General features: G+C 42.4%; 45 protein-coding genes and 1 tRNA gene (1 of these 46 cut by a window edge). 13 read left to right on the forward strand and 33 right to left on the reverse strand.

All coding sequences use genetic code 11. From position 1 onward, the window contains the following. Positions 1–153: 153 nt before the first annotated feature. Positions 154–1,416, reverse strand: a complete 1,263-nt coding sequence (locus tag HUJ22_RS14690) for an MFS transporter (RefSeq protein WP_290878448.1) — start codon at positions 1,414–1,416, stop codon at positions 154–156. Positions 1,417–1,661: 245 nt separating this feature from the next. On the opposite strand from HUJ22_RS14690, the gene asd reads away from it, so the two are divergent. Beyond that, positions 1,662–2,711: an aspartate-semialdehyde dehydrogenase gene (asd, locus tag HUJ22_RS14695; protein ID WP_290878449.1), complete on the forward strand. Its 1,050-nt coding sequence runs from the start codon at positions 1,662–1,664 to the stop codon at positions 2,709–2,711. A 54-nt stretch (positions 2,712–2,765) separates the two neighbouring features. On the opposite strand, the gene HUJ22_RS14700 is transcribed toward asd, so the two are convergent. After that, positions 2,766–3,161 (reverse strand): hypothetical protein, encoded by a 396-nt coding sequence (locus HUJ22_RS14700; protein WP_290878450.1) that lies wholly within the window; start codon positions 3,159–3,161, stop codon positions 2,766–2,768. A gap of 3 nt (positions 3,162–3,164) precedes the next feature. Then, positions 3,165–3,542, reverse strand: coding sequence for a hypothetical protein (locus HUJ22_RS14705; protein ID WP_290878451.1), 378 nt, complete (start codon positions 3,540–3,542; stop codon positions 3,165–3,167). Between the two features lie 274 nt (positions 3,543–3,816). On the opposite strand from HUJ22_RS14705, the gene HUJ22_RS14710 reads away from it, so the two are divergent. Continuing rightward, positions 3,817–9,849, forward strand: a complete 6,033-nt coding sequence (locus HUJ22_RS14710; RefSeq protein WP_290878452.1) for a lamin tail domain-containing protein — start codon at positions 3,817–3,819, stop codon at positions 9,847–9,849. Positions 9,850–9,898: 49 nt separating this feature from the next. Here HUJ22_RS14710 and HUJ22_RS14715 read toward each other — a convergent pair whose 3' ends face one another. Then, a complete protein-coding gene (locus tag HUJ22_RS14715) occupies positions 9,899–11,974 on the reverse strand; it encodes a TonB-dependent receptor (protein WP_290878453.1) in 2,076 nt (691 codons plus the stop codon). A gap of 81 nt (positions 11,975–12,055) precedes the next feature. On the opposite strand from HUJ22_RS14715, the gene murI reads away from it, so the two are divergent. Next, on the forward strand, positions 12,056–12,865 hold the full coding sequence (gene murI, locus HUJ22_RS14720) for a glutamate racemase (RefSeq protein WP_290878454.1): 810 nt from the start codon (positions 12,056–12,058) through the stop codon (positions 12,863–12,865). Between the two features lie 72 nt (positions 12,866–12,937). On the opposite strand, the gene HUJ22_RS14725 is transcribed toward murI, so the two are convergent. Together HUJ22_RS14725 and HUJ22_RS14730 are read right to left on the reverse strand one after the other, a co-directional pair. Continuing rightward, positions 12,938–13,885, reverse strand: coding sequence for a hypothetical protein (locus tag HUJ22_RS14725; protein WP_290878455.1), 948 nt, complete (start codon positions 13,883–13,885; stop codon positions 12,938–12,940). A gap of 235 nt (positions 13,886–14,120) precedes the next feature. Then, positions 14,121–16,172: an oligopeptide transporter, OPT family gene (locus tag HUJ22_RS14730; RefSeq protein WP_290878456.1), complete on the reverse strand. Its 2,052-nt coding sequence runs from the start codon at positions 16,170–16,172 to the stop codon at positions 14,121–14,123. Positions 16,173–16,483: 311 nt separating this feature from the next. On the opposite strand from HUJ22_RS14730, the gene HUJ22_RS14735 reads away from it, so the two are divergent. Beyond that, entirely contained in the window at positions 16,484–16,963 is a 480-nt protein-coding gene (locus HUJ22_RS14735) for a DUF6265 family protein (protein WP_290878457.1), read from the forward strand. 168 nt (positions 16,964–17,131) lie between these two features. On the opposite strand, the gene HUJ22_RS14740 is transcribed toward HUJ22_RS14735, so the two are convergent. Beyond that, complete coding sequence (locus HUJ22_RS14740; protein WP_290878458.1) at positions 17,132–17,518, reverse strand: HU family DNA-binding protein; 387 nt, start codon at positions 17,516–17,518, stop codon at positions 17,132–17,134. A 246-nt stretch (positions 17,519–17,764) separates the two neighbouring features. Further along, positions 17,765–18,178 carry a large-conductance mechanosensitive channel protein MscL gene (mscL, locus tag HUJ22_RS14745; RefSeq protein WP_290878459.1) on the reverse strand — a complete coding sequence of 138 codons (414 nt, stop codon included), beginning with the start codon at positions 18,176–18,178 and terminating at the stop codon, positions 17,765–17,767. 159 nt (positions 18,179–18,337) lie between these two features. On the opposite strand from mscL, the gene HUJ22_RS14750 reads away from it, so the two are divergent. Next, a complete protein-coding gene (locus tag HUJ22_RS14750; RefSeq protein WP_290878460.1) occupies positions 18,338–18,583 on the forward strand; it encodes a hypothetical protein in 246 nt (81 codons plus the stop codon). Positions 18,584–18,630: 47 nt separating this feature from the next. Here HUJ22_RS14750 and HUJ22_RS14755 read toward each other — a convergent pair whose 3' ends face one another. Both HUJ22_RS14755 and HUJ22_RS14760 read right to left on the reverse strand, forming a co-directional pair. After that, on the reverse strand, positions 18,631–19,962 hold the full coding sequence (locus HUJ22_RS14755; protein ID WP_290878461.1) for a PhoH family protein: 1,332 nt from the start codon (positions 19,960–19,962) through the stop codon (positions 18,631–18,633). 236 nt (positions 19,963–20,198) lie between these two features. Then, positions 20,199–20,972: an RNA methyltransferase gene (locus HUJ22_RS14760; protein WP_290878462.1), complete on the reverse strand. Its 774-nt coding sequence runs from the start codon at positions 20,970–20,972 to the stop codon at positions 20,199–20,201. Positions 20,973–21,087: 115 nt separating this feature from the next. Here HUJ22_RS14760 and HUJ22_RS14765 point away from each other — a divergent pair, with 115 nt between their 5' ends. Further along, complete coding sequence (locus HUJ22_RS14765) at positions 21,088–22,596, forward strand: aldehyde dehydrogenase family protein (protein ID WP_290878463.1); 1,509 nt, start codon at positions 21,088–21,090, stop codon at positions 22,594–22,596. Positions 22,597–22,749: 153 nt separating this feature from the next. Here the strand turns inward: HUJ22_RS14765 and HUJ22_RS14770 are convergent, their stop codons facing one another. The 7 genes from HUJ22_RS14770 to HUJ22_RS14800 all read right to left on the reverse strand — a co-directional run bounded on the left by HUJ22_RS14770 (position 22,750) and on the right by HUJ22_RS14800 (position 29,000). Then, complete coding sequence (locus HUJ22_RS14770) at positions 22,750–24,975, reverse strand: sodium-translocating pyrophosphatase (protein ID WP_290878464.1); 2,226 nt, start codon at positions 24,973–24,975, stop codon at positions 22,750–22,752. Between the two features lie 54 nt (positions 24,976–25,029). After that, positions 25,030–25,587 (reverse strand): aminoacyl-tRNA hydrolase, encoded by a 558-nt coding sequence (gene pth, locus HUJ22_RS14775; protein ID WP_290878465.1) that lies wholly within the window; start codon positions 25,585–25,587, stop codon positions 25,030–25,032. Positions 25,588–25,631: 44 nt separating this feature from the next. Further along, positions 25,632–26,354: a 50S ribosomal protein L25 gene (locus HUJ22_RS14780; RefSeq protein ID WP_290878466.1), complete on the reverse strand. Its 723-nt coding sequence runs from the start codon at positions 26,352–26,354 to the stop codon at positions 25,632–25,634. Positions 26,355–26,373: 19 nt separating this feature from the next. Next, entirely contained in the window at positions 26,374–27,306 is a 933-nt protein-coding gene (locus HUJ22_RS14785; protein WP_290878467.1) for a ribose-phosphate pyrophosphokinase, read from the reverse strand. 104 nt (positions 27,307–27,410) lie between these two features. Further along, positions 27,411–27,481, reverse strand: a tRNA-Gln gene (locus HUJ22_RS14790). Between the two features lie 48 nt (positions 27,482–27,529). Beyond that, positions 27,530–28,696, reverse strand: a complete 1,167-nt coding sequence (locus tag HUJ22_RS14795; RefSeq protein WP_290878468.1) for a DUF2851 family protein — start codon at positions 28,694–28,696, stop codon at positions 27,530–27,532. After that, positions 28,689–29,000: a YtxH domain-containing protein gene (locus HUJ22_RS14800; RefSeq protein WP_290878469.1), complete on the reverse strand. Its 312-nt coding sequence runs from the start codon at positions 28,998–29,000 to the stop codon at positions 28,689–28,691. Before HUJ22_RS14800 ends, HUJ22_RS14795 begins: the two co-directional genes overlap by 8 nt. 122 nt (positions 29,001–29,122) lie before the next feature. Between HUJ22_RS14800 and HUJ22_RS14805 the strand changes: the two genes are divergently transcribed. Genes HUJ22_RS14805 through HUJ22_RS14820 form a run of 4 tightly spaced genes read left to right on the forward strand, consistent with a single transcriptional unit; the run spans position 29,123 to position 32,531 of the window. Next, complete coding sequence (locus HUJ22_RS14805) at positions 29,123–29,620, forward strand: phosphoribosyltransferase family protein (RefSeq protein ID WP_290878470.1); 498 nt, start codon at positions 29,123–29,125, stop codon at positions 29,618–29,620. Between the two features lie 11 nt (positions 29,621–29,631). Then, positions 29,632–30,507, forward strand: coding sequence for a DUF3078 domain-containing protein (locus tag HUJ22_RS14810; RefSeq protein ID WP_290878471.1), 876 nt, complete (start codon positions 29,632–29,634; stop codon positions 30,505–30,507). Then, complete coding sequence (locus HUJ22_RS14815) at positions 30,507–31,847, forward strand: pyridoxal-dependent decarboxylase (RefSeq protein WP_290878472.1); 1,341 nt, start codon at positions 30,507–30,509, stop codon at positions 31,845–31,847. Before HUJ22_RS14810 ends, HUJ22_RS14815 begins: the two co-directional genes overlap by 1 nt. Positions 31,848–31,868: 21 nt before the next feature. Next, positions 31,869–32,531, forward strand: a complete 663-nt coding sequence (locus HUJ22_RS14820; protein ID WP_290878473.1) for a hypothetical protein — start codon at positions 31,869–31,871, stop codon at positions 32,529–32,531. 171 nt (positions 32,532–32,702) lie between these two features. On the opposite strand, the gene HUJ22_RS14825 is transcribed toward HUJ22_RS14820, so the two are convergent. Then, positions 32,703–36,023, reverse strand: coding sequence for an amidohydrolase family protein (locus HUJ22_RS14825; RefSeq protein WP_290878474.1), 3,321 nt, complete (start codon positions 36,021–36,023; stop codon positions 32,703–32,705). 209 nt (positions 36,024–36,232) lie between these two features. On the opposite strand from HUJ22_RS14825, the gene pyrF reads away from it, so the two are divergent. Then, on the forward strand, positions 36,233–37,072 hold the full coding sequence (gene pyrF, locus HUJ22_RS14830; RefSeq protein ID WP_290878475.1) for an orotidine-5'-phosphate decarboxylase: 840 nt from the start codon (positions 36,233–36,235) through the stop codon (positions 37,070–37,072). Then, complete coding sequence (gene rnhA, locus HUJ22_RS14835; RefSeq protein ID WP_290878476.1) at positions 37,065–37,508, forward strand: ribonuclease HI; 444 nt, start codon at positions 37,065–37,067, stop codon at positions 37,506–37,508. Before pyrF ends, rnhA begins: the two co-directional genes overlap by 8 nt. Before the next feature lie 67 nt (positions 37,509–37,575). On the opposite strand, the gene tsaD is transcribed toward rnhA, so the two are convergent. The 9 genes from tsaD to HUJ22_RS14880 form a co-directional block, all read right to left on the reverse strand. Then, positions 37,576–38,562, reverse strand: coding sequence for a tRNA (adenosine(37)-N6)-threonylcarbamoyltransferase complex transferase subunit TsaD (gene tsaD, locus HUJ22_RS14840; protein WP_290878477.1), 987 nt, complete (start codon positions 38,560–38,562; stop codon positions 37,576–37,578). Positions 38,563–38,891: 329 nt separating this feature from the next. After that, positions 38,892–40,835, reverse strand: coding sequence for a molecular chaperone DnaK (gene dnaK, locus HUJ22_RS14845; protein WP_290878478.1), 1,944 nt, complete (start codon positions 40,833–40,835; stop codon positions 38,892–38,894). Between the two features lie 158 nt (positions 40,836–40,993). Continuing rightward, complete coding sequence (locus HUJ22_RS14850; RefSeq protein WP_290878479.1) at positions 40,994–41,428, reverse strand: Hsp20/alpha crystallin family protein; 435 nt, start codon at positions 41,426–41,428, stop codon at positions 40,994–40,996. Between the two features lie 202 nt (positions 41,429–41,630). Continuing rightward, on the reverse strand, positions 41,631–42,923 hold the full coding sequence (aroA, locus tag HUJ22_RS14855; RefSeq protein ID WP_290878480.1) for a 3-phosphoshikimate 1-carboxyvinyltransferase: 1,293 nt from the start codon (positions 42,921–42,923) through the stop codon (positions 41,631–41,633). After that, positions 42,920–45,865: a tetratricopeptide repeat protein gene (locus tag HUJ22_RS14860; protein WP_290878481.1), complete on the reverse strand. Its 2,946-nt coding sequence runs from the start codon at positions 45,863–45,865 to the stop codon at positions 42,920–42,922. Before HUJ22_RS14860 ends, aroA begins: the two co-directional genes overlap by 4 nt. Before the next feature lie 88 nt (positions 45,866–45,953). Next, entirely contained in the window at positions 45,954–46,619 is a 666-nt protein-coding gene (locus tag HUJ22_RS14865) for a CBS domain-containing protein (protein WP_290878482.1), read from the reverse strand. 2 nt (positions 46,620–46,621) lie between these two features. Continuing rightward, entirely contained in the window at positions 46,622–47,911 is a 1,290-nt protein-coding gene (gene hflX / locus HUJ22_RS14870; RefSeq protein WP_290878483.1) for a GTPase HflX, read from the reverse strand. A gap of 24 nt (positions 47,912–47,935) precedes the next feature. Further along, positions 47,936–48,520: a hypothetical protein gene (locus HUJ22_RS14875; RefSeq protein ID WP_290878484.1), complete on the reverse strand. Its 585-nt coding sequence runs from the start codon at positions 48,518–48,520 to the stop codon at positions 47,936–47,938. Then, positions 48,520–50,622: a BatA domain-containing protein gene (locus HUJ22_RS14880; protein ID WP_290878485.1), complete on the reverse strand. Its 2,103-nt coding sequence runs from the start codon at positions 50,620–50,622 to the stop codon at positions 48,520–48,522. The genes HUJ22_RS14875 and HUJ22_RS14880 overlap by 1 nt, the downstream gene beginning before the upstream one ends. A gap of 220 nt (positions 50,623–50,842) precedes the next feature. Here HUJ22_RS14880 and HUJ22_RS14885 point away from each other — a divergent pair, with 220 nt between their 5' ends. Further along, entirely contained in the window at positions 50,843–53,362 is a 2,520-nt protein-coding gene (locus tag HUJ22_RS14885; RefSeq protein ID WP_290878486.1) for a hypothetical protein, read from the forward strand. A 62-nt stretch (positions 53,363–53,424) separates the two neighbouring features. On the opposite strand, the gene HUJ22_RS14890 is transcribed toward HUJ22_RS14885, so the two are convergent. The 6 genes in view from HUJ22_RS14890 to HUJ22_RS14915 are tightly spaced (at most 57 nt apart) and all read right to left on the reverse strand, a layout consistent with a single transcriptional unit that may run on beyond the window. Beyond that, positions 53,425–54,321 (reverse strand): TIGR01777 family oxidoreductase, encoded by an 897-nt coding sequence (locus HUJ22_RS14890; RefSeq protein WP_290878487.1) that lies wholly within the window; start codon positions 54,319–54,321, stop codon positions 53,425–53,427. 57 nt (positions 54,322–54,378) lie between these two features. Next, the gene (locus HUJ22_RS14895; protein ID WP_290878488.1) at positions 54,379–55,404 is read right to left on the reverse strand and encodes a dipeptide epimerase; all 1,026 of its coding nucleotides are present in this window, start codon (positions 55,402–55,404) and stop codon (positions 54,379–54,381) included. Then, positions 55,391–56,212, reverse strand: a complete 822-nt coding sequence (locus HUJ22_RS14900) for a phosphatidate cytidylyltransferase (RefSeq protein WP_290878489.1) — start codon at positions 56,210–56,212, stop codon at positions 55,391–55,393. Before HUJ22_RS14900 ends, HUJ22_RS14895 begins: the two co-directional genes overlap by 14 nt. An 11-nt stretch (positions 56,213–56,223) precedes the next feature. Beyond that, the gene (locus HUJ22_RS14905; RefSeq protein WP_290878490.1) at positions 56,224–56,505 is read right to left on the reverse strand and encodes a hypothetical protein; all 282 of its coding nucleotides are present in this window, start codon (positions 56,503–56,505) and stop codon (positions 56,224–56,226) included. Then, the gene (locus HUJ22_RS14910) at positions 56,502–57,461 is read right to left on the reverse strand and encodes a type II CAAX endopeptidase family protein (RefSeq protein ID WP_290878491.1); all 960 of its coding nucleotides are present in this window, start codon (positions 57,459–57,461) and stop codon (positions 56,502–56,504) included. Before HUJ22_RS14910 ends, HUJ22_RS14905 begins: the two co-directional genes overlap by 4 nt. A 9-nt stretch (positions 57,462–57,470) precedes the next feature. Next, positions 57,471–57,671: the 3' portion of a DUF4199 family protein gene (locus HUJ22_RS14915; RefSeq protein WP_290878492.1), read on the reverse strand. 345 nt of this gene lie beyond the right edge of the window; 201 of the gene's 546 nt are visible here — the last part of the coding sequence; its start codon lies beyond the right edge, outside the window — the gene reads right to left on this strand; its stop codon occupies positions 57,471–57,473.

Raw genomic sequence — 57,671 nt, forward strand, 5'->3', positions numbered from 1 at the left:
GAGCTTTTGTTTCTTTTGTCGGCACAAAATAAAAACGAAGATGATTATGGTTAACAGATCAATACATGTTACGGGAAGCTGGAGCTTCCCGGACTGCATTGCTAAGCCGGAGCTAAGCAACGAGGTCAAGGTCGATACGCCCCTGGCTGGTAATTAATCCACCGCATCTTCATGATAGTGTTGCATCGCCTTCACAAAACTTACCGTAGCAAAAACCCCACAAACTGTAAATACTACTAACAATGCTTTAGATGGACCATACAGATCCGTAAAAACATGATCAATAAGCCATCCCGTTACAGGCGGACCAATTCCAAAACCCACAATACTGATCACAAATAAATAGACCGCGCCGGCCATTCCTCGCATGCCGGATTTCACAAAATACTGGATAAGGGCGGCTGCCACTCCGTTGTATGAAGAAGCAATCACATTCCCGATCCCGATCAGTATAAAAGCCGTCATCACCGATTCTGCCATCAAGCCAAAATAATAGAATGGGAGTCCGCCAAGAGCAGCTACAATTCCCATCACGAAGCGTTTTTCCGAGCCATATTTTATAGCCAGCTTATCAGCCAGCCATCCGGAGACATTCACCCCGACACCCGCCAAAAACATAAACCAGCCGTATTGTGAGATCAGAGATGGCGTCTCAAACGTATCGTTCAATACATTCCCGATGAAAGCTAAAATGGTATACCCGCTGAGGGCCAAAAAAGAAAAACCTGCCAAATGATATCGAACGGCTTTTTTACTGATTATGAATTTTAGCACTTCAAAAAATTGAGTTGCCGAACGCTCGCTTTTGCCGGATTTCCGAATCGGTTCACGGATCAACAGAAAACCGATAACCGCTAAAACCAATCCCGGCCAACCCACGATCTTCATAGCCTCCCGCCAGTCGTAGGCTTGCGCTACTGAGCCGCCGATCAAAAAGGAGAGTCCTACCCCAACAAAGATGCCTGAGGCGTACACCGAGAATACGCGCGCTCTTTTTTCGGGTGGAAAGTAATCGGCCAGTAATGAATACACCGCCGGACTCAATGCCGACTGACTCACCCCCACAAAAAATCTCGCCGTAACAAGAAAAATGAAGGAGCTGGCAAAACCGCTGGCTACGGTCATCAGGCTCCAAACTACAAGTCCGATGAGAATGATCCGCTTTCGGGAAAACTGATCGGCAAACCATCCCATGAAAATTCCGCATACGGCATAGATCAGGGAAAAAGCCGGACCGTATAGAACACCGATCTGAGTATTTGTGAAACTGAGGTCATCCCGAATGGCCGTTCCCAGCACCGCCACGATTTGCCGGTCCACGAAGCTGGAGATGTAGATCAGAAACAATAACCCCAGTACCAACCAGGCATAAAATTTGGGAGAGCGGGCTTCGACTTTGTCATACAGAAATTTCATGGCGCAAAGATAGAACACAGATTGGTGGGATGGAAATTTGAACATAGAACAAGGAACATCCAACAACGAAGACAGGAACTTACCTAATCACGATAATACACTCTTATAATTTTTCCTTATCGTGTTTTAGAGATTTCGTGACAAAAAAGTGAATATTCTTCGGCTAAAAAACTCACATTAAGGGTATTAAATGGTTATTTTCAGTGCTCACAAAATTTTGATACAAATTAACTCACACATTCATCATGAAAGTAGGAATTTTAGGCGCTACCGGTGCCGTTGGACAAAAATTTATTCGCTTATTACAGGGTCACCCCTGGTTTGAAATTGAAGCCTTGGGGGCCTCCGAACGCTCGGCCGGTAAAAAATACAAAGACGCCGCTAACTGGATCGAAGATGTGGTTCTTCCTGAATCTATAAAGGAAACGATAGTCAAGAATTGTGATCCCTCAGAATTTAAAGATGTGGATTTTGTGTTTTCAGGATTGGATTCATCCGTAGCCGGCGAGATCGAAAAAGCTTTTGCCACTGCAGGAATACCCGTTATATCCAATGCCAAAAATTTCCGGCAGGATCCAACGGTTCCGTTGCTGATTCCGGAGATCAACCCTGATCATACCGAACTCATCAAAACCCAGACTTTTACCAAAGATGGCAGCGGCTGGATCGTCACGAACCCAAATTGTGTGGCGGTTCCTTTATCCCTTTCACTGAAACCATTGTATGATGCTTTTGGGATCGAAGCTCTGATCCTCACCACCATGCAGGCAGTTTCCGGAGCAGGATATCCCGGGGTGGCTAGTCTGGATATTTTAGGGAATGTAATTCCATTCATTTCGGGGGAAGAACCTAAAGTTGGTCCTGAGACCCGAAAACTTTTAAGCACACTGGAAGGGACTACCTTAGCAAAACCACATTTTCCGGTTCAAGCTACGGCAACGCGAGTGCCTACCATCAACGGACATATGATCTCGGCTACCGTAAAACTCCAAAAACCACCGGCTGATCTTGAAGAACTGAAGGAGGCGTATAAAAATTACCTGAATCCTGTTTCGGATCTGGATCTGCCTTTTTCTCCAAAAACGTTATATAAACTTCACCAGGAAGATGCTTACCCTCAGCCACGTTTACATGCCGATGCTGAAAACGGAATGCAATTGCACTTAGGTCGACTTAGAAAAGCAGATGTGTTTGATGTCAGCTTTGTAGCCATGGCACATAATACCATTCGCGGTGCGGCCGGCGGAGCGATACTGAATGCTGAATTATTAATGAAGAAGGGATTCCTGAAATAATTTTTCCACCCTAATGTAGAGACGCAAAATTTTGCGTCTCTACATGGGTAAAAATTATTCCTCACCCATATCATCCAGGCGTTGTTGAGATATATACAGGTTCAATTTTGTAGACATCCGGATGGCCTCACCACGGTCTCTTCTGTTAATATTCAATTTAATTACTCCCTGATCGCTGCCCGGTAACGGCTCAAAAAATGCCCATTTATTAGCCCCTATAATCAATTTTCCCCCGGTAAATAAAAATCCTTTTTTGTACCGAATGTATTTGAGGTTATCAAGTTGAATAGCAAATTTGGAGAGATTGCTTATTCCATTTCCATATACATCATATACTTTGTATTCGAAAAGCAGTTCATTATCAGCAAAACTTAATATCCCCTTCACTTCTTTAACTTTGGTGTCTGCTTCAGAGGTTTCATATATCGAATAATTATATGGAATGCTCATAGGTTAATCTTCCAGCTCATTTAGTTTTTGCTCGGAAAGTTTAAGATTCAGGTTCGAAGAAATAGATGCGGCTGTATTCCGATGTTTCCTTTTTACTTTCAGTACCCGCTCTGTCAATTCTTTCCCCGGTAAATCTCCGAAAGAAGAAGCTCTTTTACCGTGCAAAATCAGTTTCCCGCTAAACCACCCTTTTTTAAACTCCAGCATATCCAACTCCGATATTGGAATCTTCTCTGTCCTGAGTTCAGACTGATAGGCCTCCACAACCGCATCTTTTTTTTGGTATTCAAATACCAAATATTCTCCTTCCACGCGCAGAATTCCCTCCACTTTCATAAAACCGCCGTTTAAATTTTCAATTGTAAAAGGCAAACTTCGCATATGCAGTATTGTTTTTTATAGAGTTAACTACTGATAAAATTATTTTTAAAAAAGTACAAAAAATCTGTAAGGAGTGCGCATCTCATCGCTCTAACTATACAGCTAACAAAAGAGAAATAACTAATCATTGCCTTGAGAGTGTTTTTACATTCTCAATGTCCTTCCAGGGGTAAAAGGTGGAACACCCTTTTGCCCTCTTTTTTTATATCTACGATACCTTTAACTAAAGATAAAGGCAGTTTCTTTAGTTACCTCATCAAGCTAAGGTTTTAGCATGAAAAAACTGCTGATAGTTTTACTATTTACCATACCATCAATTGCCGTTGCACAGACAGCAAACTTCGAAGATGATTTTTCGGACAAAGACATCTCAGACTGGTCCGGTAATAATGCTCATTTCACTTTTATAGATGAAAGTAAAAATATTTTGCTTCAGCAAAATGCTCCTGATGCAGGGACTTCTTATCTAAGTATTCCCTCTGTTGATATTGAAGGATATTGGGAATTTTTTATACGAATGGAATTTGCCCCTTCTGATGGCAATAAAGCAGAAATTTATTTAATGAGCGATTCGAGTGATTTCAACGGATCTCTCAACGGTTACAAAATATTAGCCGGCGAGGATGGCAGTAATGATGTTTTCCGGCTGTTCAGAATTGATTCCGGATCTGAAGCATCAGAGATCATCACCGGGACAACCAACATCAGTAACGGGGGCGATTATAGAGTGAAAGTAACCCGGGATGCTTCCGGAAACTGGACTCTCGAAGTAGCCGAGGGATATGCAGGCGCTTTAGCTCAAGAGGGAACCGGAACAGATAGTACCTATACTGCTGCTTCTCATTTCGGATTCAAAACAATCTACACATCCACTCGGTCCGACCTTTTCGCTTTTGACTTCAAAATTGACATTCCTCCCATTGAAATTACCTCTGTATCTCCGGTCAGTAACACCGAAATTGATATTGTATTCTCACATGCCTTTGATTCCAGTACTGTTGAAAGCACTGATTTCACTTTAAATCCGGGCAGTATTAATCCTCAGTCTGTAACGCACCAAACAGCTGATACTGCCCGCATAACATTTTCTGATCCCCTTTCCGGCGGCATCCATGACCTCTCTGTTTCCGGTATTAATAACTTATCCGGCGAAACCACCCTGGCCGATACTACCCTGTCTTTCATAATCTTTGACGACTATCAGCCCGGCGATATTATAATTAACGAATTCATGAAAGATCCGCCTACCGGTACTGCTGAATATGTGGAACTCAAAAATATCTCCGGAAGATATATTAATTTAAGGGATTGGCAGGTAGGTGATAACAATTCTCAAACTACCATTATCGAATCAGATTTCGCTATTCTTCCCGATAGCTTTGCTGTTATTTCTGCTGATACCTCTTCCCTAAATACCTATTACGGAAATGCTAACTATATCCAAACCTCATTGCCTGCGTTGAATAACGGAGGAGATCAGGTTCGCATCTTTGATCCCACCGGCACTATTGCCGACTCGCTCGAATATACTTCTGAGTGGGGTGGGCTGGATGTATCCATCGAACGACGAGATACTTCGGTTTCGTCTACTTTCAGGGAAAACTGGGGAGATAGTCCGGCTGGTAATTTCGGTACTCCCGGCTTTGCAAACCTGGTAGCTGAAGATACTACAGCTCCGGCGATATCTGAACTTCTGGTCCAAAACAACCAAACTATTTTACTTGTTGCTTCGGAACGATTGGAAACCACCTCGGCTGAAACGACAGGCAACTATTCCCTTGACCAAAACCCGGAAACCGGAGCAGTTGTGCCGACTATACCAGCGATCTCATCAGCCACCCAAATTGCCGCTGATACTGTTGAGCTTACTTTAAGTTCAAACCTGGAAGAATACGACGGGAACTGGATCTTAAGCGCTGATAGTTTGACCGATATTTTTGAAAACACTGCCAATGATCAAGCTGAATTCACTTTTACAAACCCGTTTACTATCATGGAAGTATCAGCACTTTCTGAAAGTGAAATCCTTTTTCTATTCAGTGATAATATTGAATTTGCCACGGTATCTACTGAAGATTTCACAATAAACGGAGAAGTTTTAGCCCCCTCATCAAACATAACTCAGCCGGAAACAAATCAGCTGATAGTGAACCTTCCGACAAGTTTACCTTCAGGGCCAAATCTGGCAGTCGTTTCAAATATTGAAAGTGTGAACGGATGGATTATTCCTCAAAATACCCAGGCTGAATTTTTTGTTTTTGACGACTATCAGTCCGGAGATATTTTGATTAATGAATTTATGAAGGATCCGCCCACCGGTGCTGTTGAATATGTAGAACTCAAAAATATCTCCGGAAAATATCTGAATTTAAGAGATTGGAGAATCGGTGATAACAACTCCATCACTTCCATCACAGGCTCTGACTTTGTAATCCTTCCCGATAGTTTTACAGTAATTTCAGCAGACACTGTTGCCTTAAGTATATTTTTTGGAGAGGCTAACTACGTACAAACTTCACTTCCCGCTTTGAATAATTCCGGAGATCAGATTCGCCTTTTTGATAATAACGGAACCCTCGCCGATTCACTCGAATATACCTCGGACTGGGGCGGTGAAGATGTGGCTATTGAACGTCGCGATGCCACCGTTTCATCCACCTTCAGGGAGAACTGGGGTGACAGTCCGGCTGAAAATTTTGGCACACCGGGTTTGACCAATCTCGTTGCACCTGATGTTACCGCGCCTGAATTACTTAGCATCCAAAGGCCTGCTGATGACCAAATTCAGCTCTCTTTTTCTGAACGGCTTAAGGAAAGTACAGCCCGGGATTCCACCAATTTCACCCTTTCAGCTGATGGGCTTTCAGAACCTATTCCCGCACTTCAGTCCGCTACGCTGGCAACCCCTTCAAGTATCACCCTTCAATACGAATTTGATCTTCCCAGCGAGCCTTCGGGAACTGCGTATGAGTTGTCCGTTGCTAATCAAACTGACATTTTTGGGAATACAGCTGTCGAAATTCCTCTTTCTTTCTTTGTAATCCTATATGCCACCGCTGATTCGGCAGATGTATTTATAACAGAATTTATGTACAGCCCGGCAACCGGATTTACTGATTTCATCGAAATCTTTAATCCAACCGACAGTGCCTATAATCTTCAGGACTGGACCTATAATGACAATGCCGGAAATGCACGTGCAATTTCAGATAGTGAGTTTACATTGGCACCAAATTCTCATGCTGTTTTAGCTCCGGACAGCACCATCGCGAAATCTTTTCCGAATATTACGCTTGCAGATATGGGCAGCCGGTTTGCGAATCTCAACAGCACTACCCCCGATGACATTGTACTCAGAAACCAAAGCGGTACGCTCATCGACTCCTTAACCTATGCTCCAAGCTGGGGAGGAAGGGAGGTTTCACTGGAACGCCGAAGTATTGATGTCCCTCCATTGTTTCAGGAAAATTGGGGAGAAAGCCCCTCTGATAACTTCGCAACACCCGGTGCTCCGAATGAAATTCAACCCGATACTTCTCCGCCTGAAATTGCATCACTGACCGTATTAAATGACAGTACCTTCCGGATGATCTTTTCAGAACGAATACAACCCGAACCAGCGGAAAATGAAGCCAATTACACACTATTGGAGCCCGAAGGACTTCCATCCGCTCCGCCCCTTTTAGAATCCGTGGAATTTCTGGCGCCGGATACCGTCATCATTTCATTCCAAAACGCTTTACATAAACAGGAACAGGGTAGTGAGTATGGGCTTATAACTGAAGGACAATTGGATATTTTCGGGAACGTGGCGTCTATCCTTGAAGACTCTTTTTTCCTGATCGACATCGCCCAAGCCGATTCCGGTGATGTAGTGATCAATGAATTTATATACGATCCCGGAGCTGAATTTTCTGAATTCATTGAACTGCATAATTCATCAGACAAAAATTTCGATCTTCGGGACTGGACCTTCAATGACAATACCGGAACTCGTCTTGTTATTACGAATACCAGTGTTGAATTGGTAACGGGGTCCTATGTTATTTTAGCACCGGACAGTACGATTATCAGCTTATTCCCTGACCGACCGATCATTGTGATGGGAAATAAGTTTCCGGCTCTTAACAATGGCTCTGATGATATTGTGATCCGAGACCAAAGCGGCATACTCATCGACTCCCTTACCTATTTCTCAGAATGGGGCGGGGATAAAGTTTCTTTGGAAAGACGATCCCCTGCTGCCCCCTCTTATTACCGGGAAAACTGGGGAGATTCACCTTCTAATGAACTCGCTACTCCGGGGGCGGCCAATCAGATTCAGCCTGATAACAACCCGCCGGAAATCATTAACGCTTTCACCACCTCTTCCGACTCCATCCAAATTACCTTTAGTGAACGTATTGATTCTGTATTGGCTAAGAACAAATCCAATTTTTCGATCTTGCCTGCAGTATCCATTGCAGAGATCGCTGAATTTTCAGGAAACACGGTGACTGTTGTGCTTGAGACATTCTTAACTGACGGAGAAACTTACACCCTCATCATTGAAAATCAGGCAGACATCTTTGGAAATGTTCAGGCTTCACTGACGGTGGAATTACAGTACATAGAATTTTCCACTGCCAATTTCGGAGATGTGATCATAAATGAGATTCTATATCGAAAAAAAAATGCGGATTCTGAAGAATTTGTTGAATTATACAATCGATCGGAAAGAAACTTTAATCTTGGCAACTGGACCTTATCTGATGCGAGGGGATCAACAACCTTACCGGAAGGTACTGAAATCAGAAGCGGAGAATACCTGATCCTGACCGGCCTCAAAAGCTTTGCCAGTGAAGTTCAAAATGGTGTTTACCTTCCGAGCTTCCCGTCCCTGAATGATGATGAAGACGCAGTGGTGATCCGAAATGAGGTAGGTATTTTAATTGACAGCCTGTTTTATAGTAACACCTGGGGGCAAAATGAACGCGGAGTTTCCCTGGAACGTAAAGATCCTGAGTCTGCTTCGAACGATGCTTCAAACTGGGCCAGCAATATTTCAGAAATCGGAAACAGTGCCGGTTATCAAAGCTCGATCTTTGAGCCTGATGAAACTCCGCCGGAGATAATTTTTTCCAGGCTGCAATCGAACGGAACTATTTTTGTAGCCTTCAGCGAATTTGTAAATATTGACAATGCCTCAGCCTTTATCAATGATCAGCCGGCTCCCATCATAAGTTACAGCGAGGCAAACGGTAATATCGTAATCTTAGAAAAGAGTGCATCAGGATCAGCTTCCGTTCAGGTAAAAGAAAAAATCAAAGAAAATGAACCGTTGCACCTTACCTTCAATAACATTACTGATATTCGGGGCAATGCAAACCAGGAACTGGCTGTTGAGGTTTCTCAGCCACTCGCTCCGGGCGCCGTTGTCATCAACGAGATCTTATATAATCCTTTGGCCAATTCGGATGATAATCTCCCCGATCAAACAGAATATGTAGAGCTTTATAATCCTTCTGATTATGCTATATCACTGGAAGGATTTTATCTGCACGATGAGCTCGATGAAAATGGAGAAGTTCGAGCCTTGCTTCCTGTCTCCACTCATTATAAATGGATCCCTGCCAATGGATATGTGGTGGTTTATGCTGAAGACCAGGCCACAACGTTCAATGAAAGTCGGCTTGCTAAGTATTTTAAATTACAGGGAGAAAGTGATCAGTTTAAGGCTCGCATCAATCGCAGCAGCCTGAGCTTAACTAATTCTGATGATGCCGTTTATCTGGCTGACAGCACCGCGGCAATCATTGATTCTGTGTTTTATGATGAAAGCTGGCAAAATCCCAATCTCTATGATACCGACGGCGTAGCACTCGAACGTATCAATCCGGAAGGGCCGAGCAATGACAAATCAAACTGGAGCTCAAGCACGCGCGTAAACGGAGGGACCCCGGGGGAACAAAATTCTATCTTCCAGGAATCCGGAGCGGGTCCAGTAAACACAGGAATCACCTTCACTCCAAATCCCTTTTCCCCCGACGATGACGGCTTTGAAGACAACCTATTCATCAATTACAAGCTGGATGAGTCGGATTACTTATTGCGCGTACATATTTTTGACCGATACGGAAGAAAGGTCCGTAAACTGGCAGATGGATTTCAGGCAGGCTTTGAGGGTTCGCTCATCTGGGACGGACGTACCGACGACAATCGAAACAATCGCGTGGGAATTTACATTGTGCTCTTTGAGGCCTACAACAGTGCCATTGGCAAGAATGTGACCTTTAAGGAGACGGTAGTATTAGCTAGGAAATTTTAAATGTTGAATTATGAATGTTAAATGTCTCAGGTCATTTAACATTCATAATTTATAATTCAACATTTACCTTCACCCCTCCAAACCAGTTTCTCGGTGCAGCAGGCTGGTAGTAACGGCCTCCAAAGGCATTCAGGTCATTTCCGAGACTGTATTTTTCGTCAAGCAGATTATCAATTCCCATAAAAAGATCAAGAATCAGGTTATCCAGTATTTCTTTTTGAAATCCTATTTTTGATTGAATCAAATGATAAGAATCTGAATACACCGTATTGGCATCATTCAATGGGATTTCATCTGTGAAGTTGTATGATAAGGAACCGTAAAGTCCTGCCTCTGTTTTTGCATTTAATGTAGACACGAAGATATGCGGAGCGACTCCCGTCAGTTTATTTCCGGAAAAATCTTCTCCTTCCTTTTGGTAATCTTTGAACTCAAAGTCATGATAGGTGTATGAAACGGTCCAATCCAATTTCTGTAAAAAAGCACTGTTATTTCGGATGACCGCCCAATCTATTGCAGTCTCAATCCCATATTGATCGGTGCTTCCGGTATTTTCAAATATAACCGTTGAATTTCGGTCGGATGGCTGTTGAACGATAGTTTCATCCAGCTTGAAATAAAAAGCGGTGATATCATAGGAAAGCCTTGGCCCGATTAATGTTCCTCGTGTCCCTGCTTCATAATTTGTTCCCTGTTCTGCTTCCAAATCCAGAGCGATGCTGCCTTCATTGGTTCTGAACTCCTCTATGGTTGGGGGTGAAAATCCATAACTCACGCTTCCGTATACGGATAGCGCCGGCGAGAATTTCTTCACTAACCCTATACGCGGTATGATCTCCGGCTCGAAGGTTTTCTCAGCTAACCCGGGCACATCTCCTTGCAGGTTCGTCACCAAACGATTCAGCCTATATTCGAGACGGTTATAACTCAACCCGGCTGTGACATAAAATTCATTGGGCAAGTCAATTTCCGTATTCAAAAATACCAGGGATGAATGGATCTTGATTTCGTCATCAAAATTAAGAGCTCCAACCTGACTGCTGTCATTTTCAAAATTTCGGGCGGCATAGTTAGCAGATTGCAATTCCCCACCTACGGTAAATCTTGTACGCACTTCCCCGATATTCGTATCAAAATAGAAACGGGTTCTTCCGCCCCCTGATTTTCGGCTATCCTTTTTATAGTCCAGATTAAAGGGATTTTCGAATGCACTGAAGGTTCCATACAGAGTAGTCAGATTTGAAATGTTATCCGAAATTTGCAAATCATGGCTTATTCCCGCTAAAAAAGTCTGTTGATCAATACTTGCATTCGCTTCAACACTCCCCAAGGCAAATGGATTTCCCTGCCGGGCCTGACTCGGATCTGCGTCAAACTGCTCTTTGGTTAACGGCCCCGGTATCCCATAATGCAGATCAGAATATAAAAAACTGGTTTTGACGATCTGTTTATCATTCAGCTGAAAACGCCCGGACAGCTCAGCAGTTTCCCGATTGAAAAAGGATTGTTGCCGGTATCCATCCGACTGCTGGTCTGAATAATTGAACCGAAAGTTTCCGCCTTCAAACTGAGATTGGGCATAGGCGCTATAGCGCTGGAGTCCATATGAGCCGAACTGGATTCCGGCACCCACCTCATCCTCTTCCGACTGACGGCTGTCAAGCAATAAAACCCCGCCGTTCCCCGCTCCATAAATACTGCCTGCCGGACCTTTAATCACTTCCACTTCCTGCATATTAATTACATCCAGTAAGTTCAGCGGCGTACTTCCCGAAGGTTCGGTGAATGGAATATCATTCCAGTAAATTTTCACGTTTCTGACCCCAAAGGGTGAGCGGAGAGAGCTTCCACGAATAGCCACCCGGTAACTTCCGGGAGCCCGCTGTTCGATCCTTACACCGGGCACAGTGTTTAATCCATACAAAAGAGAACCCTCATCGAACCCGGTGATTCGCTCAGGCTCAACATTAGCGATCGCACCGGGTGATTCCATCACACTGCGATTGCCTTCATAACCCACCACCACCACCTCACCCAAATCTCCCTTAAGGGTATCGGGTTGCTGGGCTAAAAGATAACCTTGGGATATTAAGACGAATAAAAAAAATGCCGATATTTTGTTCATGGGAACAAAGTACAAATCTTGAATTAAGTTTTAAGAAATGAATACCTTCCTTTAACAAATAATTCCATACTTATTAATCTTTTGCAAAATCTAAAAAACGCACCTATTGGCATTTTTGATTCCGGTATTGGCGGATTGACCGTAGCCAAAGCCGTAATTGAAGCCCTGCCTAATGAAGACATCATCTATTTCGGGGATACCGCACGGGTACCCTACGGAATTAAATCAGAAGAAACGATACGTACCTATGCGCTTCAAATCACAAATTTTCTTCTGAAAAAAAAGGTGAAAATGATCCTGATTGCCTGTAATACGGTTTCAGCATCAGCAAAAGAGGAAATCATCCGGGCTGCCGGAGATATTCCGGTGTTGGATGTAATTTCAGCCGGATCCCGTAATGCAGTTTCTCTCCCAAATCATAGACATGTTGGAGTAATAGGGACTCTGGCTACCGTAAACTCCAACGCCTACCCGGAAGCCATTCATGCTTTTGATCCCACAATCAAAATAAGCCAACAGGCTTGCCCGCTGTTAGTCCCTTTAGCTGAAGAAGGCTGGATTGATAATGAAGTGGCAAAACAAACCCTTCATTATTACCTGGATGAATTTGATGAAAGTGGAATTCAGTCGCTGATTTTAGGATGCACACATTATCCTCTTTTTAAAGAAGTGATTCCCAAGGTGCTCAAAAACGGGAATATTGAAATTATTGATTCAGCTGAATCCATTGCAGCATCGGCCAAGACAAAATTAGAAGAACTGGATTTGCTAAATCAAACCGGCGGGGATTTCCAATGTTTTGTAAGCGACCGTCCGCAGCGCTTCCACGAATTGGCGGAGCGGTTTTTAGGAAAAAGCCTGAACGGAGTCGAAGTAGTGAATTTAGATTAAAGCTCCCAGCTGTCAGACTTCAGCCGTCAGTTTTTTTGTTGACCAGAAAAGCTGACGGCTGATGGCTAATTTTTACATAAAATAGCCGGCGGAAAAGAAAATAATATATAGGATTATCAAGACAATGCCGGCCCAGCGCGGGATTTTTTTGCGCATCATGAAAAATGATATCATGATAAGCGTAACCATACAAAAAGGAAGATAGAATCTCATAACCTGATCACTCACTGGCACGGGCTGGACAATGGCAATGATTCCGGCATTGAACAAAAAGAAGGCTAAGACAGAGCCAACCACATTCCCAAAACTTATCTCTGGCCTGCCTTTCAATGCTGCCGGCAATTCTTTCCCCAGTTCTTCAATACTTACCAGCAAGGCCAAAATCGTCATACCAAAAACGGTATCTGATAAGCCGAGATTTGCAATGATGGTTTCAGAAGCCTTGACCAACATCGCACTCCCGGCAATAATGGCGATCAACGAGATCAGGAGAAGTCCCAGCGATTTCCACCTGTTAAGCTCCTCTTTTTTTTCAAGAGTTTCAGCAACTTCCCCGGTAGATTTAATGTCGAATCCACCTTTGCTTAGTCTCAGGAGTTGGAGAATAGAGAGTACAAATGCAAAAAGTAAAATTACTCCATCTATTCGTGAAAGCTGCCCATCATTCCCCAATAAACCCAGAAGAAACACAGCGAGAATAGGAATTAAAAGAATTCGCTTAGGTACTTCTTCAAATTCCATCGGAACAAATAAAAGTGTTATACCAAAGGCAAGGGCTATAGCGACCATGGCCGCGCCAATGATAGACCCTAAGGCAATACCTGCCACTCCTTCAAAAGAAGCCACTGCCCCCAAGGCAAGGTTTTCAGGATCAAAACCAATAAAGATAACACTGACCAGAAATGAGGAAATACCAAAACCCAAAGATGTTCCCACAGCCCCTTCGACAAGCTTTTCGGCAAAATAAATTACCAGTCCAAGCCCGGCAACAAAGAGTATTATGGAAATAAATATATGCATGCGTTGTCATTCTCTTTTCCAGTTATGACTTACAACATTACCTCGCTCCCAACCATTAAATGTTATAAGTTCTGGAAGGACGAAAGCAAATAGCCCCTGACTTGCAGGGTAACATTCCCAACCGGCATGAAGAATCCCGAAGGGATGGCATACAACAAACCATCTTGCATCATCCTGCTGGGATTTATCTCGTTCCCAATGTCTTCGTTGGAATGCTTTGGGGGAACCTCCCTGCTTAATCTCCTTTCTTAATAGCTACTTTGTACAGCCATATCATGAAGAAAATTGCAGCGCCAACACCCAGGGTGCTTGTGAGCCATTCAAAGCCTTCCGGCATAATGCGGAGAGCATCGGTGCTTTCAAAAAAGGCAAAAGGAATGGCAAGAATAATTCCGATTAAAGCCTCACCCGTTATCAACCCGGATGAAAATAACAGTCCCTTGCGCTCGGCATTCGTTTCTGCTTCTTCCTCACTTTCCCCGGCATTTTTGGCTCTTCTCCGTACCACTTTTGCAGCTGTCCATGCAATCATACCTCCTAAGAAAATGGGGACAGAAAGTTCTACGGGCAAATAAATTCCAACTGCAACAGCCAATACCGGCGTTCTGAACTCAGTGCCTTTTCGTTTCAGGATTTGATCCAAAATGATGATAGCCACCGCAATCAAACCGCCAATAATAATCATGGCCCATTCCAGGTTCCGGGCAAATACCCCTTCCGCCACGGATTGCATCAAAGTAGCCTGGGGAGCTGTCAACATCTCAGAAGGATTCATCCCTTCTCTCGGAAAAACACCGCCCAAACCGTATGCATTAAAAAGGAGACTCAAAATAGGTGCAATCACCAAAGCAGCGGCAACCACTCCGACTACCTGCATAATTTGTTGCTTGTAAGGGGTGGCTCCTACAATCTGTCCGGCTTTCAAATCCTGTAAGTTATCACCGGCAAGTGCGGCAGCACAAGCAATCATAGCTCCCACAATAATAGCAGCGGCAGCGGCTGTGGTGGCTTTTTCCATATCAGCGGCAAAATCTACTTGTCCGCCCAAAATGGCGAGTAAACACAATGAAGTGGCTAACACCGTGGCGATGGTTACACCGGAAATAGGGTTATTCGAAGAACCCACCAAACCGGCCATATATCCCGCAACGGAGGAGAATAAAAATCCTGCAAACAACGAAAATACCACTCCAAACGTAATGGCCGTCCAGTATGCCCCGGTGCTTACTGCCAGGTGCTCAATATCAATCACATACATAAAGACAATGAAAATGGGAATGGAAAGACCAATGACACCCCAAACCACAATATTAATGGGCGTATCCAATTCAGTGCGCGGCACATTTCCGGAACCATTGCTTTTCAGTTCTTTAACCGCAGCCATAGATGACTTAATACCATCTACCAGTGGTTTGGCCAGTGAAATCAAAGCCCAAACTCCACCGACAACCATCGCCCCCACACCCAGGTACCGGATTTTTTGGCTCCATATCGCAAGAGCCGCATCATAGCCTTCGGCCGCCCCTACAATAGCCGAAATTTCTTCGGGACTGCTTACCGCCATATAAATTGGAATACCGAACAGCCAGGATATGAGTCCTCCCGCAAAAATAAGTACGGCGATATTCAACCCTACAATATAACCAACAGCCAAAAGGGCTACGGAGAGATCAGCTCCAATCCCAAAAATGGATTTCCCGGTAGTCACCGAACCGCCAACAGAACCTGAAAAAAGCTTCAACCCGGTCTGACTCAGCTTGAACAATGCCGCAGCTAAACCGGCCTGAATGATCGTCTTGACTCCCTTCCCGCCTTCGGTCCCGGCTTTCAAAACCTCACCGGTAGCAACTCCTTCCGGAAATTGAAGATCACTCTCTACAATTAAAGCTCTTCGGAGGGGAATCGTGAACAAAACTCCTAGTATCCCGCCAAACATGGCGATAGCCGTGGTTTCCACGAAAGGAAAATCCAGCCAGTATTTGAGTAAAATAAGTGCCGGGAGCGTAAAGATAACTCCTGCCGCCAGCGACTCTCCCGCCGATGCCGCCGTTTGTACAATATTGTTCTCCAGGATGTTAGATTCCTTGAAGAGCCTCAACACCGCCATGGAAATAACCGCTGCGGGGATAGATGCGGAAACGGTCATCCCAACTTTAAGTCCCAGGTAGGCATTAGCCCCTGCCAGGATAGCGGATAACAAAAATCCAAGAATTACAGCTTTGACGGTAATTTGCGGAAGATCGTCTTCCGCAGAAACAAAGGGAGTGAATGTTGTTTTCTTACTCATGGGTTGATTCGGCTAAAATTTAGTTTGCCGTAAATAACAATTTTTTACCATTGATGCATAATGTTTAGTTAGGTGTTAGGTGCGAGGCATTAGGTTTTAGAAAATGTCAATGTACCTCAATCCCTCGAGGGGGTGGATTGCGCAGTGAATGCGGAGCAAGACGGAGGGTGTTGGTGCCAGAAGCCACAAAGTCTTTCTTTACCTCAACTCTCAACTACTGCTTAAAATAAATTCTAATCATTTATTACCTGCTCTTTTTTTACAATCTCAATGAATGATCGTTCTTGTAACTATTAACTGGATATCTTGCCATGAAACCACTCATATTGCTTATTGGACTTGCCTTGGCCCTTCTATCCTTTTCGGATAACAGCCGGACTGATGAAACTTCTACCCTGCCTTTCGACATTGAAGATTACAGCTGGCTGGCCGGCTCATGGAGCGGGACAGGTCTTGGCGGCCTCAACGAAGAAACATGGTCACAGCCCGTGAACGGAACCATGATGGGCATGTTCCGGCATATCAAAGACGGAGAACCGGTGTTTTATGAGTTCTTGCTGCTGGATGAAACGGGAATTCGGCTGAAGCATTTTAACCCGGACCTAACCGGCTGGGAGGAAAAAGACGATATGACCACTTTTGAGATGATCAGCTACTCGAAGGATAAAATTGAGATGAAAGGGCTGATCTTTGAGAAGAAATCAGATACTGAAATGGAAACCCGGCTTCAGATAAGTCAGAATGGTGAAACCCGAACGGAAGTTTTTAGGTTGAAAAGAGTTGAACCTTGATTTTTCTCCTGACAAAATAACCCGGTTACAACTCCGCAACGAAAACATTCCGGCCCCATCTAGATGGAATCAAAAATTCACCCCGGGAGTTTTTTAAATTCACTGAGGGTAAATTATTATTTCACTCTGGGTGAATGAATGCATTCTTCTTAATCCTTATTCCGGGATCTACTTTCTCTTGTAGCGAAGGTTCTTCAAGGTTTGCCTCAATTTTTTGTCAGGAAGGTAATTGAGGCGGACGTTATTGAAATCAGCCCCGGAAATACGGGTGATGTCTTCCAAAACCCCGCTGCTGGCAACAACGCGGAAGGTTCCGATACCATCCAGCTTTACGATATTTCCGTCTGCAAGCTCAAGGGGTATCAGGTCACTGACTGCGGTCAGCACGCCGGCAACGTCGGCCGGACTCATCGTGGACATTTTTGAGATCTTTTCCTGTAATTCATAGGTATTTACGGTTCTATTGCTCACCAAGCGGGCAAACTTTACTTTTTCCCCCTCCCATCTTGAGCCGGGAGGCCCCTGTTGTTTTATAACGATATACGGTACTGCCATTGTAATCAGGTTTGTTCTGGTTTAACAGTTAGAGCAGTTAAAACTGCATTCCTTACAAAATTTCTGATTTTTTTTGCGGTAATCCCCCCGGACGAGCGGGAAGCAAAGAGTTTGAACCATGATTTATGGGATTTTCTTGATTACCGGGATTCTACTATTTCATGATAAAAATCATGGTCATCCCGGCCATCCTTAAAACCTTGGTTCAAATACCATAGGGTACAGGAACGTTATAACCGAAATATGCTACTTCCTCAACAAATCCCGGATTTCTGTCAACAGCACTTCCTCCTTACTCGGCTCGGCGGGCTTGGGTTCAGGCTTTTCTTCTTCTTTTTTCATGAAGTTGTTATATACCCGCACTACCATAAAGATCGCAGCTGAGACAATCAGAAATGTAATGATGGTATTGATGAAGGCCCCGTAGTTTATCGTCACCGCCTGCAGGGTTCCATCCGCCAGCATCTGTTCAGCTATCTGGAATTTTAGTTCGGCAAAATCGACCCCCGCTATTAAGTACCCCACAGGCGGCATGACAATATCATTTACAAAGGATTTCACAATAGCCCCAAAATAGGTAGCCATAATTAATCCCACCGCCAGTTCAATTACATTACCGCGGGAGACAAACGTTTTAAATTCTTGGATTAGATCTTTCATGTATTTTTTTTATTTCTTGTTTTGTTTTAGATGAATTGGTGAATTGAGCTTCTTCATCATTGAATATTCGATATTCGATATTCACTTAAATTAGCCTCTTTACTGCTTCTGTTTTATCTTTGGTTCAAATTAATGACTCAAAATATTAGAAATACCCCTATGAAAACCATTGCCCAGCTCACTTACATTCCTTTATCCCAAGAAGACCCCAGAGAAAAAGTACAGGAATTGCTGGAGCATCTTGCCCAATATGATGTTGATATTGAAGTTGGCTATCTGTCCACAACTATTATCGGAGCACCCAAAGTTGTTTTTGAAGTAATCGAAGACCTTTATGATATCATGTCGATGGAAACCGCAAAATTTCGCTTCCAGGTAGATCTTTTAAGCCCTTCTAACGAATAGGTACAAGAGGTTAGGTTCAAGCTGCAAGAACTTCTTGAACCTTGAACCTACAATAACTTACTCGCCAGGTTTGCCAGATCCGAACGCTCTCCCTTTTCGAGGTTTATATGCGCATACAGATCATGGTTGTGCATTCGGTCCACTAAATAGCTGAGGCCGTTGCTTTGTGCATCCAGATAAGGTGTATCGATCTGGAAGATATCCCCGGTGAACACGACTTTGGTATTCTCACCCGCCCGGGTAATAATCGTCTTCACTTCATGCGGGGTGAGGTTTTGAGCCTCATCAATAATAAATATCACATTCGACAGGCTACGCCCGCGGATGTACGCCAGCGGGACGATCCGGAGCTTGTCCGTCTGCAGCATCTCATCAATTTTCTTGAATGGTTTACTACTTTCCTTGTACTGGTTTTTGATGAAGCTCAGATTATCCCAAAGCGGCTGCATATACGGATCAATTTTTTGATTGGCATCACCAGGTAAAAAACCAATGTCTTTATTACTCAGCGGTACAATAGGACGCGCCAGATACACCTGCTTAAAATTACTTCGCTGTTCCAGTGCCGAAGCCAGGGCCAATAATGTTTTTCCGGTTCCGGCCGCTCCGGTTATGGTAGTACATAAAATATTTGGATTCTGAAGTGCATGTAAGGCAAAAGTCTGTTCTGCATTTTTAGGCTGAATGCCATATGCATGCATTTTATCTACCACTTCCACCATCTCACTTTTTGGATTATACCAGCCCAGTGCGGAAGCTCCATGGCCTTTCATAATGTAATAATGATTACAGACCGGATGCTCTTCTCCTAATTCTTCCAAAGAAATTTTCCCTTCATCATAGAACTTACTGATCAGTGCCGGATCATCGATATCCAGATCGGTCTTGCCCCGGTACAAATGATCAATATCCTTAATCTGCATGGTTTCATAATCCTCGGCCTCCAGATTTAACGCCCGGGCTTTAAGCCTCAGGTTGATATCTTTGGAAACCAGGATCACCCGTTGTTTCGGATTTTCTTCCTTCAAGTGAAGGGCTGCATTTATAATCCGGTGATCATTTTTATCGGAACCATAAACTTTGGTCGCATCCTGGGAATTTTCACCGTTGGTAATAACCCGGAGTTTACCATGCGAACGGCCATTCAACGGAATCCAGTTTTGGAGCATATTGGCATCCGATATCCCATCCAGATATCTAATAAACTCCCGTGCGTGCAGGTTAATTACATTGTTACCTTTTTTGAAGGTATCCAGTTCTTCCAGGACTGTGATAGGAATAGCTACATCATTTTTTTCAAAGTTTCGGACTGCTTCATAATCATATAAAAGAACGGAAGTGTCGAGAACGAAGATCTTCTTTGATTTCTTCTTAGGCATAGATGAGTTGGTTTGATTAATTATACCAGTTGTACCAGCCATTGTAGATGATTGTAAAAGAACGGCTACTGAAATAAAGCTAAAGCGGAACTCATTTGCAATTGGCAAGCGGGATTTAATGCAATTTTAATGAAGTATGGGAGAATTGAGAGTTGAGAGTTGAAAGTTGATAGGGTGAGGAAGTGATAAAGTGATGAAGTATTCTCTTTCCACTTTTTTAAAATTAAAATACTTTATCACTTTATCACTTTATCACTCAAAGCCCACAAACCAATACTAACCGCCACCGCCGCATTCAGGCTTTCCACTTGTTCTTGTCCGGGAGCAGATTCGATCTTTACTTTTTTTCTTCCAGAATTCAGCAATTTCTCGCTGATCCCATTCCCTTCATTCCCCACAACCAATATCGTTTTCTCTGTGGGTTGAACCGACCTCAGGGTCTCGGCTTCATCTCCCCCATCCAATAACATCACCTGCCAACCTGAGTTTTCCAACTCGACAACAACCTCTTCAAGATCACCCGTTAAAATAGGAATACTTCCCGTAGCTCCTGCCGTACTCCTCACCACTTTGGGATGGTAAATATCTACGCTGCCTTTTCCGGCAATTAACGCCTTTGCTCCAAACCAGGCCGCTGTTCTCAATATCGTACCCATATTTCCCGGATCCTGAATGGCATCTGTAGCCACAATAATTCCGGATTGGTTCGCCAGTTTTTCGGGCTGAATTTCTTCAGGCATCTTACACACCGCCAATATCCCCTGTGGATTCTCCGTATCCGCCACCTCATCAAACACATCCTCTTCCACAAAAACACTGAAAGCTGAAAGCTGATCGCTGACAGCTCTTCCCTCCACCACAAATACCATCTCCACTTCCACCAACCCATTCTCAACCACCTGCTCAACCGCACGCTCCCCTTCCACCACAAACCGCTGCTCTTTCTCGCGATATTTTTTCCGGTTCAGCTTTCGTAATAATTTGATCTCGTTGTTGGATGCTTTTCTCATGATGGAAGAATACAGAACTCAGAATTCAGAATACAGAAGAAACTGAATTCTGAGTTCTGTATTCTGACCCCTTACTTCCCTATCTTAATTAAAAATTCAGCAAAAAATTATCGTTATGGAGTTTCTGAAAACATTAGGTATTGAAGGAATTAATCCCGGAACCAGTACCGGACGCAAGCATATGGAGAGCAAGGAAACCATCAGCAGCTACACCCCTACGGATGGGGAAAGGATTGCAACGGTTGGTGTAACTTCTCGCGAACAATATGACCATGTAGTTGAGCAGGCTCAAAAAGCTTTCCAGGTTTGGAAAGATATGCCCGCTCCGCAACGGGGAGAAATTGTGCGCCAAATCGGGCAGAAACTTCGGGAATACAAAGAACCACTCGGCAAACTGGTGACCTATGAAATGGGTAAGATCTACCAGGAAGGACTCGGGGAAGTTCAGGAAATGATCGATATTTGTGATTTTGCGGTAGGCCAATCACGTATGTTATATGGTAAAACCATGCACAGCGAGCGCCCTGAGCACCGGATGTACGAGCAATGGCATCCTTTAGGCATCGTGGGCATTATTTCTGCCTTTAATTTTCCGGTAGCCGTATGGAGCTGGAATGCAATGATCGCCGCCGTTTGCGGGAATGTAATGATTTGGAAAGGCTCGGAAAAAACCCCGTTATGTGGTGTTGCTGTTCAAAAAATTGTGGCCAAAGTCCTCAAAGAAAATGACCTGCCTGAAGGAATTTTCAATCTCGTTACAGGAGACCGACAAGTTGGGGAGTGGATGACCGAAGATGAGCGCATTCCATTGATCTCAGCAACCGGTTCTATCCGCATGGGCAAAGAAGTTGGCAAAACAGTGGCTTCAAGACTTGGTAAAACTATCCTTGAACTCGGCGGCAACAACGCCATAATTATCTCTGAAAACGCAGATATCGAAATGGCTATTCGGGCTACCGTTTTTGGGGCCGTGGGTACATGCGGACAACGTTGCACCAGTACACGGCGATTGATTATTCAAGAGTCGGTCTACGATCAGGTTAAAGAGAGACTGATGAAAATCTACAAGAATATTACCATTGGTGATCCATTGGCTGAAAATACACTGGTTGGGCCCATGATTGATCAGGATGCCATAGATTTGATGCAAAAAGCCCTTAAAGAAATTGAGAAAGAGGGCGGTAAAGTGATTTATGGGGGTGAGCCTTTGGATGAAGAAGGGTTTTATGTAAGGCCTGCCTTGGCTGAAGTTGAGAACCATTATGATATAGTTCAGGAAGAAACATTTGCGCCCATCCTTTATCTCATCAAATATAAAGACCTGGATGAAGCCATTAAATTGCACAATGGAGTTAAACAAGGACTCAGTTCTGCGATGTTTACCCTGAACATGCGCGAAGCAGAAAGGTTCTTAAGTGCGCGTGGCTCTGATTGCGGGATCGCCAATGTTAATATTGGAACAAGCGGAGCTGAGATTGGCGGTGCTTTTGGCGGTGAAAAAGAAACCGGCGGCGGACGGGAATCAGGTTCCGATGCATGGAAAGGCTACATGCGCCGACAGACCAATACCATGAATTGGGGAGATTCTATGCCCCTTGCCCAAGGCATCGACTTTGACGTTTAGTAATTTTAAATGATGAAATGCTAAATTTTAAATTAGTTCCACGATACATTACGGGGCTACGGGTATAAATATGATCATCAGAAATTAAAGGCATAAAAAAACCCCGCATATAAATCTATGTGCGGGGTTTTTAATTATTTACTTAGCTAAGCTTTAGATCATGGTAGCAATTACAAGAGCTACTACTGACATCAGCTTAAGCAAGATGTTCAGAGACGGGCCTGAAGTATCCTTGAACGGATCACCTACCGTATCTCCAACAACACCTGCTTTGTGAGGCTCAGAACCTTTGCCATACTCAACACCGTCGATGGTTACGCCTTCTTCAATCATCTTCTTGGCGTTATCCCATGCACCACCGGCATTAGACTGGAAGAGAGCCATAAGAACACCCGCAGAAGTTACCCCTGCAAGTAATCCACCCAGCATTTCAGCACCAAGCGTTGGGCTGTCACTGATAAATCCAGGTACAAAGCCAAATAGTACGGGAACAATAACGGCTAAAAGTCCCGGAACTACCATCTCACGAATTGAAGCTTGTGTTGAGATTTCAACACATTTCTCATATTCAGCTTTACCGTCAGCTGCTTCAAAAGTAGTGCGGTCTTCATCTGACCAATCGGCTAATTTCTTCCCTTCGTTGCGGTTCATGGCAGCAAGGGCTTTCGTCAATTCAGGAATATCACGGAACTGACGGCGAACCTCTTCGATCATGCTCATTGCCGCACGGCCTACTGCATTCATTGATAATGCAGAGAACAAAAACGGCAGCATAGCTCCAACAAACAGGGAAGCCATTACGGAAGGATTAGTAACACTAATCAATACTTCTACTCCCGGATTTACAGCTTCAAAAGCCGTAATAAATGCCGCGAACAAAGCAAGAGCTGTCAAAGCAGCTGATCCAATCGCAAAACCTTTACCGATGGCGGCAGTGGTGTTCCCAACCGCATCAAGCTTATCAGTACGCTCACGAACTTCACCGGGAAGCTCAGCCATTTCAGCAATACCGCCTGCATTGTCTGAAATAGGGCCGTATGCATCAACGGCTAATTGAATTCCGGTATTTGAAAGCATTCCCACAGCGGCAATAGCAATTCCATAAAGTCCGGCAAATTCATATGCACCAATAATAGCAACAGCAATAATGATAATCGGAATAGCTGTTGAAATCATACCTACACCTAATCCCGCAATAATGTTTGTAGCAGATCCGGTTACTGATTGCTTCACAATAGACCATACAGGCTTGGTTCCGGTACCGGTGTAGTGCTCGGTAATTAATCCGATCCCAAGTCCGGCAGCCAATCCAAAGATGGTGGCCCAAAAGACGCCCATACTGCTATAAGTTTCACCGTTAAAGGTCCATGTTTCAGGAAGCATCCAGGTAATTATGAAGAAAGAAGCTACCAACATAACTGCGGCTGATAAAAACTCGCCGAGATTCAGCGCCTTTTGAGGATCGCCGCCTTCTTTAACACGTACAAAAAACGTTCCCATAATGGAGGTTAAAATACCTACACCGGCTAATACCAACGGCAGTATTACAGCGGATAACCCATTAAAAGCATCCGACCAAACAGCACCGTCAACGGTAGCTCCTGCTATAAATGCAGCGCCCAATACCATGGTACCGATAATCGAACCTACATAAGATTCAAAGAGGTCAGCACCCATACCGGCCACATCACCAACATTGTCGCCCACATTATCTGCAATGGTAGCAGGGTTTAAAGGGTGATCTTCAGGAATTCCGGCTTCAACTTTACCTACAAGGTCGGCACCAACATCGGCAGCTTTAGTATAAATACCACCGCCAACACGTGCGAAAAGAGCAATTGAAGAAGCTCCAAAAGAAAAACCGGTTACAATAGCCAATACTTTATTAACAGCACCAGCACCTTCAAGGCTAAAAACATTGCCAAATACGATAAATAAAACACTTAGTCCAAGTACCCCAAGACCTACAACACCAAGTCCCATTACAGAACCGCCGGCAAATGCAACCTCAAGTCCTTTCCCCAAACTGGTACGTGCAGCTTGAGTTGTTCTTACATTGGCTTTAGTAGCTACTTTCATTCCGATGAAACCTGCCAATCCCGAACAGAAAGCACCGATGACAAATGAAATAGCGACCATCCAGCTTGAGGTTGTGGGATCGGCACTGACAGCAAGTATCACTGCTACAACCAGTACAAATACTGAAAGTACCCGGTATTCAGCTTTCAAAAATGCCATAGCACCACTGGCAATACTCTTGCTGATCCGTTCCATTCGCTCTGTTCCAATTTCTTGTTTGGATACCCAGGATGACTTAAAGAAAGTGTACAGGAGTGCAATAACTCCGGCCACAGGTATTAAATAGACTATTGTTTGCATTGTTTCCCGTTACGTTAGTTTAGGTTAAATATGCTAACCATTGAGTTAGCAGCATTAATTAAAATTGTTCATGGTTTTTGTGATCCCGTCTCTTACAAAATTGAGAGCAGCATCATGGGCTTTTTGAATGCCCTCTTCTAAATATTTTTGATCTGAATTAGTAAATGGCGACAGTACAAAATCGACTTGACGACCACGTGGGAAATCATTTCCGATCCCGAACCGCAACCGGGGAAATTCCCTGCTACCCAATTCATCGATGATACTTTGGATACCGTTATGACCACCCGCACTTCCCTGTGCCCTTAGCCTAACATCTCCAACATCTAAATTCAGATCATCGTAAATGATCAGGCAATGCTCTATATCGGTGTTATATACTGAAAGAGCTTTTCGTACCGCCTTCCCACTTCTGTTCATGTATGTAGTGGGTTTTATAAGTACTACATTTCTTCCTCTGTGCCTGCCCTCTGCAACCACAAAAGGCCCGTTGCCCGGGCCAAATGTAGTGGAAAGAGTCTCAGCTAAAGCATCAACTACTTCAAATCCTATGTTGTGACGAGTCCCCTCATATTCTTGCCCAATATTTCCTAAACCTATAATAAGGGACATTTCAAAAAGAGGTTACGTTACAACTTTGCGATAATGAGCAGAGATTATTCTTCTGTTTTTTCTTCAGAAGAATCTTCTCCCTCTTCGCCTTCAGCAAGTTCTTCACCTTCGGCAAGTTCTTCACCTTCAGCGAGTTCTTCGCCTTCAGCAACCACTTCTTCTTCAGCCTCTTCAGTAACACCCGCAACAAGACTTTCAAGAAAGTCAGCTCCTTTAGGAGGACGAATGGTTACAATGGTTCGACTCATATCATCTAAAGGAATAATTCCTTCCAGATCCAAATCAGAAATATGGAATGACTGGCCAATTTCAAGCGGTGAGATATCAATTTCAAACTCTGCCGGAATGGCTTCAGGAAGTACACGAATGCGAACGAAATTCATTGGTTTGAATACACGTCCACCATTCTCAACTACCCCTTTTGCGTTCCCTGTAATTTTAATAGGGACACGGAGTGTTACTTTCTTCTTATCTGACAGAACATAGAAATCTGCATGAACAGGACGATCCGTTACAGGATCAAATTCCGTTCTCTTCAAAAGTGTTTTATACGTTTTTCCGTCAACCGTAAGTTCTTGAAGTTTAGTTTGAGGTCGTTTAAGAATTTTCTCCAACTCCAACTCATCAATCGAAAAATGAACATTTTCATCAACGTCGGGACCATAAAGAACTGCGGGTACTTGCAATTCTTTCCTAAGCGCTTTATTCGCTTGTCTGCTGGTCTCTCTTTTTTTGCCTTCAAGTTTTACTAATTCTGGGTATGCCATAATGCGTTTACCTTAATCATTAATTATCAAACAGTGCACTGATAGTGTCGTTAGTGTGAATACGTTGTATAGCTTCAGCAAAAATATTCGCAATGCTCAACACCCTAATCTTTTCAGATGGCTGGCGAAGCTGAACGGTGTCTGTTACTAACAACTCGTCAATAGGCGAATCTTCGATTCGCTGATATGCCGGACCCGATAAAATCGGATGTGTACAAATTGCGATAATGTTTAACGCGCCCCTTTCTTTTAAAGCGGCCGCTGCATTCGTCAATGTTCCGGCGGTGTCGATCAAATCATCGACAATTAACACATTCTTTCCTTCTACTTCCCCAATCAGATTCATAATCTCTGACTCATTGGCTTTTGGCCTTCTTTTATCAATAAAAGCAAGGCTGGCCCCTAATTTTTTTGAATAGGAACGAGCCATTTTCAAACTGCCCACATCAGGAGCTACCACTACCAAATTATCAATGGGGTTGGAAGTAAAATGATCAATAAAAGCCCGGCTTGCATATAAATGATCAAGCGGGATATCAAAAAATCCTTGTATTTGAGCAGCATGCAAATCCATGGTCAGAATCCGGTCTGCTCCTGCCTTAACTAGTAAATTTGCCATCAACTTTGATCCGATAGAAACCCGGGGCTGATCTTTACGGTCTTGCCGGGCATATCCGAAATATGGAATTACCGCCGTCACTCTTTTTACCGATGCCCGCTTCGCTGCATCCAGCAAAAGCAACAATTCGATAATATTATCACCCGGAGGCGGCGTAGATTGAATAACAAAAATGTCTTCACCGCGAATACTCTGCTCATACTTAACGTAAAGCTCTCCATCCGAAAACTTCTTAATCGTTACATCTCCTAAAGATGCACCATATTCTTCGGCAATTGCTCTTGCCAAAGCCGGGTTACTGGTTCCGGAAAAAATCGCCAGGGGAGTGTCCACGTTGTGGGCCTTCGGTTCAGGTTAAAAACAGTCAAAATTTATTAATCAATTATTGATTAATAAACAAAAAGGATGGCCTCACAGTCATCCTTTACAAATTTATGTTGCCCGGGGAGGATTCGAACCCCCACTGACTGGACCAAAACCAGCTGTCCTGCCATTAGACGACCGGGCAATTCATGTCATTGACAGACTCCAAAGATAGAAATCACTTTAAAAGCAATCAAGACTCAATCGCTTTTTTTAGCACAAAACATTCGGAGCACCTGACCGGTTTACAATATGATTTTAATTGATGGACAGCACCTAATTTTCTACGATATATACCGGTATCTAAATTCAAAGAATTGAATTTTCTTAGCAGAGACGATGGAATTGGCGTTTTTAAACGCTTCCATTCTGAGAGTACATTTTCACAAAGGCGTTGGTGAGCATACAGATTTCCTAACATATAAAGAGAAGGCAAATAAACCGTCCCATATAAAATTTTCATCCGAGACGATTTACTGAGCGAGGCTTCCTCCATCCAATCACTCCAAACATCAAGCGATTCAAGCGAGAGCAAATGCTGAAATGGCTCATTTAAAATCTGATAACTTAATTTTACAGCTTCATAAACTCTTCGCTTTGGATGATTCGCCGGACGGACAGATTTCATGTTCCAGGAAATTTCTGAGGAAGAGGCTCCAAGACCGGCAATATCCCATGCAAGGCTGATGCCCTGATCGATTGAAGCTCCATCCCAGCTTGCTAATAAACGTTTAGCAGTTTCACGCATTGCCTCGCGGTTGTGCGATATCCCAAGGCCATCCCAGCAGGACAGAATCAGTGCTTGCCTCCAGGCTTTTGAAGGAAGAAGCTCAGGATCATAAAAGCGCAAAAAATCATTCGACTTCTTTTCAAAATATTCAACGTGAGCCTTTTCAATTTGACGTTTAAACGCGTCTTTCGAAATAAAACTCAGACCGGATACGCAAGGAAGCTCTGATGGGTACGCAAAACTTCTTAAAAATAACCGCAGTTTTTCAGGCAGATAGTGCAGCAAATTCAGGGTAAATGGAGTACTTCCGTTTTCTGTGCTGACAGGCCGGCTTTTTTCATTAGCAACCACATGCAAAATGACCGCATTAAAGTTCAGATCTTTTTGGTGATGATGAGCACTCCAATCCGAACCTTTGACATGTATTTCAACATCTCCATGCCATTTAATACCATCGATTTCAATGACAGCATGCCTGAAATCAGGCCCATCAGTGGCATTAGCTTTGCCCGGATCGATAATACGAACCGGTTTGCCACAATTAGTTTTTAAAGACGTGAACTCAAAGAGCAGATTTTCCCAAATCCACTGTAAAAAAGCTTCTGAATGTTGAAATTCAGCCTCAGCCATTTTTGGTAATTTCTTCTATCTCTTCTTCTTCGGTAAAATCAAGATCCTCTGTGGCTTCATATAAATCCGGTAAAGAATCTTTCAGAGATTTCTTGATTCCTTTTGAGAACCGGTCTATCCTTTTTTCACTGTCTTCTTTGATTTTTCGGCTCTGGCTTTCAAGCCATTCTTTGGTTTCATTGGTTTGATCTTTCACCCAACGTAGATTTTCTTTTCTGCTTTTGGGGGTTAAAAACAAACCTGCTACTATACCGCCGGTAAATGCTGCAGCACCGAATAATAATGTTCCTATTCCTCGTTTCATGGAGCTCTCTTTTTGGTTGTTGGTTAACGCTGTTAAGATAAGAATATTCGTAATGTTTTTCGTTATTTTTTTTAACTCTAAGTATAGAAAACAGTACCTTTGGTTAAATTTAAAACCAGCCTATGAAAAAGCAAATTACCTTGATGAATCGGGCCCGGCTGCAGCGTACTCTGCGGCGCATAGCCATACAAGTATGGGAAAAATTGGGGACAGAAGAAGATCTTGTCATAATTGGTTTAAATGAAAGAGGTTATGCCGCGGCCCTGGAACTTTCCGGATACATAGATGATTACCTAAGCACAAAAGCACAAGTACATCAATATGAAGTCACCGGAAATAATGCTGAAAGTTCCTTACCGGAATGTAATGACAAGTTTGTGCTTTTAGTAGATGATGTAATTTTTTCCGGGAAAACAATGTTTGAAGCTCTTTCCGGAGTGTGTAATATTTATGAACCTAAAACTATCGAAATAGCTGTATTGATCGATCGAGGCCATCGTAAATATCCGTTACTCACTGGGATGTCAGGCATCGAAGTGCCTACAAAATTAGGAGAACACATCGAAGTGATGCTCAAGAATTCGAAACTGGAAGAAGCCATACTTTTTAAGAACTCTTAATTAAATAAACAATGAGAAGACTATTATCTGGTATTGTCTCTGTATTAATTTTAATGTTGTGTAATACATTTGTTTCTGCACAAAATATTTCTATCCCCGATACACTGGAGGGATGGGATCAAAGTTGGGTAGCAAGTTTAAATGGTTCTCAAGCAGCCTATGATAATTGGTCTCAAGGTGGGGTGAGTTCCATCAGCGGTACCGCTTCTTCAATTTTCTCCATAATCTATCAAAAGGATTTGTTTAGCTATGGTTTACGAACAAACCTCAAATACGGTCAGTCGCGGATCAAGGGAGAGGGGGTTCGGAAAACTGATGACCTTATCGAAATTCGGAACCGGTTCAATTACCAGTTTAAAGAAAATAGCAACTGGTCTGGTTACGGAGCCGTTAACTTCCGGACACAGTTTGACCAGGGTTATATCTACAGTACCGAAGATGGCGTGCCGGATGAGTTAATCTCTAACTTCCTTTCCCCTGCTTATCTCACTGAAGGAGTCGGTATTGCTTATCAACCTGACAAAGCTTTTACTTTTGAGGCTGGATTAGCTCTAAAACAAACGATTGTTACAGACGACAGTCTTAAATCTCTTTATGGCGTTGCCCCAGATAAAGACATACGGGGTGAAGGCGGTCTAACCACCGGTATCAATTTTGAGAAAGAAATTTTTGAAAATATCCTATACAACAGTTCCATCGAAACCTTTACCAATTTCCTGATTCCGATATCTGAAACGGATGTAATGTGGTCTAATGAGTTAGTGGGGCAAATCAATAACTTGATTAGTGCTTCATTCCAGTTTGAAATGCGATATGACAATGACTTTTCTAGCGAAGTACAAATAAAACAAGTACTTTCTGCTGGCATCTCCATTAACCTGTACTAATGAATAAGTCCTCCAGAAAGATCTTAGGCAAAACCCTGAATCAACTTTCCGACTGGCGAAAGTCTTTTGGGAAATGGGAGGAGGATTCTGCTCTTTTCGTTTCTGATGAAAAAGCAGAACAAGTTTTTAGCCGGTTAGTACAGCGCCTTAAATGTAATTTTCCCTTTCATCACCCTATCTATGCAGGGCAAATGCTAAAGCCTCCTCACCCGCTTACATGGGCAGCATATGCTATGGCTATGAGCATTAATCCAAATAATCATGCACTTGACGGAGGCCCTCCTTCTTCTGAAATGGAGAAGGAATCCATTGCTCAATTAGCTCATTTTTTTGGATATGGAAAAGAGTTTTTAGGCCATCTGACAGCCAGCGGAACCATCGCTAATCTTGAAGCTCTTTGGGTGGCCCGGGAATCTCAACCCAAAAAGAAAATTGCCTACTCTGAAAATGCTCACTATACCCATGAAAGAATGTGTTCTGTTTTAAGGGTTGAGGGCGTAAAGATTCCGGTTTTAGAAAACGGTGGATTTAACCTCCATGAAATCAATCCGGAAGAAATAGGAACTATTGTAGTTACACTTGGTACTACCGGACTGGGTGAAGTAGAACCACTCGATCAAATTTTACCCTGGGCAAAAGAGCACGATATTCGAATCCACATTGATGCTGCTTATGGCGGTTTTTTCAGAACACTTCAAGATTCAGATCTCATCGATGGAACCTCCTGGAAATTAATTGAGCACGCAGACAGTATTGTAATAGACCCCCATAAACATGGCTTGCAACCCTACGGATGCGGTTGTGTGATTTTCAAAGATCCGGCCGTTGGCAAATTCTATAAGCACGACTCTCCCTATACATATTTCACCTCTGAAGACCTGCACCTTGGAGAAATAAGCCTGGAATGTTCGCGGGCAGGAGCAGCAGCCGTAGCGCTTTGGGCCACTTTAGAAATGTTTCCTCTAAAAGAGACCGAAGGATTTGGACCCATTTTAGCTAAATGCCGGAATGCCGCACTTAAAATGCATGGACTCATCGGTACAAGCCAAAAACTTAAGACGTACAAAAAACCGGAACTGGACATACTCGGCTACTTTCCTTCCGAAGCCAAAACAACATCAGAAATCTCAGCGAAATCGAAAAAAGTGTTTGATGCAGGAATGAAAGATCAAACGTTTTATCTTTCGCTTTATCGAGTTCCCGCAGAAACCTTCACTAGACTTCACCCTGAATATGAAGCAGATACCGAAGATGTGATCATATTAAGAAGCGTATTTATGAAACCGGACCAAGAAGAGTTTGTAGAAGAACTGTTGAAACGAATTGAATCTCACATTTGATACTTTAATACAAAAAAGTTCATGGACATCTTTAAACTTATTTTTCAGCACGATCAACGACTGGATAAACTGGCCAAGAGAAATACCAATAAAACTAAAGAAGATACTGAAGCTTCTTTGGCTGACTTCATGAAACCGGATCCAACCTATTCGAAATTTTATTTAACCGGCACCGACCTGACAGAAGAAAGATTTGGTTTGAATATGATCTCCGGGTATAAAAAGATAATTGAGGCTCTCGAGAAAGCATTTCAGGATAAAAATGTATTCACTGCCAAAGGCCCGTTTAATTCTATTTCAAAAGCGATTGATGCCATAGATTTAGGTGAAGTTTTTATACTTGGCAGCCAAGAAAACTCAGAGCTGGACATAGCCACATTACATATTGACACCAATTCCAATGTTGGACATTTAAAAACTGAATTAAAAGAAGCCTTGGAAAATAACCTCATTGTTGCCTACAAAGAACAGGCTAAGGATGGCTTCGACCTTCACATATTCTCAAAAAAGAATGTGTACACCAATATGTTTTATCCGCTTCAGGAATTGGTGCCCGATACCTTCCGCTTTTTCAGTATCAATGGAAAGAAATTCAGATCTGAACGCCATTTCTATTTCGAGACCTGGACATTGGATCGCCCTCCCCATGGTTTTGAGGAAGTCCACCCTGAGACTGTGTTATAGTGATGAGTGATAAAGTAGGCCTTAGCTACTTTTTGCTTCACTTTATCTCATCAATTTTACAGACCTAAAATAACTTATTCGTCAGACCGCTATAGAATCAAACCCATTCAAGCTATCACTCAAAGCGGTCAGACGAGGACCGGAAGTTTTTCAAACCTACTCATCACTTTATCACTCATCTACTCCGGGAACGTCCATAGGCTCATTATTCTGCCACCAAAACGTCGGTAATTCTTTTTGATTTGGAAATACTTCATTCAAAGTTTCTGCTTCATACATATAACCATTTTTCATGATGTAAGAGATATCAGCTGTATTCCGGATGTCATCCAATGGATTGCTGTTCAGAATCACTAAATCGGCCAGTTTACCTTCTTCGATAGATCCTAAATCCTGATCGAGTCCAATTCCATCAGCGCCCTGAATGGTGGCTACTTTCAGAATATCATGCTCTGAAATTCCACCGGCTTGCATCGCCCATAATTCCCAGTGGTAACCAAGTCCTTGTAATTGACCATGACTTCCAACTCCGGCCCGGCCACCGGCCTCAACCAAATCTTTCACAAAAACAGACAGCTCTTCAAACACGTGCTCTTCTTCCATAAACCAACCGGCTGTTCGGCGACGAGTACGCTGATCGAGATTCTGATGAGGCATGAAGTGTTGTAATTTTTTATCATCATGGGGCCTTTCGGTGGCGTAAAAATAATTTTCAGCCCAAGGCCCACCGTATGCAACCAGCAGGGTCGGTGTGTACACCGTTCTGGAATATGAAACCAAATCGATTACATCTTTATAAAGTGGAAATATCGGGAATGAGTGTTCATGCCCGGGGTATCCATCTATCACCTGTGTCAGGTTTTCCTTGAAATCGAGTGATCCTTCCGTAGTCGGCATTAATTCCTGTTCTCGTGCGGCCTGGATGATCCACTGTCGTTGCTCACGATTTCCGGCCCCATACATCTTAATGGTTTTTGTATCGTAATATTTACTGTACCGGGTAAGCACGTCACGGGCATGATCCAGGTCTTTAATATTTTCACTACTGAAAACACCCGGGCCTGTTGAATATACTCTTGGCCCCATCAACTTGCCGGCATGAACCAAGTCCTGATAGGTAAGCACATCTGTAGTTGCAGTCTGAGGATCTCGAGTAGTAATCACACCGTAAGCAAGATTCGTCAAATAAGACCAAAACTCTCCACGGTGTAAATTTACTGGGTGACGAAAATGGGCATGAGTATCTACAAAACCGGGAATAATAGTTTTTCCGGACATATCTTTTACTTCCGCATCGGAAGGAATTTCAACTTCCCCTTGTTCCCCAATCGCAATAATTCGGTTATTTTGAATAACCAAATCTGCATTTTCAACAACTTCATCGCCATTCATTGTAATTGCCCTGGCTCCTCTTAACACTAACACACCTTCCGGAATATCACGATCACCCATCACGCTAATATTGATTTCCAAAGGCTTATATCCTTCTTCTTTGTCAGATTCTTCCTCTGTTTTTTCTTCGGCGTCTTCCTCTTCAGCCTCTGCTTCCTCTTCCTTCTCCGGCTCTTCTTCAGCTTCTAATTTTTCAGCAGTTTCTACGCTGTCTTTATAAGCTTTTTCCGCCTCGAAATCGTAAATCATATGGGCATTTCCAATGGACCAGTGAGCTTTACTGGCATCCCAACTCCAAGCCGGGAATTGTCCTCCAATATCCGTAAGCTGATTGCTTGGAAAAGCACTGGACGACCCACCAACATTAATCGTGGGGGCATCACCACCAACTTTAGGTACTGTAACTACAAATATATCATTATTTATCTGGGCAAGGGCCTGATCTCCTTCCGGAGCCATGCGAATCCATGAAGCACGCGGACTGAAGCTTGAGCCCGGGGCACTTTTGCCTCGCACTTCGAGATGAAATTTCTCATCGGTCCCATCCCACCTGATAGAGCTAAGTCCATTTCCGTAACTGGATAAATAAATTCGATCGGAATCTTTTACAAAATGAGGATTAGACCGGCCATTGCTATAAGTAATGAAATTATTCTCGCTTCCATTGGCATCAATCCAGATTAAATCACTGGTACCCTGGAAAGCTGAACGCTGGGTCGCATTTCTGAAATCCTGAGGATCTCCTTTTATCAATACAATGCGACTGCCATCATTATTCCAAACCGGATCCTGAAAAACTCCTTCTTCTTCATTGATTTGCTGAAGCCTTCTCCCATTGGATCTTACTTTATAAACCTTCCCGGTTTCCGGCGTCCATGTTACAAATGCAATCCAATCCCCATCCGGAGACCAAACGGGTTGTGCCTGAGTTTCATCCAGATTAACTAATTTCCTGGGTTCACCATCCGGAAGCTCCATGGTATAAACTTCATTCAAAGCCGTAAAAGCTAGTTTTTTTCCATCCGGTGAAGGAACAGCATCTCTGATTTGTGTTATTTTAAACTGAGGGGTGTCTTCAATCGGGTAATCAAAATCCAGTTCAGGCCCAAGTTCGATTGTTGAGTTCACAGAAAACGGAATTTCAACGGCATCCCCTCCATCAATCGGGAGTTTCCAAATTTTTCCTCCGTACGAGGTAACAACATGCTTGTTGTCCGGAGTAAAAGACATACCCGGGAGTACATCCCGGGAAGCCCTGGATTCCTGATCATCATGTTGTACAGGATATGCCAGCCAGCTCTCATCTCCTGTCTCCAGGTTCTGTTTCACTAAGCCTGTGTGTTCATCGTGCCGGGTTCCATAAACCAGCCACTTGCCGTCACTTGAAAGTGTTGGCCGAAATGAAGAACCGTATCGATCGGATTGAACCGTAATATCACCTGTTTCCCGGTCATAGGTAGCAATCTGATATTGTGGCAAAGAAGCATTATAGTTCCATGAACCAAATCGGCGAGAAAACCATATATAATGATCATCCGCCCCAAAAGCTCCTTCAGTCATCCGCAAACTGCTTGGCTCACTGACTAAAGCCGTACCCGATCCTCCATCAACATGATACATCCAGATTTTATGATTTCCGGGAGAGTCTTTAGAGGCTATTATATATTTCCCATCCGGCGCCCACTCCGGCGATTGATATTCATTGTTCTTTCCCTTTGTAATTTGTTCTTTTTCTTCGGTTTCAAAATCATACACCCATACACCTTCTCCACCGGAAGCATCTGAAATAAATACCACTTTTTGGCCATCCGGGCTAAACCGGGGCTGACTGTCAAACTGCATTCCCTCGGTTATTTGTGTAGCTTCACCGCCTTCAATTGGAATAGTATATAAATCTCCGAGATAGTCGAAAACAATGGTACTTCCATCAGGGTTAACGTCCAAAGCTATCCAAGACCCCTCTTTTAAATTAAAGCTAAACTCCCTTTCCGCCTCTAAAGGGAGGTCGTTCAGCTTTTCCTTTTCCGTACTATCTGATTCAGCTTCCGTATCTTGAGAAACCCCCATTTGCGGAACAAGCCAGACCAGTAAGGCTATCAATAAAAATTTGACCCCTTTTGAAAAAATGTGTGTATGTAACATGATTATTTTGCTATTTGTATTAAGTGAATGAATCTAAAAAAATTGGCTTAGTACCCCAATCATTTTACAAGTATATACAAGTCTGGAGTACAATTCCAAAATCAGATCCTAAAAAGCATTCTACCATTGGAAGACAGAAATGTTATCTTCAGCAAAAATTTTAATTCATGACTTTTTTAGAAAAGCTAAAGGCTTCTATTACTAATTCAAATTCTACTCTTTGCATAGGGTTAGATCCAAATCTTGATCTTCTTCCCCAACCGATAAAAGATCAGTTTGATACCCCCGAAGAACAGGTAACCTATTTCTGTAAGTTAGTAATTGATTATACAGCTGAGCACTGCGCGGCTTTTAAACCTAATCTTGCTTTTTTTGAAGCTTTGGGAAGAAACGGCCTTGCGGTTTTTGAGGAAGTAATACAACATATCCCAAACGATAAAATCATCATTGCAGATGCAAAAAGAGGAGATATCAGCAGCACATCAGAGCATTACAAAAAAACTTATTTTGATCAATTCAAGGTTGATGCTATCACCTTAAACACGCTTATGGGGTTTGAAACGATAGAAGCTTTTTCAAAACTTGAAGACAAAGGAATTTATGTGCTCACCCTTACTTCTAATCCCGGGGCAGAAGACTTTTTGAAGCGTCCTTTTGAAAAATTTGATATGATGGCACAGTTTATTGCTGATCAATTAGCTAAAAAATCACGTTTCACAAAAAGCCATTTGGGAATGGTGATTGGTGCCACACAAGCAGAAGAAGCCACCTTAGTTCTAAAATATCATCCCGAAGGAAACTTGTTAATACCTGGAATCGGAGCACAAGGTGGATCCATTTCAGAATTGGAAAAGGCACTGAAAAATCATTCAGGAATACCATTAATCAATTCCAGCAGAGGTATTATTTATGCAGGAAAAGATGAAGGAGATTGGCCGGAGTATGTTGCCCAGCAAGCTAAGAAAATGAAACAAAAATTAATGAATATTACAGAGCAGTATGTCTAAGAAGCCGGAAGTTATAGTTTATACAGACGGAGCCTGCAGCGGAAATCCCGGCCCGGGAGGCTGGGGAGCAATTCTCAAATGGAACGGAAAAGAAAAAGAACTTTCCGGAGGAGACCCTCAAACCACCAACAACAGGATGGAAATGCAAGCGGTGATCGAAGCGTTGAATGCACTTAAAAAACCGTGCCTGGTTAAAATCCACAGCGACAGTGCCCTCATCATCAACGCCTTCCAACAAGGATGGATCAAAAACTGGCAAAAACGCGGATGGCGCAAGGCCGATAAAAAACCGGTGGAAAACAAAGAACTGTGGCAGGAAATGCTAAAAGCCATGGAACCTCACGATGTAAAATGGGTAAAAGTGAAGGGGCATTCGGGAATTGAATTGAATGAACGGGCAGATCAACTCGCCGTTACTGCCTCGCAGAAATTTTAAGTGAGATAATTTTAAATGTTAAATGGACGGCATCATCATTTAACTTTTAAAATTAAGCATTCAACATTCACAACAGTGATGAAAAAGGTACCATATCCAGATCATCAAACTGCCCCAGATCGGCTTTCATCCTTCCGGTAATAGCTATCATGGCCGCATTATCCGTACAATAGCTAACTTTTGGGGAATAAAGCCTCACTCCCGTTTCCCTCGCCATCTTTTCACATTTTTCCCGAAGCATGGAATTCGCTGACACACCACCGGCCAACAGAACCGTCTCCACTCCTGTTTGTTGGATAGCACGCTTCAATTTCTTTACCAATACTTCTGCAATTGCAAACGACACACTGGCACAAATATCATTCAAGTGCTCTTTTATCCAGTTTTCTTCCTTATCCTCTAAGTAATAAAGTGCACTGGTTTTCAAGCCCGAAAAGCTAAAATCGAGACCCTCTTGTAACAATGCTTGCGGGAATTTGTGAAATCCGGGATCTCCTTCTTTTGCTAACTTATCCATATGTGGACCCGCAGGATATGGAAGGCCAAGCAGTTTCCCGATTTTATCAAAGGCTTCTCCGGCAGCATCGTCCCTCGTTTTGCCAATAACCTCATGCTTGAAAGGAGACTTTACATGAACCAATTGGGTGTGACCGCCTGAAACAGTGAGCGCAATCAGCGGAAAACCGGGTTGATAATCGATGAAGTTGGCATAAATATGTGCATCCATATGATTCACTCCAATAATTGGAATACCCCTGGAAAGAGCGAGGCCTTTGGCAAAGCAAATTCCTACCAGCAATGAACCCAACAATCCCGGCCCCTGTGTTACCGCAACAGCATCAATTTCATCCAAAGAAATATTCCCTTCATCCAGCGCCTGCTGTACCGTTTGGGTGATGGTTTTTTGATGTGCACGCGAAGCCAATTCCGGCACCACCCCGCCAAATTGCATATGTATAGATTGCGAGGCAATGATGTTGGATTGGATGCCCTGATCCGTCAAAACCGCCGCAGAGGTATCGTCACAAGAAGATTCAATAGCTAAAATATTCATATCCCAAAGATACGAATGTTGGACTTGAAAGACATCAGGAATGGAACCCCGAAAAATTTGTACGGGAAGGGTGCGATGACGCAGATCGGGCTGATATTCGCTGATTTGGAATAGGGTATCAAGGAACCTTGATTTATGGAATTACCATGATACTCATAAAAGTCATCTTGAGGGTACCCCCGAAAGATCTTCACAAGCATAATTATAATTGTGAGTACGAATCAGACTCCTGAGGATTCTTCAGATATATCCTCAGAATGCCACAAAAAAATCCCGTCCCGGAAAACCGAGACGGGATTTGAATTTATCTATCTAAGAAAGTTTAATGCTTATTTTTTCTCATCATCATCTACTACTTCATAGTCTGCATCAACGGCGTCGTCTCCGCTGTCTTCAGCATCATCTGAAGCAGCCTTTCCTTGAGCGCCGGCACCATCAGCGCCTGCGGCTCCGCTTGCAGCAGCTTCTTCCTGAGTAGCTTTATAGATTTCTTCAGAAGCTCCGGACCATGCCTGGTTTACAGCTTCAATAGCTGCATCCAGTTCGTCCATGTTTTCTTCTTTATGAGCTTTCTCAAGTGTTTCGAGGGCGTCTTCGATGGCTTTCTTGTTCTCATCGGAGATCTTATCGCCGTATTCATCAAGCTGCTTACGGGTTGAAAATACCAAGCTGTCAGCCTGATTCAATTTCTCGATACGCTCACGAAGCTCTTTGTCTTCTTCTTCGTGCTCTTCAGCAGCTTTTTTCATTTTCTCGATTTCCTCTTCGGATAGCCCTGAAGAAGATTCGATTCTAATACTTTGCTCTTTTCCGGTTCCTTTATCCTGTGCTTTAATATTTAGTACACCGTTGGCATCAATATCGAATGTTACTTCGATCTGAGGCACTCCGCGTGGAGCCGGAGGAATTCCATCTAAGTGGAACCGGCCAAGAGTCCGGTTATCTTGAGCTTTGGCTCGTTCACCTTGCAACACATGAATTTCTACACTGCTTTGATTATCGGCTGCAGTAGAGAATGTCTGAGATTTGCTGGTTGGAATCGTGCTGTTAGCTTCAATAAGCGGGGTCATCACACCACCCATTGTTTCGATACCAAGGGTAAGAGGAGTTACATCCAGAAGAACAACATCTTCTACATCTCCTGACATTACACCACCCTGAATAGCAGCTCCAATCGCTACAACTTCGTCTGGATTTACCCCTTTACTTGGATCTTTACCGAAGAATTCTTTAACCGCTTCCTGAATTTTCGGAATTCGCGTTGAACCTCCAACAAGAATAACCTGATCAATTTCAGACTTGTTCAATCCGGCATCTTTCATTGCTTTTTCGCACGGTGTAATTGAACGCTTCACTAAATCATCTACCAGCTGCTCAAACTTAGATCGGCTCAAGTCAATATTTAAATGCTTCGGACCTGCATCGGTTGCGGTAACAAACGGCAAGTTCACATTCGTTTTTTGCGAGCTGGAAAGCTCAATTTTTGCTTTCTCGGCAGCATCTTTAAGCCGTTGCATGGCCATAGGATCTTTACGAAGGTCAATGCCTTCATCCTTTTTGAATTCATCTGCCAAGAAATCAATAATGCGCTCATCAAAATCATCTCCACCAAGGTGCGTGTCACCATGTGTAGATTTCACTTCAAAAACGCCATCACCCAGCTCCAGGATTGAGATATCAAAAGTACCACCACCGAGATCATATACGGCTATGGTTTGATCTGTCTCTTTCTTGTCAAGTCCGTATGCGAGTGAAGCTGCAGTTGGCTCGTTGATGATACGCTTTACTTCAAGTCCGGCAATTTTTCCGGCTTCCTGAGTAGCTTTACGTTGCGCATCATTAAAATAAGCAGGAACAGTAATTACGGCTTCTGTTACTTTTTCACCAAGATATTCTTCAGCAGTTTGCTTCATTTTCTGAAGCACCATTGCTGAAATTTCCTGCGGAGCATACAAACGATCTTCAATTTTTACACGTGCAGTGTTGTCATCTGCCTTGGTGATTTCGTAAGAAACCTGTCTGGTTTCACCTTTCACTTCATCAAACATGCGCCCCATAAAGCGTTTTACGGAAGCCACGGTATTTGCCGGATTGGTAATAGCCTGCCGTTTTGCAGGTGCACCAACCAATCGCTCTCCATCTTTGGTAAAAGCAACAACAGAGGGGGTCGTTCGGCCACCTTCACTATTCTGAATTACAACCGGCTCATTACCTTCCATTACGGCAACGCATGAGTTGGTAGTTCCTAAGTCAATTCCTATGATTTTTCCCATTGGTCTAATCTATTTACTTTTTATTGTTATAAATATTCTTTCGTTTCGATTTTTCTATAAAATCAATTTCAACATTGTGAGTGATTAAGTGAGAAAGTGATGAAGTAGACTAAATTCTACTATCGATTTACTTTATCACTCATCACTTCATCAATAAACTATTTAACCGGGATAGATTGTGAGTCTTTTAAGGCCTCTGATTTCGGCATTGCAATTGTCAGTACTCCATTTCTGAAATTAGCCGACACTTCGGCCGCATTCACATTTTGTGGTACCGCAAATGCCCGGGCAAAAGCTCCACGACGTCGTTCTTGCCGCTTAAACTCTTCTCCCTCTCCGGCTTCAATTTCTCGTTCACCTTTCACCGTCAGCACATTGTTCTTCAGGGAAATTCCAATTTCTTTTTTGGATAATCCCGGAAGATCCAACAGAATTTTATATTCTTCTTCACTCTCTATAATGTCACAATCAGGAGCAAAATCCTTGTCTTCATTGGCAAGCGGTACAACCTTCTCTACAAACTGTTGAATATCCTTACCCAGCTTGGATAGGTGCCGCTCAATTTCGATACCAAATTCAGTGAAATCTCCCATGTGCATAATAGTTTGTTCAAATTCACTGTTAGATAAGCAATAGCAATGCCAATCAGGTTAGTATGGAAGAAAACTGACGTATTGACGGACGTATTGTCAGGAAGCCTGTGGAACATCGAACATTGAACAAGAACTATCGAAGTCAGAAGGGTTTTTGACAGTTGATAGGGTGATAGAATTTGTACATGCAAATATCACCCTATCAACTCTCAACTCTCAACTGATCAATATCACCCCAGAAGCTAGGATAGGAAACCGCCGCACTTTCGGCATCTTTAATCTGGCTGGTTTTCTCACCTTTCAAAGATAATACAGCCGATGCCATGGCAATACGGTGGTCGTGAAAGGATTCAAATTTAGCAGACTTGAAAGTAAACTCAGGGTCACCGTGGATTATGAGCCCGTCTTCTTGTTCTTCAAAGTTGGCACCAACGGCTTCCAGCATTTTAGACATCGCCATAATGCGATCGGTTTCTTTGTGGCGCAGTTCTTCTGCGCCGGAGATGGTGGATGTCCCTTCTGAAAACAACATGGCAACTGCAAGAATTGGCAGTTCGTCAATACAGTTTGGAATGATTTTAGGATCGATCTCAACAGCCTTCAAATCAGAACCTTTTACGATAATATCTCCTGCAGGCTCGGCACCTTCCATCCGTTCATTTTCGATGGTGACATCGGCTCCCATATCTCTTAAAATATCAAGCAAGGCATTACGAGTTGGGTTTAGCCCTACATTAGTAATCAGAATTTCGGCATCTTTTTGAATCGCACCAGCCACCAACCAAAATGCTGCAGCAGAAAAATCTCCGGGAATAATATAGCTTTGATTGGGAATCTCATCCGTCAAACTTGCAGTAATAATTTTGCGGTCGGTCGTTATTTTTTGATCCAAATTCAGCAATCGCTCGGTGTGGTCGCGACTCGGTAAAGTCTCAATAACCTCCGTCGGCTCCTCCCCAAATAATCCTGCCAATAATACACAGGATTTAAGCTGAGCACTGGGTATGGGTAATTCAAAGCTCAGCGGCTTTAGTGCATCGTTTCGATTTATGAATAGCGGAGCATAAGCACCATTTCTTGCTAAAATATGTGCTCCCATTTCTTCCAGGGGATTTATAATGCGGGTCATCGTTCTGCCACAAAGCGACTCATCACCTACCAACTTAGCTGAAACTCCTGCTCCGGCTAAAACTCCGGAAAGTAAACGCATGGCCGTTCCTGAATTCCCGCAATCCAGATCTCCATCGGGGGTTTTTATTCCTTTTCTGCCGGTTCCCTCAATGATTAGCCGACCGGCATTTTCAGTTACTTTAGCCCCTAAATGCTGTACACATCTTAAGGTGCTTTGGGGGTCTTGAGCAGCAGAATAATTTCCAACTTCGGATACCCCTTCATGCAATAAGGAAAAAATAGCTGCCCGTTGGGAAATAGATTTATCAGGTGGGAGTGTAATTTCACCTTTTAAAGATAACGCAGGGGCCACATGTTTAATCATAAATCTGTTTTATTGAGCAGAGCCCGTGCTTTTTTCTCGACCTCAGTACCCGGATATGTTGTTAGAATGGAATTTAGAATTGTCATAGCCTCACCGCGATTCCCCAACCTGATATGGCATTCAGCACTGTTGTACATTGCTTCTGACACCCATACATCAAAAGCTTCAAACAACACTTTCACTTTAGCATACTCTTCTATGGCCCTGTTGTATTGACCTTGCTGTTGATAGACATTGCCCAAATAATATTGTGCCTCAGCTCCAACTTCCGTAGTGCTTTCATCGGCAATTGGAAGTAAAAAGTCCCTGGCCCTATCATATTCATTTTCCGCTATAGCCACTTTACCAAGTCCCACTTTTGCAGATTCGCTATTTGCATTTATTTCCAACGCTGATTCATATTCTTCTTTGGCTCTATCGATATTTCTCTGGGCCAAACTCGCATTTCCCATACCTATATACGCCTCCTGTCGATAGCGTGGTGCAGATTCTAATAACTCAGCATAATTAGCATGAGAAGCCGCATATTCTCCCCGTTCAAAGTTTAGCGTCCCTAAAGAAGTAAGTGCAGATGAAGCCAAATCATCGTCCGGATATTCATTTACAATGGTTCGATAGGCATCAATAGCATTTTGAATTTGATTTAATTGCCGGTAGGACTCTCCAAGATTAGAATATGCCTCCGGAACCAGCGATTCGGAGTTGGTGACTCTTAAATATTGTTGAAATTCCTTTACCGCATTTTCATAATCCCCGGATTGAAAAACGTTCATTGCCTGTCGATAACGAAGCTGGTCAGCTGTTGAACTTGCAGGGTTATCACTTAAAAACTCTTCTAAAATCACTGAACTGCTATCAGATCTGCCCGCTGAAAGCTGAGCATATTGAATTCCGTTAATAGCCTCAATGATATAATTACTTTTCGGGTATTCGTCCAATACTTTTTGATACGCTGCAATAGCCCTTTCATATTCTCCGGCATTATAATAAGCATCCCCAATATTGTATTGTGAGCGTGCCGCCCAGTCAGTTCCGGGGTATTTATTGATCACAGTCTGAAATTCTTCAACAGCCTGAGAATAATTATCCGTATTCAAATAAATATAAGCAATATTATATTGAGCCTGTTCTCTTAAGCGGCTGAAAGGGTAAATCCGAAGTGTTTTACGAAAGTTTGAAACCGCCTCAAAAGTTCTTCCTGCTCTATAGTAACTATTTGCTACCTGAAACATGGCATAATCCCCACCCGGCTCAGCTCCAAGGGCTCTGTTATAGCTTTCAATGGCTTCACGATAATTTCCAAGTGCATAATATGCGTCACCAATTCGTAATTGGGTATCGGTATCATACGGAAAAAGAGCCGTAGAGGGGGGCTCATAATTTTCAAGAAAATCTTCTAAAGGACCTACCGCTTGCTGGTATTGCCCCATTTTAAAATAACTCCAGCCCAGCGAATATAAAGCCGCACCTACCATTTCGCTTTCCGGAAAATTGTCGGCATACATTCTAAAACGATGGGCCGCATTACTGAACTGATTCATTTTATAATGACTGTCAGCACTCCAGAATAATGCTTCCCTGCCTATCTCAGAGTTTGGGGCTTCGGTATAAACAGCCTCAAAAATAGGTTGTGCTTGCTGATAGGCCTGATTACGATAAAGTATCCATGCCTTTTGGAAACGAGCCTGACGCTTTAGTGCAGGATCAATGTCTGCCACTTTTTCTGCTTCATCAAAAGCCTGAGTTGCTCGGGTATATTCCCCATTTGCGAAGAAAGCCTCTCCCAGCATTGTATAAATTTTACCGGGATCTTTAAGTTGGACATCACTGCGTACCAATTCCGAAAGTACTTCAATAGACTCATCATACCTTGAAGCTTCAAATGCTGAAACTGACCATTCGTAATAAGCCTCTTCTACCCATAAACCGGTTTTAAAACGCTCCCCAAAATCTCGGAAAGAATCCAGAGACTTACCATATTGCCCACCTAATTTTTCGTTTACTGCTTTATAGTATTGAGCTTTCCTGGCTACTTCATCATCTCCTACCGAAGCACGTCCAAATGATTCAGCTGCCCAGTGATAAATCTCCTGTTTATTATAAACCCATCCCAGACCATAATGCGCAATTCGCTCTTGTGGAGTTCCCTTTGTCATATTAATGTAGCGCAAATATGATTTTGAAGCGTCGTCATAATCCCCAAGGTAGTTCTGGCTTTCAGCAATCAGAAATACAGCCTTATTTAGAGATTCATCCTCCAAATAAGGAAGTGCACTTTGCAAAGCCTCTATAGCCTCTTCAAACTTACCCTGCTGATAATAGGATTCTCCCAATGCCGTGCCTACCCGCCTGGTTATTTCATTATTGGGATACCGCTCTTTCAACACTTCAAAAGCACTTGAAGCATCGTTATACTGTTCCTGTGTAAGATATAACCGCCCACGGGCATAGAGGGCTTTTGGGGCCCAATCAGATCTAGGGTAGTCACTGGCTAATTCCATAAAATGAGTCCGTGCATCGGAATAGTCACCGTTTTCCGCAGCGGCTTCGGCAATCCAATATTTGGTTTCAGCTGAATTTCTGTCATTCATCCATGAATCCATCGCTTGCTGATAATATGCGATTGCCTCCTCATAATTACCGGTATCTGTAAACCGGTGTCCCAAATCCCGCAAAAGTTTCTCCGACAAATCACTTCCTGGATATTTAAGTACAAACTGCTGGTAATAAGATTCCATATTAGTGGAATCCATACCCGTTTTTGCCTTTACAAGAAAAAATTCTGAAGAAATGCGCAGATCATGATTAGGGTATTTACTGCTGAATTCCTCAAATTGCTGAGCGGCTTCTTCAAAAAAACCATTCTCATATAAATCTATTCCGGTACTATATAACTGTGTAGAGGGCGACTGAATATCTTGGGCAGATATCAAATTCACCATAAGGAACGTGCCGATTATTGTAAGAAAACTACTTTTTGAAACGGACAGCATGAAACTCGTCGGGGTAAATAAGGTTAATAGTTACTTCTTATATGTCAAGATAGCGAATAAGTTCATCTGCACGGTCAGAAAAATTATGTTCTAAAGCCTCGCTATTGGCTTCAGATATGATTGTATATCCAAAACGGCGCAAACCGGCACTTACGACCGAGGAGTCTTCTAAATTTAACTTGAACGAGACCCGAAAAAACGGGTTTTCTGCCCTTGGTTGCTGAACGGCGATACCCAAAATTTTAGCTCCTTCCATTTCAATAATGCGCACGAGATCGGATAAGGTAAAATCAGCTTGCTCTAATTCAACTGCAATAACGGAGCCAAAACTTGATAAATTGAATACATCACCCAAAGCCTTCAATACATCTCTTTTTTTAATCATCCCCTTAAACTTCATCCCTTCGTCAACAACGGGAATTAAAAAAAGCTCTTGAGCAAGCATGATTCTGGAGGCTTCAAAAAGATGTTGATTTTCAGGCACGAAAAGCGGGTCTTCGAGATCATCTTTTGTAAGTTGTGATTTTTCGTCAATCACTTCAATCAATTTCTCAAGCGAGGCCATACCAACAACTCTCCCCTCTTCATCAACTACACAAACCTTGGTCGTGTGCAACAACTCAATTTTCATCAATGCTGTGGCAACGGTATCCGTCAATTTAAGCGGAGAGATATCTGTATTTATAATTTCTTTTACTAACATAGTTATACAACTTTGCCATTAGTACCAATAGTATCCAACAAATGGGATAATTGCTTAAAATCTTTTTTAGCTATGTGAAATGTAAGTTCCACATCTGTTCCTTCATAGGTTTCTTCTTCCACTGTTGCATTTTCATGAATAAAAGCAACTGCTTTGTATTTTGAAACCGGAATTTGCATTGTATGCCGGCTATATTCAAGCTCAATCATGTTTTCAATGCTTTTTTCAAGCTCTTTAAGCCCTATTCGTTGTTCTGCAGAAACAAATACAGCATTTGAAAACGAACGCCTCATCTCAGAAATCTGATCCGCATTCATTTGATCAACTTTATTAAATACTAAGATGGTTTTTTTATTGGTAGCCTTTATCTCTTTTAAAGTATCTTCTACTACTTCAATGTACTCATGGGCCATTTTTGAAGAAGCATCTACCACATGCAGTAAAATATCGGCTTCTCTTACCTCATCCAAGGTAGATTTAAAACTTTCCACAAGATTATGGGGCAGTTTTCTAATAAATCCTACCGTATCAGAGAGCAATACAGAATGGTTTTCTAGTTCGTGACGGCGAACAGTGGAATCCAGTGTTGCAAAAAGCCTGTCTTCGGCAAAAACTCCGGTTTCCGTAAGTGCATTCATTAAGGTTGATTTTCCGGCGTTGGTGTAGCCAACCAGGGAAATACGCGTCATGCTTTCTCTTCCTTTTCGCTGAGTGGTACGCTGCTTGCTTAGCTTTTCAAGCTTATCTTTCAGAACAGAAATACGCCGTCCAATTAACCTTCTATCCGTTTCAATCTGGGTTTCACCGGGACCTTTAGTGCCAATCCCCCCTTTTTGTCGGGAAAGGTGAGTCCAGTAACGGGTTAATCTTGGTAATAGGTACTGAAGTTGTGCTAACTCAACCTGTGTTTTTGCAGCGGCGGTTTTAGCTCTGGAAGCAAAAATATCTAGAATTAATGAACTGCGATCCAGTACTTTGGCATCCGTGCCTTTTTCAATATTTCGTAATTGTGTTGGGGAGAGGTCGTCATCAAAAATAACGGTATCAATATGCTTCTCCCCCATAATACGCTTCAATTCAGCTAATTTACCTTTACCTATATAGGTGGAAGGGTCCGGATGTGTTTTGTTTTGAAGTATTTTTTCAACAGTGATTCCTCCGGCAGTATCCGCCAGCAAAGAAAGTTCCTCTAAATATTCTTCAGCTTGAAAACGGGTTGTTTCCGGTCCATATAAACCTACCAGTACAACTCGCTCTCGTTCTATGTCGGAATTTTTAACGTCGTCTAACAAATGGGTATTTACTTAATTAATCTATTAATCTTCTTGAATTCTCTTGAGGTCGATATCCGGGATGGATTGTCCTGCAACCTTATTTTCTAATTTTAAAGATACAATTTTTTTTACTGCATTATATCGTCTCTCGGGCACAAACAGTTTCAGTTGCTTATAACCTTCAGTTAAGGATTTATCCATTTCTGAGTAGTTAAAGAGGTATTCTACCCCATCTTTTTGAGGATGCTCCACATAATCCAAAATCTGAAACCAGGGAATGGTTTGCGAGGGTTCGTTGATATTTTTTACTATGCCGTAATCAGTAATATAATATTTAGATGCCAGATAACTGGAAATAAACCACATGCTTCCAATCCATATATAAGCCAAAAAAACTGGATAACGCCCTACATCTTCCACGAAGAAAACAATTGCCGAAAGAGTAAAAATCAGTCCGATAAAAACCGTGGAAAAAAGAGGATACCCCCGCAGTTTCCCTGCCCTCCAGCTTAGGCGAATTTTCCTCAATCGCAGCTTATTTTGCAAAGAATAGCCCGCAAGTAAAGTAGATGCAATGGTAAACATCACAATAACACTTCGAAAAAAAATGCTTAGTATCTCGTCCATTAGCTCACTGTTTCTGCTTTATACCACATGGAAACAAAGGTTTCAGCTATCAAAAATAACAAACCTGCTAACATAAACCAGTTCCATATTTCTTTCCCAAAACCAGAAGACATAATTTCATCCTGAAGTTCTTCCTCTTCCATTTCACCGGCTTCAAGCCATGTAAAGTCTGTATTTCCCATTAAATCTTGCAGCTGTTCTTCAGTTATTTCCCTAAAATCCGATTCTGTGGAATTCAAATTTGCTGAAAGCACATATTCTTTAGTTTCATCGGTAACGGTGACCCACCCCGGAGTCCATTCTTCAGCGGGGTAACGAAGACGAATTCCAGAGGGTACTACATCCACAGTCGGTTTAATCTCATCTTCACCCACGTTTATAACGGCTTTTTCTCCGTCAATATTTCCCTGCCAACTAAAGGGATCACCTAATCGATAATTGGCGAACCCTCCTTGGTCAGAAGATGCCGAGTATAGCAACAGCCGGTAATAAAATGGAGCAAAAAGTGGTTTAACGGGGAAGTTAGACCATCCGGGGTCATTTCCAATAGAGGCAATCATTAACGATCCTTCTCCAAATCGTTTTTCATACATCAATACATCGCCATTATTCATAGTCATTAGATCAAAGCCTGTTCCTGAGGGAGATTTTGAGAGTTTTAAATAATAATAGATGTCAGGGTTGGTGAACCGAAGCTGTTCATTTTGTTCCCGTTCAAATAAACCGTTAAAGGCCGGATGATCTTCAAGCAATTCATCGGCTTTAGCTACAGAATTAAATGAAGCATATTCTCCCTGAAGCCCTTCAAATCGACCGGCATTAAATTTAGAAAAAAAACTGTTATAATTACTTAAAGTCCCGTTTTCCGATGGAAAGAACATCAATCCACCGCCATTTTGTACATAGTCCTGCAATAGCTGGAAACTATACTCGGGTACAGTTTTCAAAGCATCCAGAATAATTGCATCAAATTTACTGAGGTCGGTTGTTTCAAATGCATTTGGGCTCACTTCCTGATACGCAAGTTGTGCATCATTTTCTCCTGCTACCCGAAGCATGGCACCGGTATAAGAAACATAATCTGATAACCGACTCTGTTCATGTACCCAAAGTATATTTCGTGTTTCAGGCACCTGTACCGTAAAATAATATTCATTATCGGGCTGAAATTCATCTCCTTCGATTTCTAGTTTACCTTTTGCAGAACCGGTTTGAGAAGGCGTTATTTCAAAAGTAAATGTTTTACGTTCATTGGGTTCAAGAGCAATAGAATACTGCCCAGCATTTTGTCCTTCAAAATCTAAAGTCACAAATTGATTAACTGCATTTACACTGCTTCGGTTTGCTAATTCTACATTTAGTATGAAAGGAATATTGGCTCCAATCATGTTGGTAGAAGTACTGATATCTGAGACAATTGTATTTTGAACATCCACATCTCCCACATCAATAAAGGTTAAAGTGATGTCGTTCAAGTCCATTTCCTGCAAATCATTTAATTGGCTAAGCTGTCCATCAGTGATGATAAATATATTCTTGTTCTGATAGGGAGCTTCCCGGACCGACTCTATTAAACCAGTCAAACGATTCTTTATGAAATTCCCGGCCGGCATAATTTCAGCCCCTTCCAGTGTTTTTTGAAGATTGGCCCGGCTCAAAATATTACTGTACTCTCCTTCTCCGTTAGTCAACTGAAGCATAAAACGATCATCATCTTTAGCAGATTCTTCAATCTTACCAACAATTTCACGGGCATAGTCAAATAAAGGCCCCTGCTTTCCAATACGAAACATACTTATACTATTATCTAATAAAACAGCGTTAAGGGCAGGTGCTTGTGCGGTACCACCTCCGGATAACCCCGGCGGTAAAAATGGACGAGCCAATACCAAGGCAAGACATCCAATAGCCGCAACACGCAACAATAAAAGCAAATACTTTTTAATGCGAATACGCCTGATGGTTGTATTTTTCAACTCCCGGAAAAAAGCAAGTGTAGAAAATGCTACCTTCCGCGGACGTTTAAGGTTTAACAAATGGATTAGCAGGGGTAAACCCACTGCAATCAAGGCAAATAAAAAAATTGGATTCAGAAAACTCATTTAACGCTCAAAAAATGTTACCTTTATTTTTTTATGGCGGAACTTTTTAACATCCCGGAAATTAGCCCATATCAAACAATATCCTAAAACAGCTTATTTTTTCTTATTGATGCAACGTTTCATACAGATCTTAATTACTTTTTTCATTGTTAGCCAGTTTACCAATTGTTCTACAAATCCTAATAAAGATTGGGTTGCATTAATTCCTGAAAACTCAACTTTGGCAGTTGTCCCAGGGGAAGGAGTAAATGTACAAGATATAGTAACCAAAGAATACGCTTCTTATTTGGATGATTTAACTCCTTCGGCCATTCAGCAAGTTGCCGGGTTGGATGTGGAAGTCAGCAATCGCTTGCAGGTTAAAGCATTGGCTTTAAACCCAACCACCTCAACATCCTCCAATCTTCTATGGATTGCCGAATCTCCTGTTGAAAAGCTTGAAAAATGGGCCTCAAGGTTTTATCAGCCGTTTACTCAAAATAATTATGATTTTAATGGATTTATCATTCATAAACTCTTTTTTAACAAAGGTGAAGTTTTTGCTGCACAGGTTAAGGATTTTCTCATTCTTTCTGAATCCAGTTTATTAATAGAGAATTCGATAAGAAGCTATCTCGGCCAGGCCCCTTCAATACAACTGGAAGAAAACCCTGAGTTTTCAACACTGATTCTCAATACTCCGGAATTAGATAACTGGATAGAGCAGTTTTCCCTGGTAAGTAATCGACCCGCAATCATCGATAAATTCTCAGGTACTAAACCGGTTTCACTTAAATTAAATGCTGCAACTGATACCTCAGACAATATTCAATTATCCGGACAAGTTCAGCTTTTGGATGAGCGTTCTGTATTGGTAGATGCCTTTTCTTTCGAAAATAAGCCCATAACTCTTGACCGGCATATAGCCGAAAATTCAGCTTCATTTGCCATTTTAAGATTGCCCCCGGTTTCTATCCCTGTCGAACCATCCGACGGAATTGTAACGCCGCTTGATTCTTTTTTACTAGAGGGAATAGAAAACTATCAGAATATAGCCAATACCCTGAGTTCTGAGTTCGCTTTTGTCGCATTTCCAGAATCTGGTTTGATGGAAACCGGTGAGTTCTTATTTATGCGAAAATTAGAGGACATAAATGCCTTTCGTCAACGATTAAATGAATTGGTAAGAGATGATTTGGCAGAAAGGGTAGGTAATACTTATCAAATCAGCAGCCGTGTGATGGGTAAGTTAATAGGGTCTGAGCTAAGTACATTGCGTGATTTCTACCTGGCTTTCTCCAACGATGTAGTTGTTATTGCCAAAAGAAAAGGGCTTGCAGAAAGTGTAAATGCAGACCGCATTCGCCGGCGGGTTATTTATTATGACGATACATACTCAGCTATCAGAGATGAATTGCCTGATGGAGTTAGCGGTTTTGTTTGGACGGATACCAATGAGTTTCTAAGATTTATTAATCCAAATTTAAAGCCTGAGAATATAGCGAGAGGAATATTGAGCCGATTTGATATTACCTCCATGACCATGACCACTCAGGATAATGTCATTGATTTCAGTCTCAATACCTACTCCAAAGAAGGCTCGAGTTTGCCTTATGAAGAATTATGGGTTATGCCCCTCTCTAATTTTGAGCTCAGCGGTGAACCGGTTTTAGGTGATATTGTAGGAAGCAGTACTGAAGAAATTATTTTTTCTACTCAAGACGGTAGAGTCTATGGGCTTGCTATCGATGGTACTATAGTGATGCAAACTTCCACAGATGGATTGGCTCCTGTAGGTAGCCCTCAGCTATATGACTGGTATGGCAACAACCAACAAATCGTATTTCTTGCTGCCGGATCTAAAATTTTTGCATGGAATGAAGGCGGCGACCCGATTCCCCGATTCCCAATTGACATTGGTGAACAAATAAGTGCACCTATATTAGTTCAGGATGTACTCAGAAATGGTGTTCCTGAAATTATCGTAGCCACCGAAGATCGCAAGGTTCACATACTTGACGGACGGGGAGAAAATGTGCGAGGCTGGCCTCAAAACACAAATACTGTAGTAAAAACAAAGCCGGTATTTGAACTCCTAAACGGAACCTGGTCTATTTGGACCTTTTCGGAAAATACCTTGCACAGCTGGCTTCGCAATGGGAATGCCCGTCCGGGTTATCCGCAGTTTGTAAATGCTCGTTTTAACGGTTCTCCCGTTATATACGATAATCAGATAATTGCCGGAGCTGCTGACGGATACCTTTATTCTATCGGGACGACCCCAATTTTTGAAGATTCAATAGCAACAAGTATTTCAGAAGATTCTGTTTCTATCCATTCGCTGTATGTTGCCAATAGTGAACTTACCTCGGTCAGGATAGAAGAAAATGTATTATTGAAAGACTCCACAGATTTTTACCGTGAAGATATACTTGTGACTCAAAGTTCAAATGGTTCTGTATTTTTATATAACAAAAAAGGTGATTTGCGCTTCACAAAAAGTCTCGGACAACCTTCTTCCACAACTTTTATACCGCAACTGGCTGATATAAATTCTGATCAGAATATGGAGTTGTTAGCTTTGGCTGAGTTTGGCCGCTTATTTGGCTGGGAAGTTCTAACCGATAAACGTTTGTTTGGAATCCCTACTTCCGGGATGAAATACCCAATCATTACCGATTTGAATGGAGATGGCAAAAAAGAACTTATTGCCCAAACCAGGGAAGGTCTTCGATGCTGGACAATCAATAAAGATAATTAGGTGTTAGTCATGAGGTTTTAGGTGTTAGACTTTGAATAGAACTAACACCCAAAACCCTGCTTCTATAAAATATCCGCCAAAGCTTCTTCGAGTTCTTCAAATAGAAAATGAAACCCGGCCTCTTGTAATTTTTTGGGCTGCATGCGAATACTGTCGGTTACTGTTTTTGCCACTTCCCCCATTACCATATTAATGGCAAACTCCGGAACCTTAAAAATAGCCGGGCGATTCATCACCGCTCCAAGTGTTTTTGAAAATTCATTCATCGTTACGGGATTAGGAGAACAGGCATTATAAGCCCCTTCCACTTGCTCATTTTCCAAAGCAAAAATAAATGACCGACAAAGATCTGTCCGGTGGATCCAGCTCATATATTGATTCCCAGTGCCAATCGGGCCGCCCACAAAAAACTTAAAAGGAGGAATCATTTTTTCTAATGCTCCCCCACCTTCTTCCAAAACCACACCGATTCTTGGATTCACTACCCGTATTCCAAGTTCTGATACCTTTTGGGATGCTGATTCCCACTTAACACAGACATTTGCCAAGAAATCATCAGAAGAAGCTTCTGACTCATTCAACATTTCATCTCCCCGATCCCCATAAATACTTGCTCCTGATGCAGAAATAAAAATATCTGGTTTATTTTCTGATTCAGCCATCGCTTCTGTCAACCGGGTTGTCACACGTATGCGGCTATTCAAGATCCTCTCCTTCTTTTCGGGAGTCCAACGCCAGGCAAAAATATTTTCTCCGGCCAAATTGATTACCGCATCTACGTTATTTACAGCAGCAACTAAATCATCATTCCAAGCTATAAAACGCTGATTTTTAGCGTTTTCATCTTCATACTCTTTAGGGCTGCGAGTAACAATTACTAAATCATGTCCCTTCTTGAGCAACAAAGACCTAAGCTCATCTCCAATAAATCCTGTTCCGCCTGTAATAAGAATATTCATGGTCTCAAGTTTGTTCGTTAGGTTTTAAACTTAAACCATTTATCAGTAGAAAAGAATTCATTTATGAACTCCAAGCCCGCTCCTATCAGATAAAATAACATGCCCGGAAGCATCTAAATGCAAACCATGAAATGGGTCATTGCCTATTAATAAATGCCCGTCTAGGTCAACATAGTCTGCCTTAAGTGCAAGCAGGACACCCGCAGAATTGGCCAGAGAACTTTCAATCATACAGCCAATCATTACCTTCAAGCCAAGGTCATGAGCCGATTCAATCACATTCCTGGCTTTTACCAGGCTTCCTATTTTCATGAGCTTGACATTTATAACATGAAAACCTTCAGATATTTCACGGAGGTCCTCCTCTCCTAAAAAACTCTCATCAGCGGCAAGGGGTAAAGGAGACCATTTTTTAAGTTTTGTCATTGTATAAAACTCAGAAGATGGCATTGGTTGCTCTATCAGCTCTATATTTTGAGTTGATAAAAATTCAATTTCCCTTTTTGCTTGATCCAGTGTTGTCCATCCTTCATTGGCATCTATACGAAGCGGTTTGTCGGTAACCTCCCGAATGGCCTCAATAATTTCACGGTCACGGTCTGTTCCCAATTTAATTTTATATACAGGATATTGTTCTGCATTTCTGATTTTCTCCTGCATCTTCTCCGGAGTATCCAGCCCAATAGTATATGAAGTCACAGGGCCGGCCGGTGATTTTGCATCCCATAATTTCCAAAGCGGTTGGTTATGAGATTTACCCCACCAATCTAACCAAGCCATTTCAATAGCTGTTTTAGCAGATTGAACCGATTTTGAATTAATTTGGTCAAGCTTATTTTGAATTTCATCGGCTCCTTCAATCAAATCAAAGAAATTATCCGGCAGTGATTCAAAATACTCCACAACTTTTTCAGCAGTTTCATCATAACGTGTATTTGGCCCTGCTTCACCAAATCCGGTAATTCCGTTTTTTGTGATTGACAAAAATACGTTTCGCACTTCCGATTTTGAACCACGAGAGATAGTAAATACTTCTTTTAATTTCAGAGGGATAATCTCCCAGTAAACTTCAAAACGTGACATAATCCAACTCTTGAATAAGCCTTATGTATATATATGCGGCAGGTGCAGCCAATAGCAAAGCATCAAAACGATCAAAGAACCCACCGTGGCCCGGTAATAAATCAGAAGAGTCTTTAGCACCAGCCTTTCTCTTAATTTTACTTTCAATCAGATCCCCAATTGGCCCAAAAGTCCCAACAAAGATTATAAGCGGCAATGCCAAAGCCAACGTTAAACCTGTTTCGAAAGGAACAGCAAAAAACGCGATCCACAAACCTGCAAAACATCCCACATATCCTGAGAAAAAACCTTCCCAGGTTTTGTTAGGGCTTATAGCCGGAGCCAGCTTATGCTTTCCAAAGTTTTTACCTCCGAAATAAGCGAATACATCATTTCCCCATACCATAAGCACCGTAGCTATAGTAAGTAAGAATCCGGCTTCATTAGTGCCCATATCACGAATTAACATGAGGCTTAAGAGTCCAACAGGGGCATATATTCCGGCAAAAAAAGTACTTGTTAATCTTGTAATACCATCGTCAGTTGTACTGAATGTTTGAATTGCTACAAATAGTAACAGTATCATTACGCCGATCTCAAAAGCATATGGAATCACGGGAAAGAGCATGATCCATAATCCTATGGTATAGGGAAAGTATTGATCGGTGGGGTTACCGGATCCGGCTAATAGCCGCATCATTTCTTGCTGAATAAAAAACCCAATGAGGATAATAAATCCTTTGAAGTACCATCCACCTAACCAAGTTAAATATATAAATAATATGGCAGCGGGAACGGCAAATAGAATGCGTTTTAGAAGTTCACTCAAATCAGGCTCCTTTATTCTAAATCAGAATTAAAATCAGAATTTTCTTCTTCAAGTTTAGCCAAGGCTTTGCGGGCTTGTTTTTCAAAATCCACCGGCACATAAAGATATACCATTGCCATTTCCCCGACATTTAAACTATAGGCAGAATCTCGCTTGGATAAGATATTTGACGGAATTTTGAGATTGGACAGGTAATTTTTAACCATTTCAACTTCCAGGTTGGTATTGCCCTCCAGCACACATACCCAATTATCAATTTCGCTAGGTTTTGGGGAATCTGAAAAAAAACTCATCTGCTTGTGGACTTATTGTTAAGTTTCAGAGAATATAGGTAGTAAAGCAATGCCGCCGTCAAAGCAATGCTAATCAAAACCAGCAAAATGGGAATGTCCATTTCCGGTGATATCTTCTCGTCCAGCATTTCCGGATAAAAATTACTCGCAATTACCTGTCCTCCATTATTCACAAAATGTGCGACCATCGCAGGAATCAAGCTGTCGGAAATATAGGTTACATAGGCCAGGAAAATACCTAATGTAGCCAAGGGTAAAAAGTTAGAAATTTGCAGATGATAAGCACCAAAAATGGCTCCGGAAATAAGTATAGCTGCTACTACGCCCCAACTTTTTTCAAAAGCACGTTGTACATATCCGCGGTACATGATCTCTTCACAAATAGCCGGAACTAGTCCAATATGGAATATTCCTAACAAGAGAACATTATCCGATTTAAGAAAGTCTGAAATCATTTCAGCCATGGTTTCCTGCATTTCGGCCATAGCTTGTGGTACAGGTACAAAAGAGTTCAGCCAGCCCAGAAACAAGATGGTAGGCTGTGCTACAATAAAAAGTATAGCGGCTATTAAAGTTACTTGCCAAACATTTTCAGAAAGCTTAAGCCTCATGAAATTTTTGCGGTCACCTTTAACAGCATGTAGTTTTACAACCAACAAAGTAGCCAATGCCATCACTAGAATTTGTCCGGATGAGTTTGCAAGAAACAGAATATCAAAATTGCTTGACAGCTGTTCCAGCATCACTTCCATGTCAAGGCTTTCTGCAGTGGCAAAAACACCAATCACCCCCACAACAGCTCCAACAATATTAAATGTAATGAGTGCTATAAGCACCCATCCTACAGCCATCGCCCAATGGGCAAAACCGTTCCGCTCTACCCATGGCAGGGGCTTATTTTCTTGATATATCTGGTTGTATTCATCCTGTACTGAGGTACTTTCCTGCTGATTCATTAATTCCTTTTATTCTTCTGAAGCAAATACTTTTGCGCCAATTAACCCGGAAATAACATTTACTATGCCCAATCCGATAAATATAAATAATGCTTGAAGCCCGATATTTTTAAGAGAGTTGGGGTTTTCCATTCCCGCAATAGCCTGTTCCTTTGCTTCCGCAGGCATTTGCATGGCTTCAAAATTTTGGATATTCCAGTCAACCAAAGC

Origin of the sequence: Gracilimonas sp., from assembly GCF_014762685.1 — a bacterium.
Lineage (GTDB): Bacteria > Bacteroidota > Rhodothermia > Balneolales > Balneolaceae > Gracilimonas.

Coding starts and splice junctions, on each gene's coding strand:
- HUJ22_RS14690 (WP_290878448.1), bottom strand. CDS start 1,416: ATGAAATTTCTGTATGACAAAGTCGAAGCCCGCTCTCCCAAATTTTAT.
- asd (WP_290878449.1), top strand. CDS start 1,662: ATGAAAGTAGGAATTTTAGGCGCTACCGGTGCCGTTGGACAAAAATTT.
- HUJ22_RS14700 (WP_290878450.1), bottom strand. CDS start 3,161: ATGAGCATTCCATATAATTATTCGATATATGAAACCTCTGAAGCAGAC.
- HUJ22_RS14705 (WP_290878451.1), bottom strand. CDS start 3,542: ATGCGAAGTTTGCCTTTTACAATTGAAAATTTAAACGGCGGTTTTATG.
- HUJ22_RS14710 (WP_290878452.1), top strand. CDS start 3,817: ATGAAAAAACTGCTGATAGTTTTACTATTTACCATACCATCAATTGCC.
- HUJ22_RS14715 (WP_290878453.1), bottom strand. CDS start 11,974: ATGAACAAAATATCGGCATTTTTTTTATTCGTCTTAATATCCCAAGGT.
- HUJ22_RS14725 (WP_290878455.1), bottom strand. CDS start 13,885: ATGCATATATTTATTTCCATAATACTCTTTGTTGCCGGGCTTGGACTG.
- HUJ22_RS14730 (WP_290878456.1), bottom strand. CDS start 16,172: ATGAGTAAGAAAACAACATTCACTCCCTTTGTTTCTGCGGAAGACGAT.
- HUJ22_RS14735 (WP_290878457.1), top strand. CDS start 16,484: ATGAAACCACTCATATTGCTTATTGGACTTGCCTTGGCCCTTCTATCC.
- HUJ22_RS14740 (WP_290878458.1), bottom strand. CDS start 17,518: ATGGCAGTACCGTATATCGTTATAAAACAACAGGGGCCTCCCGGCTCA.
- mscL (WP_290878459.1), bottom strand. CDS start 18,178: ATGAAAGATCTAATCCAAGAATTTAAAACGTTTGTCTCCCGCGGTAAT.
- HUJ22_RS14750 (WP_290878460.1), top strand. CDS start 18,338: ATGAAAACCATTGCCCAGCTCACTTACATTCCTTTATCCCAAGAAGAC.
- HUJ22_RS14755 (WP_290878461.1), bottom strand. CDS start 19,962: ATGCCTAAGAAGAAATCAAAGAAGATCTTCGTTCTCGACACTTCCGTT.
- HUJ22_RS14760 (WP_290878462.1), bottom strand. CDS start 20,972: ATGAGAAAAGCATCCAACAACGAGATCAAATTATTACGAAAGCTGAAC.
- HUJ22_RS14765 (WP_290878463.1), top strand. CDS start 21,088: ATGGAGTTTCTGAAAACATTAGGTATTGAAGGAATTAATCCCGGAACC.
- HUJ22_RS14770 (WP_290878464.1), bottom strand. CDS start 24,975: ATGCAAACAATAGTCTATTTAATACCTGTGGCCGGAGTTATTGCACTC.
- pth (WP_290878465.1), bottom strand. CDS start 25,587: ATGTCCCTTATTATAGGTTTAGGAAATATTGGGCAAGAATATGAGGGG.
- HUJ22_RS14780 (WP_290878466.1), bottom strand. CDS start 26,354: ATGGCATACCCAGAATTAGTAAAACTTGAAGGCAAAAAAAGAGAGACC.
- HUJ22_RS14795 (WP_290878468.1), bottom strand. CDS start 28,696: ATGGCTGAGGCTGAATTTCAACATTCAGAAGCTTTTTTACAGTGGATT.
- HUJ22_RS14800 (WP_290878469.1), bottom strand. CDS start 29,000: ATGAAACGAGGAATAGGAACATTATTATTCGGTGCTGCAGCATTTACC.
- HUJ22_RS14805 (WP_290878470.1), top strand. CDS start 29,123: ATGAAAAAGCAAATTACCTTGATGAATCGGGCCCGGCTGCAGCGTACT.
- HUJ22_RS14810 (WP_290878471.1), top strand. CDS start 29,632: ATGAGAAGACTATTATCTGGTATTGTCTCTGTATTAATTTTAATGTTG.
- HUJ22_RS14815 (WP_290878472.1), top strand. CDS start 30,507: ATGAATAAGTCCTCCAGAAAGATCTTAGGCAAAACCCTGAATCAACTT.
- HUJ22_RS14820 (WP_290878473.1), top strand. CDS start 31,869: ATGGACATCTTTAAACTTATTTTTCAGCACGATCAACGACTGGATAAA.
- pyrF (WP_290878475.1), top strand. CDS start 36,233: ATGACTTTTTTAGAAAAGCTAAAGGCTTCTATTACTAATTCAAATTCT.
- rnhA (WP_290878476.1), top strand. CDS start 37,065: ATGTCTAAGAAGCCGGAAGTTATAGTTTATACAGACGGAGCCTGCAGC.
- tsaD (WP_290878477.1), bottom strand. CDS start 38,562: ATGAATATTTTAGCTATTGAATCTTCTTGTGACGATACCTCTGCGGCG.
- dnaK (WP_290878478.1), bottom strand. CDS start 40,835: ATGGGAAAAATCATAGGAATTGACTTAGGAACTACCAACTCATGCGTT.
- HUJ22_RS14850 (WP_290878479.1), bottom strand. CDS start 41,428: ATGGGAGATTTCACTGAATTTGGTATCGAAATTGAGCGGCACCTATCC.
- aroA (WP_290878480.1), bottom strand. CDS start 42,923: ATGATTAAACATGTGGCCCCTGCGTTATCTTTAAAAGGTGAAATTACA.
- HUJ22_RS14860 (WP_290878481.1), bottom strand. CDS start 45,865: ATGGTGAATTTGATATCTGCCCAAGATATTCAGTCGCCCTCTACACAG.
- HUJ22_RS14865 (WP_290878482.1), bottom strand. CDS start 46,619: ATGTTAGTAAAAGAAATTATAAATACAGATATCTCTCCGCTTAAATTG.
- HUJ22_RS14875 (WP_290878484.1), bottom strand. CDS start 48,520: ATGGACGAGATACTAAGCATTTTTTTTCGAAGTGTTATTGTGATGTTT.
- HUJ22_RS14880 (WP_290878485.1), bottom strand. CDS start 50,622: ATGAGTTTTCTGAATCCAATTTTTTTATTTGCCTTGATTGCAGTGGGT.
- HUJ22_RS14890 (WP_290878487.1), bottom strand. CDS start 54,321: ATGAATATTCTTATTACAGGCGGAACAGGATTTATTGGAGATGAGCTT.
- HUJ22_RS14895 (WP_290878488.1), bottom strand. CDS start 55,404: ATGTCACGTTTTGAAGTTTACTGGGAGATTATCCCTCTGAAATTAAAA.
- HUJ22_RS14905 (WP_290878490.1), bottom strand. CDS start 56,505: ATGAGTTTTTTTTCAGATTCCCCAAAACCTAGCGAAATTGATAATTGG.
- HUJ22_RS14910 (WP_290878491.1), bottom strand. CDS start 57,461: ATGAATCAGCAGGAAAGTACCTCAGTACAGGATGAATACAACCAGATA.